At 32.8% G+C, this 57671-nt stretch carries 56 protein-coding genes, 1 tRNA gene and 1 other RNA gene (2 of these 58 only partly in view); 35 read left to right on the top strand and 23 right to left on the bottom strand.

The window, feature by feature from the left end:
• The 5 genes from KAOT1_RS10715 to KAOT1_RS22905 all read left to right on the top strand — a co-directional run.
• Positions 1-964: the 3' portion of a TauD/TfdA family dioxygenase gene (locus KAOT1_RS10715; RefSeq protein WP_007094823.1), read on the top strand. The gene continues 8 nt to the left of window position 1, outside the view; only the last 964 of its 972 coding nucleotides appear in the window; the start codon falls outside the window, past its left edge; its stop codon occupies positions 962-964.
• An 83-nt stretch (positions 965-1047) separates the two neighbouring features.
• A complete protein-coding gene (locus KAOT1_RS10710) occupies positions 1048-2304 on the top strand; it encodes a KamA family radical SAM protein (protein WP_007094822.1) in 1257 nt (418 codons plus the stop codon).
• Between the two features lie 27 nt (positions 2305-2331).
• A complete protein-coding gene (locus tag KAOT1_RS22910; protein ID WP_007094821.1) occupies positions 2332-2493 on the top strand; it encodes a hypothetical protein in 162 nt (53 codons plus the stop codon).
• A gap of 80 nt (positions 2494-2573) precedes the next feature.
• A complete protein-coding gene (locus KAOT1_RS10705) occupies positions 2574-2780 on the top strand; it encodes a hypothetical protein (RefSeq protein ID WP_007094820.1) in 207 nt (68 codons plus the stop codon).
• A gap of 156 nt (positions 2781-2936) precedes the next feature.
• Positions 2937-3098: a hypothetical protein gene (locus tag KAOT1_RS22905; protein ID WP_007094819.1), complete on the top strand. Its 162-nt coding sequence runs from the start codon at positions 2937-2939 to the stop codon at positions 3096-3098.
• A gap of 62 nt (positions 3099-3160) precedes the next feature.
• Here KAOT1_RS22905 and KAOT1_RS10700 read toward each other — a convergent pair whose 3' ends face one another.
• Together KAOT1_RS10700 and KAOT1_RS10695 are read right to left on the bottom strand one after the other, a co-directional pair.
• Positions 3161-4531 (bottom strand): sensor histidine kinase, encoded by a 1371-nt coding sequence (locus tag KAOT1_RS10700; protein WP_007094818.1) that lies wholly within the window; start codon positions 4529-4531, stop codon positions 3161-3163.
• On the bottom strand, positions 4521-5885 hold the full coding sequence (locus tag KAOT1_RS10695; protein WP_007094817.1) for a sigma-54-dependent transcriptional regulator: 1365 nt from the start codon (positions 5883-5885) through the stop codon (positions 4521-4523). Before KAOT1_RS10695 ends, KAOT1_RS10700 begins: the two co-directional genes overlap by 11 nt.
• A 293-nt stretch (positions 5886-6178) precedes the next feature.
• Between KAOT1_RS10695 and KAOT1_RS10690 the strand changes: the two genes are divergently transcribed.
• The 3 genes from KAOT1_RS10690 to KAOT1_RS10680 are packed head-to-tail and all read left to right on the top strand — an operon-like array spanning position 6179 to position 9477.
• Complete coding sequence (locus tag KAOT1_RS10690) at positions 6179-7423, top strand: efflux RND transporter periplasmic adaptor subunit (protein ID WP_007094816.1); 1245 nt, start codon at positions 6179-6181, stop codon at positions 7421-7423.
• Positions 7424-7451: 28 nt separating this feature from the next.
• Entirely contained in the window at positions 7452-8162 is a 711-nt protein-coding gene (locus KAOT1_RS10685; RefSeq protein WP_007094815.1) for an ABC transporter ATP-binding protein, read from the top strand.
• Positions 8155-9477: a TolC family protein gene (locus KAOT1_RS10680; protein ID WP_007094814.1), complete on the top strand. Its 1323-nt coding sequence runs from the start codon at positions 8155-8157 to the stop codon at positions 9475-9477. The genes KAOT1_RS10685 and KAOT1_RS10680 overlap by 8 nt, the downstream gene beginning before the upstream one ends.
• 386 nt (positions 9478-9863) lie before the next feature.
• Here KAOT1_RS10680 and ssrA read toward each other — a convergent pair.
• Positions 9864-10260, bottom strand: a transfer-messenger RNA (tmRNA) gene (gene ssrA / locus KAOT1_RS22360).
• A 359-nt stretch (positions 10261-10619) separates the two neighbouring features.
• Between ssrA and KAOT1_RS10675 the strand changes: the two genes are divergently transcribed.
• Both KAOT1_RS10675 and KAOT1_RS10670 read left to right on the top strand, forming a co-directional pair.
• Positions 10620-11828: an NAD(P)-dependent oxidoreductase gene (locus tag KAOT1_RS10675; protein ID WP_007094812.1), complete on the top strand. Its 1209-nt coding sequence runs from the start codon at positions 10620-10622 to the stop codon at positions 11826-11828.
• Between the two features lie 298 nt (positions 11829-12126).
• Positions 12127-15411: a Calx-beta domain-containing protein gene (locus tag KAOT1_RS10670; protein WP_007094811.1), complete on the top strand. Its 3285-nt coding sequence runs from the start codon at positions 12127-12129 to the stop codon at positions 15409-15411.
• Between the two features lie 33 nt (positions 15412-15444).
• Here the strand turns inward: KAOT1_RS10670 and KAOT1_RS10665 are convergent, their stop codons facing one another.
• From KAOT1_RS10665 to KAOT1_RS10635, 7 genes are all read right to left on the bottom strand, one after another.
• A complete protein-coding gene (locus KAOT1_RS10665; protein ID WP_007094810.1) occupies positions 15445-16107 on the bottom strand; it encodes a DUF1361 domain-containing protein in 663 nt (220 codons plus the stop codon).
• Positions 16104-18776, bottom strand: a complete 2673-nt coding sequence (locus KAOT1_RS10660; protein ID WP_007094809.1) for an MSEP-CTERM sorting domain-containing protein — start codon at positions 18774-18776, stop codon at positions 16104-16106. Before KAOT1_RS10660 ends, KAOT1_RS10665 begins: the two co-directional genes overlap by 4 nt.
• Complete coding sequence (gene xrtK / locus KAOT1_RS10655) at positions 18754-19263, bottom strand: exosortase K (protein ID WP_007094808.1); 510 nt, start codon at positions 19261-19263, stop codon at positions 18754-18756. The genes KAOT1_RS10660 and xrtK overlap by 23 nt, the downstream gene beginning before the upstream one ends.
• 12 nt (positions 19264-19275) lie before the next feature.
• Positions 19276-19587: a hypothetical protein gene (locus KAOT1_RS10650; protein ID WP_040559481.1), complete on the bottom strand. Its 312-nt coding sequence runs from the start codon at positions 19585-19587 to the stop codon at positions 19276-19278.
• A 159-nt stretch (positions 19588-19746) separates the two neighbouring features.
• Positions 19747-21147, bottom strand: coding sequence for a cell envelope integrity protein CreD (gene creD, locus KAOT1_RS10645; RefSeq protein ID WP_007094806.1), 1401 nt, complete (start codon positions 21145-21147; stop codon positions 19747-19749).
• A 181-nt stretch (positions 21148-21328) separates the two neighbouring features.
• The gene (locus tag KAOT1_RS10640; RefSeq protein ID WP_007094805.1) at positions 21329-21625 is read right to left on the bottom strand and encodes a winged helix-turn-helix domain-containing protein; all 297 of its coding nucleotides are present in this window, start codon (positions 21623-21625) and stop codon (positions 21329-21331) included.
• 2 nt (positions 21626-21627) lie between these two features.
• A complete protein-coding gene (locus KAOT1_RS10635) occupies positions 21628-22266 on the bottom strand; it encodes a hypothetical protein (protein WP_040559479.1) in 639 nt (212 codons plus the stop codon).
• A gap of 237 nt (positions 22267-22503) precedes the next feature.
• On the opposite strand from KAOT1_RS10635, the gene KAOT1_RS21990 reads away from it, so the two are divergent.
• A complete protein-coding gene (locus KAOT1_RS21990; protein ID WP_007094803.1) occupies positions 22504-23787 on the top strand; it encodes a sensor histidine kinase in 1284 nt (427 codons plus the stop codon).
• Positions 23788-23829: 42 nt separating this feature from the next.
• Entirely contained in the window at positions 23830-25110 is a 1281-nt protein-coding gene (locus KAOT1_RS21985; RefSeq protein WP_007094802.1) for a sensor histidine kinase, read from the top strand.
• On the opposite strand, the gene KAOT1_RS10620 is transcribed toward KAOT1_RS21985, so the two are convergent.
• A complete protein-coding gene (locus KAOT1_RS10620) occupies positions 25111-26037 on the bottom strand; it encodes a transglutaminase domain-containing protein (protein ID WP_007094801.1) in 927 nt (308 codons plus the stop codon).
• Positions 26038-26229: 192 nt separating this feature from the next.
• Here KAOT1_RS10620 and KAOT1_RS10615 point away from each other — a divergent pair, with 192 nt between their 5' ends.
• The 5 genes from KAOT1_RS10615 to KAOT1_RS10595 all read left to right on the top strand — a co-directional run bounded on the left by KAOT1_RS10615 (position 26230) and on the right by KAOT1_RS10595 (position 31243).
• Entirely contained in the window at positions 26230-28053 is a 1824-nt protein-coding gene (locus tag KAOT1_RS10615; RefSeq protein WP_007094800.1) for an AraC family transcriptional regulator, read from the top strand.
• Between the two features lie 87 nt (positions 28054-28140).
• On the top strand, positions 28141-28335 hold the full coding sequence (locus KAOT1_RS10610) for a hypothetical protein (protein ID WP_007094799.1): 195 nt from the start codon (positions 28141-28143) through the stop codon (positions 28333-28335).
• 217 nt (positions 28336-28552) lie between these two features.
• Positions 28553-30388, top strand: coding sequence for a helix-turn-helix domain-containing protein (locus KAOT1_RS10605; RefSeq protein ID WP_007094798.1), 1836 nt, complete (start codon positions 28553-28555; stop codon positions 30386-30388).
• 99 nt (positions 30389-30487) lie between these two features.
• Positions 30488-30796 (top strand): hypothetical protein, encoded by a 309-nt coding sequence (locus tag KAOT1_RS10600; protein WP_007094797.1) that lies wholly within the window; start codon positions 30488-30490, stop codon positions 30794-30796.
• Between the two features lie 99 nt (positions 30797-30895).
• Positions 30896-31243: a DUF1801 domain-containing protein gene (locus KAOT1_RS10595; protein ID WP_007094796.1), complete on the top strand. Its 348-nt coding sequence runs from the start codon at positions 30896-30898 to the stop codon at positions 31241-31243.
• A 119-nt stretch (positions 31244-31362) separates the two neighbouring features.
• Here the strand turns inward: KAOT1_RS10595 and kdsA are convergent, their stop codons facing one another.
• A complete protein-coding gene (gene kdsA, locus KAOT1_RS10590; protein WP_007094795.1) occupies positions 31363-32181 on the bottom strand; it encodes a 3-deoxy-8-phosphooctulonate synthase in 819 nt (272 codons plus the stop codon).
• 165 nt (positions 32182-32346) lie between these two features.
• Here kdsA and typA point away from each other — a divergent pair, with 165 nt between their 5' ends.
• The 6 genes from typA to KAOT1_RS10560 all read left to right on the top strand — a co-directional run bounded on the left by typA (position 32347) and on the right by KAOT1_RS10560 (position 39250).
• Complete coding sequence (typA, locus tag KAOT1_RS10585; RefSeq protein ID WP_007094794.1) at positions 32347-34146, top strand: translational GTPase TypA; 1800 nt, start codon at positions 32347-32349, stop codon at positions 34144-34146.
• A 116-nt stretch (positions 34147-34262) separates the two neighbouring features.
• Complete coding sequence (locus KAOT1_RS10580; RefSeq protein ID WP_007094793.1) at positions 34263-34502, top strand: hypothetical protein; 240 nt, start codon at positions 34263-34265, stop codon at positions 34500-34502.
• 79 nt (positions 34503-34581) lie between these two features.
• A complete protein-coding gene (locus tag KAOT1_RS10575; RefSeq protein WP_007094792.1) occupies positions 34582-36081 on the top strand; it encodes a hypothetical protein in 1500 nt (499 codons plus the stop codon).
• Positions 36082-36188: 107 nt separating this feature from the next.
• Positions 36189-36401: a hypothetical protein gene (locus KAOT1_RS10570; RefSeq protein WP_007094791.1), complete on the top strand. Its 213-nt coding sequence runs from the start codon at positions 36189-36191 to the stop codon at positions 36399-36401.
• The gene (locus KAOT1_RS10565) at positions 36391-37770 is read left to right on the top strand and encodes a hypothetical protein (protein ID WP_007094790.1); all 1380 of its coding nucleotides are present in this window, start codon (positions 36391-36393) and stop codon (positions 37768-37770) included. The genes KAOT1_RS10570 and KAOT1_RS10565 overlap by 11 nt, the downstream gene beginning before the upstream one ends.
• Positions 37751-39250, top strand: coding sequence for an alkaline phosphatase family protein (locus KAOT1_RS10560; RefSeq protein WP_007094789.1), 1500 nt, complete (start codon positions 37751-37753; stop codon positions 39248-39250). Before KAOT1_RS10565 ends, KAOT1_RS10560 begins: the two co-directional genes overlap by 20 nt.
• Positions 39251-39253: 3 nt before the next feature.
• Here the strand turns inward: KAOT1_RS10560 and KAOT1_RS10555 are convergent, their stop codons facing one another.
• Positions 39254-40474: a hypothetical protein gene (locus tag KAOT1_RS10555; RefSeq protein ID WP_007094788.1), complete on the bottom strand. Its 1221-nt coding sequence runs from the start codon at positions 40472-40474 to the stop codon at positions 39254-39256.
• Positions 40475-40766: 292 nt separating this feature from the next.
• Between KAOT1_RS10555 and KAOT1_RS10550 the strand changes: the two genes are divergently transcribed.
• Genes KAOT1_RS10550 through KAOT1_RS10535 form a run of 4 tightly spaced genes read left to right on the top strand, consistent with a single transcriptional unit; the run spans position 40767 to position 44990 of the window.
• The gene (locus KAOT1_RS10550) at positions 40767-41639 is read left to right on the top strand and encodes a GNAT family N-acetyltransferase (protein ID WP_162014342.1); all 873 of its coding nucleotides are present in this window, start codon (positions 40767-40769) and stop codon (positions 41637-41639) included.
• Positions 41636-42742 (top strand): DegT/DnrJ/EryC1/StrS family aminotransferase, encoded by a 1107-nt coding sequence (locus KAOT1_RS10545; protein WP_007094786.1) that lies wholly within the window; start codon positions 41636-41638, stop codon positions 42740-42742. The genes KAOT1_RS10550 and KAOT1_RS10545 overlap by 4 nt, the downstream gene beginning before the upstream one ends.
• Before the next feature lie 20 nt (positions 42743-42762).
• Entirely contained in the window at positions 42763-44250 is a 1488-nt protein-coding gene (locus tag KAOT1_RS10540; protein ID WP_007094785.1) for an O-antigen translocase, read from the top strand.
• 5 nt (positions 44251-44255) lie between these two features.
• Positions 44256-44990, top strand: coding sequence for an acyltransferase (locus tag KAOT1_RS10535; RefSeq protein WP_050765317.1), 735 nt, complete (start codon positions 44256-44258; stop codon positions 44988-44990).
• Between the two features lie 86 nt (positions 44991-45076).
• Here the strand turns inward: KAOT1_RS10535 and KAOT1_RS10530 are convergent, their stop codons facing one another.
• Entirely contained in the window at positions 45077-45598 is a 522-nt protein-coding gene (locus tag KAOT1_RS10530; protein ID WP_007094783.1) for a hypothetical protein, read from the bottom strand.
• Positions 45599-45720: 122 nt separating this feature from the next.
• The gene (locus tag KAOT1_RS10525; protein ID WP_040560008.1) at positions 45721-46224 is read right to left on the bottom strand and encodes a Dps family protein; all 504 of its coding nucleotides are present in this window, start codon (positions 46222-46224) and stop codon (positions 45721-45723) included.
• Between the two features lie 489 nt (positions 46225-46713).
• On the opposite strand from KAOT1_RS10525, the gene KAOT1_RS21980 reads away from it, so the two are divergent.
• Together KAOT1_RS21980 and KAOT1_RS10510 are read left to right on the top strand one after the other, a co-directional pair.
• The gene (locus KAOT1_RS21980) at positions 46714-47262 is read left to right on the top strand and encodes a CIA30 family protein (protein ID WP_050765246.1); all 549 of its coding nucleotides are present in this window, start codon (positions 46714-46716) and stop codon (positions 47260-47262) included.
• Positions 47262-47714: a tRNA (cytidine(34)-2'-O)-methyltransferase gene (locus tag KAOT1_RS10510; RefSeq protein WP_007094779.1), complete on the top strand. Its 453-nt coding sequence runs from the start codon at positions 47262-47264 to the stop codon at positions 47712-47714. The genes KAOT1_RS21980 and KAOT1_RS10510 overlap by 1 nt, the downstream gene beginning before the upstream one ends.
• Before the next feature lie 322 nt (positions 47715-48036).
• Here the strand turns inward: KAOT1_RS10510 and KAOT1_RS10505 are convergent, their stop codons facing one another.
• Positions 48037-48411 (bottom strand): hypothetical protein, encoded by a 375-nt coding sequence (locus KAOT1_RS10505; protein ID WP_007094778.1) that lies wholly within the window; start codon positions 48409-48411, stop codon positions 48037-48039.
• Positions 48412-48869: 458 nt separating this feature from the next.
• On the opposite strand from KAOT1_RS10505, the gene KAOT1_RS10500 reads away from it, so the two are divergent.
• The 4 genes from KAOT1_RS10500 (at position 48870) to KAOT1_RS10485 (ending at position 52069) form a co-directional block, all read left to right on the top strand.
• Positions 48870-49136, top strand: a complete 267-nt coding sequence (locus KAOT1_RS10500) for a hypothetical protein (RefSeq protein WP_007094777.1) — start codon at positions 48870-48872, stop codon at positions 49134-49136.
• Positions 49137-49193: 57 nt separating this feature from the next.
• Positions 49194-49267, top strand: a tRNA-Thr gene (locus tag KAOT1_RS10495).
• A gap of 400 nt (positions 49268-49667) precedes the next feature.
• Positions 49668-50903 (top strand): DEAD/DEAH box helicase, encoded by a 1236-nt coding sequence (locus tag KAOT1_RS10490; protein WP_007094776.1) that lies wholly within the window; start codon positions 49668-49670, stop codon positions 50901-50903.
• 419 nt (positions 50904-51322) lie between these two features.
• On the top strand, positions 51323-52069 hold the full coding sequence (locus tag KAOT1_RS10485; RefSeq protein WP_007094775.1) for a phosphodiester glycosidase family protein: 747 nt from the start codon (positions 51323-51325) through the stop codon (positions 52067-52069).
• Positions 52070-52131: 62 nt separating this feature from the next.
• Here the strand turns inward: KAOT1_RS10485 and KAOT1_RS10480 are convergent, their stop codons facing one another.
• The 4 genes from KAOT1_RS10480 to KAOT1_RS10465 form a co-directional block, all read right to left on the bottom strand.
• Positions 52132-53046, bottom strand: a complete 915-nt coding sequence (locus KAOT1_RS10480) for a transporter (RefSeq protein ID WP_238528696.1) — start codon at positions 53044-53046, stop codon at positions 52132-52134.
• On the bottom strand, positions 53039-54088 hold the full coding sequence (locus KAOT1_RS10475; protein ID WP_007094773.1) for a cytochrome-c peroxidase: 1050 nt from the start codon (positions 54086-54088) through the stop codon (positions 53039-53041). Before KAOT1_RS10475 ends, KAOT1_RS10480 begins: the two co-directional genes overlap by 8 nt.
• Before the next feature lie 72 nt (positions 54089-54160).
• Positions 54161-54964 carry an MbnP family protein gene (locus tag KAOT1_RS10470; protein ID WP_040559476.1) on the bottom strand — a complete coding sequence of 268 codons (804 nt, stop codon included), beginning with the start codon at positions 54962-54964 and terminating at the stop codon, positions 54161-54163.
• A gap of 67 nt (positions 54965-55031) precedes the next feature.
• Positions 55032-55424, bottom strand: coding sequence for a hypothetical protein (locus tag KAOT1_RS10465; protein ID WP_040559474.1), 393 nt, complete (start codon positions 55422-55424; stop codon positions 55032-55034).
• Between the two features lie 277 nt (positions 55425-55701).
• Between KAOT1_RS10465 and KAOT1_RS10460 the strand changes: the two genes are divergently transcribed.
• Positions 55702-56055 carry a hypothetical protein gene (locus tag KAOT1_RS10460; protein WP_040559473.1) on the top strand — a complete coding sequence of 118 codons (354 nt, stop codon included), beginning with the start codon at positions 55702-55704 and terminating at the stop codon, positions 56053-56055.
• Between the two features lie 109 nt (positions 56056-56164).
• On the opposite strand, the gene KAOT1_RS22900 is transcribed toward KAOT1_RS10460, so the two are convergent.
• Positions 56165-56317, bottom strand: a complete 153-nt coding sequence (locus tag KAOT1_RS22900) for a hypothetical protein (protein ID WP_007094769.1) — start codon at positions 56315-56317, stop codon at positions 56165-56167.
• A gap of 63 nt (positions 56318-56380) precedes the next feature.
• Here KAOT1_RS22900 and KAOT1_RS10455 point away from each other — a divergent pair, with 63 nt between their 5' ends.
• Positions 56381-56830, top strand: coding sequence for an Hsp20/alpha crystallin family protein (locus KAOT1_RS10455; RefSeq protein WP_007094768.1), 450 nt, complete (start codon positions 56381-56383; stop codon positions 56828-56830).
• A gap of 194 nt (positions 56831-57024) precedes the next feature.
• Here KAOT1_RS10455 and KAOT1_RS10450 read toward each other — a convergent pair whose 3' ends face one another.
• Both KAOT1_RS10450 and KAOT1_RS10445 read right to left on the bottom strand, forming a co-directional pair.
• Positions 57025-57594 carry a class I SAM-dependent methyltransferase gene (locus KAOT1_RS10450; protein WP_007094767.1) on the bottom strand — a complete coding sequence of 190 codons (570 nt, stop codon included), beginning with the start codon at positions 57592-57594 and terminating at the stop codon, positions 57025-57027.
• A gap of 1 nt (position 57595) precedes the next feature.
• Positions 57596-57671, bottom strand: the end of a protein-coding gene (locus KAOT1_RS10445; RefSeq protein WP_007094766.1) for a glycosyltransferase family 9 protein. The gene runs 989 nt beyond the window's last position; 76 of the gene's 1065 nt are visible here — the last part of the coding sequence; its start codon lies off the right edge, out of view; its stop codon occupies positions 57596-57598.

Here is a 57671-nt window from a genome sequence, read left to right as displayed (position 1 = left end):
ACTAATAGCACACGAAGACATCATTGTTGAAGAAGACAAATATCCTATGACTATTACTTTCAAAAATGGAAGTATGGATAAGTTTTTAGCATATTACGAAGAAAACAAAGAAGTTATCGAAGATCGTTTAATGCATGTTGGAGCCATTCATGTAGTAGGAATCAATATTGACGATGTAGATAAATTTGGAAGTTTAATGCAAAAGTTATGTCCAAAAGCACCAGCTTTTTTAGATGGAAACTCTTCACGAGGAAAATACTCATCAAATGTATATAATGCTTCTGAATATGATGAAGCTTCTATAGTTCGATTACACACAGAATTCTCATATTCAAACTTATATCCAAAAAAGATCTTTTTTTGCTGTCAAACTCCAGCAACAACGGGAGGCGAAACAACTGTAGGAGACTCTAAAAAGGCATTAGAATTAATAAAGCCTGAAGTAGTAGAAGCTTTCGAAGAAAAAGGAATCACATACATCAGAAACTTGCATTCAGGAAAAGGTTTAGGTCCATCATGGCAAGAAGCATTTGAAACAGAAGACAAAAGTTCCATGGAAGCATATTGTAAAGAAAATGGAATTGAAGTAGAGTGGAAAAAAGATGGTCTTGTGCGATTAACACAACACAGACCCGCAATTAGAAAACACCCAATTACAGGTGAAAAATTATGGTTCAATCAAGTAGATCAGTTTTTTCCAGCTGCGATGTATGAAGAAGAAATATTCGAAACTTTACTAATAATGAATGGTGGTGAAGAAGATGCTTTGCCTATGTTTTCACGTTTTGGTGATGGAACAGAAATTAAAAAAGAATACATCGAAAATATAATTCAAGTACTAGATGATATTACAATACCTGTACCTTGGCAAAAAGGGGATTTACTAATGGTAGATAATATGACTGCTTTGCATGGAAGATTACCATTTACTGGCGATCGAAGTATTTTAGCGTCAATGGGATAATCCTGTCATACTCAAATAAAGTATACAACATTATGCATGAAGCGTAATATTGTAAAAAAAATCTATAAATCAATAAATTGAACATGCAAAAATTCAAATCATATACATTAAATAAACTTGAAAAAATTCCTCAATTAAGTGGACTCAGTGAAGAACAAATGGAAGAAATAAAAATTGTTAGCTCAATTTATCCTTTCAAGACAAATAATTACGTGCTTGAAAATCTAATTGATTGGAATAATATACCAAACGATCCTATATTTCGCTTAAACTTTCCGCATAAGGAAATGTTAATTCCTGAACACTTTGAGCAACTAAAGCGCGTAAGAGCTACAGGAACAAAAGAGGAACTTAAAGAAGTGATTTACAACATCCGAATGAAATTAAATCCGCATCCGGCAGGACAAAAAGAGCTCAATGGTGCCTTTCTCGAAGAAAAAAAACTAGAAGGAATCCAACATAAATACAAAGATATCTTATTATTCTTTCCTAGTCAAAGCCAAACTTGTCATGCATACTGCACATTCTGCTTTCGATGGCCACAATTTATTAATGATTTAGATTTTAAAATTCAATCAAAAGAAATTGATCCGCTGTTGAAATACTTAAGTGAAAATCCTCAAATTACAGAAGTATTATTCACAGGTGGTGATCCAATGATTATGAACTCTCGTGTATTAGACTCATATATTGAGCCATTACTCAAAGTAGACAGCATCAAAACCATTCGTATTGGAACCAAAGCACTAAGTTATTGGCCCTATAAATTTACAACTGATGAAGATGCAGAAGGAATGTTGAATGTGTTACGAAAAATAACAAAAGCTGGAAAGCATTTAGGATTCATGGCACACTTTAATCATCCAAAAGAATTAGAGCCGCCAGTAGTAAAAGAAGCAATTGACAAACTAAGAAGCATTGGCGCAGTAATTCGCACACAATCTCCACTATTGCGATTCATCAATAACGATGCAAAAACTTGGACAACGATGTGGGAAAAACAAGTGCAGTTGGGGTGTATTCCTTACTATATGTTTTTACCAAGAGATACAGGAGCGCAACATTATTTTGCTGAAACCTTAGAAAATGCACATAAACTCTACACCGAAGCAATTCGCAACTGTTCAGGATTGGCGTCTACGGCAAAAGGTCCTGTAATGTCAATGACGCATGGAAAAGTAGAAATCTTGGGTGTTAAAAATAATTCATACACATTACGCTATGTAAAACACAGAGATCATTCAAAAACTTTCAAGACGTTCATAGCAGAACCGATAACACCAAATCCAATGTGGATTGATGATTTAGTTGAAGTAAAAGAAGAAGTACCTAATTATTAATTTTTAACCAATTTAAACCTTACTATTATGAAGAAAAGAAGTAAAAAATTACAATTAGAAAGACAGATAATCTCAAAAATAACTTTATCTGAGGTTGTGGGAGGTCAAGTGAATTTTACAGGAAATTACACTTGTAACTGTGAAACAGCACCTGTTAATTGTAATGGAACTGCCAATTCGGAACGATAGTATATAATTCTTCTAAATACCTTACTGTAATTGCATACGATATCGTCTCAATGAAGAGACAATTTAAAAACCTATACATTATGAAAAAAAGTTTCAAAAAACTTAGCTTAGAAAAGCAAACCGTTTCAAAGTTATTAACTAATAGAATAGTAGGAGCTGCTGCTGGTTCAGATTTTTGTGGAGGAGGTCCGCAATACTCTAGAGATTACGGAAATGCATGTTCAGGTTTTTGCGGAGGAGGTCCACAATACTCTAAAGATTACGGAAATGCCTGTGGTATAAAATAGCGTGAATTGTGGTCACACAAATTAGGGTGAATCTACAAAAGGTATCCACTATTTTGTCAGAAATAAGTACACCATAGTGTTTTCTCCCTAAAAACCTAAACTGTAATTGCATACAAAATAGTCTCAATGAAGATACTATTTTTAAACCTATACATTATGAAAAAAAGTTTCAAAAAACTAGCATTACAAAAGCAAGTAGTTTCAAAATTGATAGAAGCGCAAATCAATGGAGGAGTTGCAGGTTCTTACACAAGTGCATTATGTAATTACGAATATTCAAAAGATTACGGAAACGGATGTTTTGATGACAAAGCATGATTAACGAAATTCTATATATAAGTGCCCAAATATATTTTATGTTTGGGCTTTTTTATGTCTTCTTAAGTGGTTTGCAGAAATTTTAAAGTAAAAATAGTTTGTTCTCCTTCTTCAGATTTCACAGACAACGTTCCGTGATGCAATTGCATAATTTGTTTGGAAAGACTCAATCCAATACCAGTGCCAACCTTTTTTGTAGTAAAAAATGGCATAAAAATTTTATCGACAGCTTCTGGGACTATTCCTTTGCCATTATCTTTCACAGCAATAAAAGGATTTCTCTTTGTATCTTTTCCAACGGTAATTTCAATACGAGCATTTTCAACACCTTCATTTGCCTGAATGGCATTTTTGACAAGATTGATAAGTACCATTTCTAACAAATTGGCATCGCCTTTAATTTTTATAGCTTCCGCCGAAAATGATTGCGAAAAGGCAATTCCAGCTTTGCTAACTTCCGGATCTAACAGTTGACACGTTTTCTGAACCAATTCTTTTAAATTCAGTTGCTCAAAATTTGGTTTGGGAAGATTGGAATACGCACGATACGAATCAATAAACTTTATCAATCCGTCAGTTCTATTTTCAATAGTACTCAAACCTTCTTTCAAATCCTCTACACTTTCTTCGGGCAATATAAAATTATCTGCATCTAGCATTAAGTCTTTATCCAAAATATCACGCAATGTCGCATTAAGCGAGCTAATTGGCGTAATACTATTCATAATTTCGTGGCGTAAAATTTTAATAAGATTTTGCCATGATTCAATCTCTTTCTGTTGCAACTCAGAGTAAATATTTTGAAATGTAAAAATCCGAACAGTTTTACTTTTTATTTTCAATGAAGTAGAACGTATGATTAATTGTGTATTGTCTAAAAAATCTAGTAAATAATTAGTGTTAACACTAAAAGAACTTAAAATTTTATACAGACGTTCATCCACAGATTTCAGTTCGTCAATATGTTTTATTCTTCTCAAACTGATAATTTTCTTCGCTCTATCATTTACCAAAACGACACTTCCGTCACTGTGTACAACCATAAGTCCCGTATTTACTTGCTGTAAAATGGTTTTTAAATATTGTAAATTTTCTTCTTTGGAAGCACGCTCTTTTCTAAAAGCTTCCAAAATAGCATTGAAAGAGTTGTTCAATCCTTTAAAATTCTGATCAAGTTTATCATCTGATGAAAACTTTAATACAAAATCTGAATACTTAATAGAATCTATAAAACGCTGTAATTTTCGATTTGTTTTAGCAATAAAAAGGTATAAATATCGAAACAGAATAGCTCCAACAATAGAAGCTAAAATTCCTCCAAAAACGGCTGGGAAATTTCCAATCACAATAATCAAATACAGCGCAGTAGTGAAGCTTAGGCAAATGCCAATAAGATAAATTATTATTTGAAGTTGAAATCTATTAAAGACCATATTTTTTTAATCTTCTATAGAGTGACGCTCTTGTAATTCCAAGTTGTTCTGCGGCAGAGGAAATATTTCCATCATGCGTAGTCATAACTTTCTTAATGTGTTGTTTTTCAATATCGTGCAATGTCGATGTGTCATCCCAAGAATCATCTAAAATTGCTCTATTGGAAGTTTGTTTTTTTAGTTGAAAATCATCTGTAGATAACATTGGAGTGCCACTCATAATCACAGCACGCTCTATAGTATGCTGTAATTCACGAATATTACCTGGCCAAGAATAGCTTTTTAAAGCTGCATAAGCATCTTTGTGAAATCCTTCCATGTTTTTTTGATATTTCTTGGAGTACTGTTCCAAATAATAATCTGCTAATAACAAAATATCGCCTTTTCGTTCGCGCAACGGTGGCAGATCAATTTCAATAGTATTAATTCGATACAACAAATCTTGCCTAAATTCCTTTTTAGAAATCATATCAGAAAGCGCCATATTTGTTGCGCATACCAAACGAATATCAATAGGGATTTCTTTAGTACTACCAACGCGCACTATTTTTCTACTCTGTAATGCAGTTAATAATTTTGATTGAAGGTGTGGTGATAAGTTACCAATTTCATCCAAAAACAATGTTCCGCCTTGTGCGAGTTCAAAACGTCCAACTCGGTCTTCACGTGCATCAGTAAAAGCCCCTTTTTTATGTCCAAACAGTTCACTTTCAAATAAAGATGCACTTATAGAACCTAAATCGACACTAACAAAAGGTGCTTGAGCTCTGTCAGAATGTTTGTGAATTGCTCTTGCGATCAGTTCTTTTCCAGTACCATTCTCACCTAAAACTAGAACATTTGCATCCGTGGCAGCAATTTTATCAATTACATTAAAAACCGCAAGCATTGGTTCGCTTTCACCAATAATATTTGGAAACTTTCGTTGGTAATTTTCAGTAGGATTAGCACTTTCACTTTTCTGTTTTTGAATGGCATCTTTCAATGTTTTTAAAAAAGCCTCATTCTCCCAAGGTTTTAGCACAAAATCGGTAGCGCCCATTTTCATAGCTTTTATTGCTAATTGAATATCGCCATACGCTGTCATCATTACAATAGGAAGTGTTGCGTCCATATTTTGAATTCTTTGAAGCCAATCAAATCCTTCTTTTCCGCTACTAATATCCTTTGTGAAATTCATATCTAACAACACTACATCAAATTGTTGATTTGCCAAAATACTTGGAATTCTTTCAGGGTCAGTTGTAATTTCAATATGAGCAAAATAACGTTTCAAAAATAACTTTGCAGCAATAAGAATATCGTGATGATCGTCCACGATTAAAATGCTTCCAGATTTTTGAGGTGTAGCCATGTAAGTACTTTTTTAAAACATCTTTTTAATTAATATAAAAATTTAAAAACATGTGCATAACAAAAATACACTTTTATTCAAGAAACCAACCAATTTAGCTTCTTTTTGAAAGTGTAAAACGGTGTTTCTTTTGCGTTCGGAAACGAAAAAAACTGTTCGATTTCGGACAAAAGTGTTCGATATCGAACACTTGTAAAATTGGGCGTTTTGAGGTAACATGTTGTTTATGAGTTCATAGTAAAAAGTGGTACGCATGTTGCTAAGAGGATAGAAAATTTAATAGCATAAATAGCATGGATAAAAAGATCGCCAAAAAAAAGTGGACAAATAAAAAAATAGCCTCAATTGCATTGGGTGTTTTCTTTATAGGATTTCTCTTGTATTACTTCTTGTTACGTGAAAACAAATCTACCTTAAAAATTGACCCAGCCAAAGTAGCATTTTCAAATGTTGAACGTGGCGACTTTCAAGAATATATTATACAACTTGGAGAAGTAATTCCAGGAAGAACATATTATTTGGATGCAGTTGAAGGTGGAAATATTACCAAAATCTTCAAAGAAAGTGGTGCAGACGTTAAAAAAGGAGATAAAATTGTAGAATTAGAAAATATCAATTTACGATTAAGTGTTTTAAGTCAGGAAAATTCGCTGAACGAACAAATTAACAGAATTCGTACAACGCGACTTCAATTGGATCAAAACTTCTTAACGAAGAAACAAGAATTGGCACAAATTGAAAATCAGTTACAAATTCTAAAACCGCAATACAAAAGAGATAGTATACTTTACAAAAAACAACTGATCTCAAAGCAAGTATACGAGCGTACAGAAGCAGATTATAAATACAATGTAAAAAGAAAAATATTTACATTAAAAGCTTTTGAGAGCGATTCTACAGCACGTGTATTACAATTAAAACAATTACGTTCTTCAGAAGCAAGTATGTTAGAAAACTTAGAAGGTGTGCGTCAAATATTAGACAATCTAATTATAAAAGCACCAATTGACGGACAGTTATCTTCACCACAATTACAAGAAGGACAAAATATTAATAAGGGAGAACGTATTGGACAGGTTGATATTTCAGGTGTTTACAAAGTGAGAGTTCCTGTAGATGAATTATATTTATCTAAAATTAAAAAAGGACTTCGTGCAACTACCGAAATCGCAAATAAAACCTACGAACTTCAAATTACCTACGTGTATCCAAATATTACAAACGGACGATTTGATGTAGATATGCAATTTATGGAAGCCATTCCAGAAAGTATTCGTCGTGGACAATCATTACGATTAAAAATCGAATTAGGAAACCCTTCAATAGCAACACTAATTCCTGTAGGCGGATTTTACCAAAGTACTGGAGGAAACTGGATTTTTGTAGAAGATGGTACAAACAAAGCAATAAAAAGACCCATACGACTTGGACGACGTAACACAGCTCATTACGAGGTGATTGATGGATTGAATCCAGGAGAACGCGTCATTATTTCTTCATACAGTACCTTTGGAGAAAATGAAGAATTAGTGTGGTAAATAAATAATAAACATAAGGACAAAAGATATGATTAAAATTAATAAATTATTAAAAGTATATATCAGCGATGAAGTAGAAACTACTGCTGTAAATGAAATAAGTTTAACAATAAACAAAGGTGATTTTATTGCTATAATGGGACCTAGTGGATGTGGAAAATCTTCACTGCTAAATATCTTAGGTCTTTTAGATAGTGCTTCTGGAGGAGAATATTGGTTTTTAGATGAAGAAGTTGTGAAATACTCTGAAAAAGAAAGAGCAAACTTACGAAAAGGTAACATCGGATTTGTATTTCAAAGTTTTAACCTTATTGATGAATTGACAGTATTTGAAAATGTTGAGTTACCATTACTATATCTTAAAGTATCAAAAGCTGAACGTTTAATAAAAGTAAATGAAGCTTTAGAGCGTATGGGAATCATGCACAGAAAAAGCCACTACCCACAACAACTTTCAGGTGGACAACAACAGCGTGTAGCTATTGCTAGAGCCATTGTAACAAAACCGAAAATTATTCTTGCCGATGAACCAACAGGTAACTTGGACTCTGCTAATGGTACAGAAGTAATGAACTTACTAAAAGAACTGAACGAATCTGGAACTACCATTGTAATGGTAACACACTCGGCGGTAGATGCAAAATATGCAGATCGTGTCATCAATCTATTTGATGGAAAAATTGTAACTGAAAACATAAACAAGTCTCAAGAACTAGAACCTAACATTGAAAATGAATAAACAAATTTTTACATATTTATTAATTCTATTTTTAGGCAATAGTATTGTTGTAAATGCCCAAGATGTGCTGACATTAAACGAAGCACTACAATTGGCAATTGAAAACAATGTTGATGTTGCTAAAGATAAAAATAATGAAGCCAGCACTAGAAACGATAAAACAAGAGCATATCTTTCGTTATTACCTAGTGTAAATGCTTCTGGAAACCTATTTGAATCAACAGGAACCAATTTCGATCAATTAACAGGAACGTTAAGAACAGAAACAGGACAATATGTAAATGCTTCTATAACGGCAAGTTGGGACATTTTAAATGTATTAAATAAACTTTCTGATTTAAAACTTACCAAGTACAATAATGAAAGTCAAAAAGCACAATTGGCATATACTAAAGATTTTGTCTCGTTAAATGTAGTTGGGCGATATCTAGAAACTTTACAAGCTATCAAACAAGACGAAATTTTAAGTAAGTTTTGTGATGTACAAGAAATACAAGTCAAACGAACGCAAGAACTCATCAAAGTAGGTTCTTTACCAGGACAAGATTTTTATACACAAAATGCTGAATTGAGTCGTTTAAAATCTTCTAGAGAAGACAATTTGAATGTATTAAATTCAAAAAAGAATGAATTGATGTTGTTATTACGCATGAATCCTGCGGAGGAAATTGAACTAGAAAAAAATCTAGAAGCTGTTATCATAAGCGGTGATGTCAATATTGATAGTTTATATCAAATTGCATTGATGAATCGTAAAGACTACAAACAACTTGAAGCACAATCATTGGCGAACAAATATCAGGTAAGTTTGCAACGTGCAGCTTACATTCCTTCATTATCATTGTATTATGATTATGGATCACGATACTCGTCTTTTCAGGCAAGAACGTTTAATCAGCAATTTCTAAAAGATAACATTACCAATACAATTGGACTATCAGTAAACATTCCTGTTTTTAATGGAATGAGTACTAGAAATAGAGTTTACAAAGCGAAGCAGGATTATCAAAACTCAGAATTAGATGTCGTACAAATAAAAAACAACATCTACGTTGAATTGAAAAATTTACTTAATACTATTTCGGCAAACAAAAAGAAAGTAATCTACAGAGAAGATCAAACAGAATCTGCCAAAAGAGCTTACGAATTAGAAAAAGAAAGATACTATTTGGGACAAGGAAACCCTTTAGATTTAGGAATAGCACAGCGAAACTATATAGAAGCTTCTTTGCTATTAAATCAAATAAATTACCAGCTTATGTACAACAGATACGAACTTCTATTTTTAACAGGAAGCATTGATTCTTTACTATAAGCGAAGATTTTAAAATGTATATAGTTGATTCTAGGAAATAACTTAAAAAACATGAACTTAACCTTTTATGCATTCCAAAAATCAACATGATTTCTACACTTTCATAATTACACCTTAAGTTTTCAAGTAGAAATAACCAAGAGAATTATCATTGCCCAATGATAATTCTTTTTTTTTTTTACAATAATTAACTACTCGTCATTGCACTGTGAATTCTGTAAAATCTTAGACTAAAATTTGAAAAATAACTAGATAATATTTCAAGATTACAATATCGAGAATTATTCTTATTACTGTAAAAAATGGAGCTAAAAACGGTGTAACTGCCAACGATATTGACACCCAAAATAAAAAAACGCCCTAAAATCAATGTTTTAGAGCGTTATTTGTGGAGTCGGAGAGAATCGAACTCTCGTCCAAACAAGCAATTAAAATGCTTTCTACACGCTTAGTTCTTGTTTAATTTTCGACTATTAGCTGACCAAAAACCGCCCACCAATAGCTTAGCTTCTTAGTTGTAAAAATTATGACGAAGCTACATAATTTCGATGTTGTCTTTTATGGTGCCTCAAATGTGATCGCCGGCAACAAGGGCTATCACGAGACATTCAGCTTTTCCGTCTTACGGAAACTGGGCTTATCTTACTATAATTCAGATTAGGCAGCTAAAGCGTAGTTATTCTCGCCATTTAAAAAGTGTGAAATATGATATTAACGAGCTGTATCCCAGCGCTCGACGTGCTTACACTTCAATTCGACTCGCTGTCAAAACCAGTCGACCCCAATATGTTTAAAGAACTTTTTCTTACAATTGTAAAAAGGATTGCGAATTTACTAATTCTTAGCAATTTTACACTATTTAATGTTCAAAAAGTATGCAAAACTCGCTTTTTAAGTGATAAATATGTCATTCTGACACAAAAAACCTTAGTAAAGTGTAAATGAAAAAAGAAATTACCTAAAAATATTCAACGATTTAAGTAAATAAAAGTAGGTGTATTTTTTATCAAAGCTCAATTCAAACATAAAATTTCAATAAGAAACCGTTTAAATTCAAGAAAAGTATATGCTTCCTAAAAAATCAGTTGTATAAACTTCTAAAATCTAATATCTTCGAAAAAAAATAAAAAGGAAAAAAGCCCATGAAATTTGCCATCATCAAAGAACGTAAAAATCCGCCAGACAGACGCGTGGTATTCTCTCCAAAAAAATTAGCAGATGCTAAAATACAATTTCCGCAAGCAACTTTTAAAGTAGAAAGTTCTGATATTCGTGTGTTTGCAGATAAAGCTTACGCAGAAAAAGGATTTGAAGTCACAGATGATGTCTCAGATTGTGATGTAATGATTGGCGTAAAAGAAGTGCCGCTCGATCATTTAATTCCCAACAAAAAATACTTTTACTTTTCTCACACCATCAAAAAACAACCGTACAATCGCAAGCTATTACAAGCAATGTTGGCAAAAAAAATTGAAATGTACGATCACGAAGTCATCACAAAAGCCAATGGCGGACGCTTGATTGGTTTTGGGCGTTACGCAGGTTTAGTAGGAGCTTACAACGGTTTTCGAGCAATGGGATTGCGTGACGGATTGTTCAATCTGCCAAAAGTAGAAACACTTGCCGATTTGGATGCTGTAAAAAAAGAGCTAGACAAGATTACCATTCCCAATATAAAAATTGCACTATCAGGCACAGGAAAAGTTGCCTTTGGCGCCAAAGAAATCTTAGATCATTTAGGCATCAAAGAAGTTAGTGATGCTTTATACCTTACTTCCAACTTTACAGAACCTGTATATTGTATGATTGACGTCATGGAATACAGCAAACGTACCGATGGAAAAGTAGGAGATAAGTTTGAATTTTACAAAGATCCAAGTGGTTACGAAAGTAACTTTATGCCCTATGCCAAAGTAACCGACTTTTTTATTGCAGGACACTTTTATGGTGATGGAGCTCCGTATCTTTTTACCCGTGAAGACGCAAAACATCCTGATTTTAAAATCAATCTGATTGCCGATATTTCTTGTGACATTGATGGTCCTATAGCAAGTACCATTCGTCCTTCAACAATTGCTGATCCTTTTTACGGGTACGATGCAAAAACAGAAAAAGAAGTCGCTTTCAACGCCGAAAATGCCATCACTGTCATGGCTGTAGACAACTTGCCCTGTGAATTGCCAAAAGATGCCAGTGAAGGCTTTGGAGAAATGTTTTTACAACACGTTATTCCTGCGTTTTACAACGGAGACAAAGATGGTGTATTAGCCAGAGCTAAAATGACAACTTCCGATGGAAAACTCACGGAACGCTATGCATACTTGCAAGACTATGTAGATGGTCACTCATAACTAAAAAATGCTTCAATAATACATTATAGTTTGGTGTTGAGCTTTTCTCTTATGAGAAAAATGACAATGCTACAATCAAAAATAAAAATCAAACGAAAGCTGTCTAAAAATTTTTTAAGGCAGCTTTTTTCATAAATGTAGCATACTTTATTTTCGGGAATAATATGTTGCGTACTTCAAGTATAATACTAATTGAAAATAGCTTCATTTCAGCTAATTACTTAGAAATACAACGATAAAGGTAGGAATATCTACGGTTTAATTGTTATTTTAGTAAACAACTTAATCAAATAAACCGATGAAAAAACCAATACTATTCCTTTTCTGTATACTATTGCTATGCACATTTTCATGTGAAAATGACGATAATGTAGTGCCAGAAGAAACCGCAGAAGAAGAACAACCAATAACACCAATAAACTTCGAAGAAAATTTTGGAAGCTCAGTAACAGCTCGCTTTTTAGGTCGTGTGGTTGATGAGCAAAATGATCCAATTTCTGGAGTTACCATACGTATAGGAAATACAGTAACAACTACCGATCTTTTTGGTACATTCTCAATATCAAGCTCAGAAGTATTCGAAAAATTTGCTTACATACGTGCAGAAAAAAGTGGTTACATTACAGGTTCAAGAGCCTTAGCACCTTCTGCAACCGACGTAAATCGTGTTGAAATCATGCTATTGGAAGAAGAAGTCATCGCAACAATCACTTCTGGAGAAACAGCAATGGTAAATCTTAGCAACGGAACAGAAGTTTCGTTTAACGGAAACTATACTCGTGAAGATGGAACACCTTACAACGGACAAGTTGACGTAGTCTTAAAACATTTAAGTCCAGATGATGAAAACATGGAAGCGATGATGCCAGGAATGTTATTTGCACAAGATGCAAGTGGCGACGCGGTAGCTTTAGAAACTTATGGAATGATCGCTGTAGAACTCAAAAGTGCTTCTGGAGAAAAATTGCAATTACAAGAAGGAAACATGTCGCAAATATCGATGCCAATTCCTGCAAACTCAACAAATCCACCAGCAACCATTCCCTTATGGCATTTTGATGAAGAATTAGGATATTGGGTGGAAGAAGGAGAAGCAACACTACAAGGAAATATGTATGTTGGAGAAGTAGGACACTTTTCTTTTTGGAATTATGACTATCCTTATCCGTCAATCACACTATGCATTACGTTAGTAGATGAAGGCGGAAGACCATTAGGATACACACCATTAGATTTATACTCATCATTACTAAACAGTACAGGAACATACGGATATACCAATTCAGTAGGTACAGAATGTGGTTTGGTACCTGCAGGAGAAGAACTAACGGTAATTGTGCCAGGTTCTTCATGTCAAGGCGATCCATTTACTACAACAGTTGGTCCTTTTACAACAGATACTGACATTACAATAACAGTAACCGCTAATCAAAACGTATCAACATTTACAGGAACATTTGTAAACTGTGATGGAGATGATGTGACCGATGGATACATTCAATTATTTATTGATGGAACCTCCGAAATCATTCCTGTAACTGATGGAACCATTAATTACACATACTCATATTGTGGAACTTTAGATTATTCTCTAAAAGGTGTCGATATTACAAGTAATCAAATTACCGAAATTATGACAGGAACGCTTGATGGAACTGACATTGATCTCGGTGCGCTAAGTTCTTGTACAGGTTTTATTGATACAGATGAAGATGGTGTTTTTGATACCTTTGAAGACGTAAACGGAGACAACGACCTTTCCAATGATGATACTGATGATGATGGAATACCAAACTATCAAGATGCAGATGATGATGGCGATGGCATAAATACTGCTGATGAAGATTATGATGGTGACAACGATCCTACAAATGATGATAGTGATGGCGATCAAATTCCAGATTATCTTGATGCGCAAGACGTAGTTGTATTTACTACAGAAGCGCTAGGAACAGAATGCGATCCTGTATTGTTTGACTTAGATGCCATTATAGACTCCGAAGGAAATGATTTACACACATACGCTTTCTATCGTACAGAAGCTGACGCACAAGCGCAGTCAAGTCCGTTAAGTTCTCCATTTGGAGTTTCAATTGCAGATTTAACTAGTAACACACAAAGTATTTACGTAGTTGCTACCAACAATACTTCCAATCAAACAGCAATAGGACAAGTATTTCTCTACTGGAGTTATGAAGATAGCGATGGCGATGGACTTACCGATTGTGAGGAACTCACAGGAGTTGACAACCCAAGTACAGACTTAATTCCAAACGGAATAAGTAATCCAAACGATCCGAACGATCCAAATCCGCAACCAGTTGCTACCCTAAGCATTTCAGGTGTGACAGTAAGTGAAGATGCAGGTTCTGCAACCATTCCTGTTTCTTTAGATGTGCCAAGTGACATTGACACGGTAATAAGTATCTCAACATTTGATGCTAGCGCAACACAACCAATGGATTATACCGCAACAGTACAAACACTCACAATTCCTGCGGGACAGCTATCAGTAAGTTTTACAGTGCCAATTGTTGATGATGCTGATGTAGAACAAACAGAAGAATTTGTAGTATCTGCCGATATATCTTCTGGAAACGTATTAAATCCACCAGGTGTTACACTTTCTGCTGCAGTAATTATCACCGACAATGACACAGGAGTAAACTTTACGATACAAGGGGCAGATGTCTTTGAAAATGATGGAGTCGTCAGTATTCCAGTCATGTTGGACAATCCTTCTAATGTAGATACTGTAATAAGTATATCTACACAAGATATAACTGCTTCAAGTCCGATGGATTATACAGCTGAAGTACAAACAATGACAATACCTGCGGGACAAGTTTCAGCTTCATTCAACATACAAATTATCGATGATAATATATCTGAAAATGAAGAAACATTCCTTGTTTTCGGTGTTGCAGCTTCTACCAATACTTTCAATCAACAAGCAGAATCAGTAGTAACCATCATTGATGATGACGAAACACCAACAATTCCAAACTCAGGAAACTTAAGTGTTTGTGATGATAATGGAAGTAACGTTGGTTCTTTTGATCTCAATTCAATGGATGCATATTATCTCAATGGAGGAGACGGAATTGTTTCTTATCATACAACAGTTAGTGATGCTGACAATAATACCAACGCAATTCCATCACCATATTCAACCTCTGCAAATGGTGTAACATCATTATTTGTAAGAGTAGAATTCCCAACAGGAGGTTATGATATAAGTACATTAGAGCTAGAAGTATTCAACTCGCCTGCATTTATTCCCAACAGTGGACCATTTATCACCGCTTGTGATAGTAGTGCAGGAACAACAACTGATGGATTAGGAGTATTTGATTTAACACAAATAGAACCTTCAGTATTTATAGATAACACTTCCAATTTAGAAGTAACGTACTACGAAACGCAAGCAGATGCTGACGCAGGAACAAATCCTATCGTATCACCAACAACGTATACGAGTATCACACCAACAGTACAAACCATATATGCTAGAGCTACTAACATACAAAATGGTTGTGTTACAATATTTAATTTTGAAATAAACATTCAATCTGACTGTTAATCAATTAAAATTAATAAACAACAAAAAAGCATCTCACAAACGAGATGCTTTTTTTATAGGGAAAAATGTTTGTACTGTTAAAAATAAAATCCAAAGGAAACTACCAAAACCAAGCGTAATTCCCCAAGTTCTTGTTCTGTATTCTGGATGTGAAATGCTTCGAAAACAATCTTTAAACAAAATAATTGGATCACTGAACAATTCCCATGAATTCCAACGTTGAAATCTTCCTAAGTAAATTCCGAATCCGCATAAAAAAACAATCAAAAACAACAAACGTTTTGCTACAACGATATTCCATTTATCAGTCAGTATTTGAAAAACTTGATACAATGAAATAATTCCCAGAAAAAGTCCATTCCAAGCAAAAGCAAACAACATAAAAGGATCTAACCAAGACAAAGAAGATCGCGCATGACGCAAATGCATCAAATCGGTAATTAAATATGGTGCATTTGGCAAAAATAACAGCCAAACCCCTAAAATTAAAAGCAATGGAAACGTGTGTTTTCGCAACCAATTCGTCCGTAACAACCAAGAAGAAATCACGAAAGGAACGATGGCTAAAAATAAATTCCACACCAAAAAACTGTAAAAGAAACTTCCGGTAACATACACGCGCAACACTAATAACGCGATACAAAATGCACTATTTAAAGCCAAAAACTGATTTAATTTTAACGTTTGTAATCTCATACTTTTTTAGCTTGTTTTAATAAAAATTGTTTCCTGATGATAAAAGCAAATACTAACAACAATACCCAAAAATAAGGTTCACTCATACGACGTGTTTCAGAACCTGCTTTTTCGGTATAATCAGCATTCATAATCTCTTTCTGTTTTTGCAACAAGCGTTCTTCTTGCGCTGTTGTTTCAAGTGAAATAAAAGTCGTACTATGTGTTAAAATATTCTGTTTAAAACTTTCGCGCAAAGCGTTGAGCCAATGCTCTTTTTTACGTTTCGGATTCAAATCATTCAAATCGTGAAATAAGCGTAATTGCAATGCATTCAAATACGGATTTCCTGAAATATTACGATCTAAAGTGGCAGTATCGTCAAAACTTACCAACGAAGGTTGTGCATTGTTATGAAGAAAACTAGAAGCTCCATTTTGTGAAAATTCTACCAATTCCATAAAAGAAGGAATCTTTTTGTCCCAATGCGAATGCTCTATCAAATTATAGTACGGAAATGCTTGTTCCATTTCCCAAGTACTAAACTTTCCTTGAAAACGATTTTCATACGGCGCATATACCACCACAAACGGAATACTTTCCTGATTGCGATGTTTGTATAAAATTTGACTGATGACTTTTTTATAATTAAATCCACATGCTTTTGGTGCAGTTGGCGTTCCCCAGTTTACATCAGCATCTACATACAAAACTTGTGCTTTCTCTTGAATTTCAGGAGATAAACTTGAAAAATCTTCTTCGAATTGTTCTCTAAATTTTTCACCTTTTGTCGTATTATCAACTACTAAATAATAATTTACGGGTATTTGTTTTTTAGGCAATGTTTTCTTCACAGCACTTGGAACATAAAAAGTATTCGCACTCAATTCAGTTACATGTTGTGCCAACGGTTGTACATCAATATCAATTGGTGTTTCGTTGATCGTAAAATGTACAGGCGTTCTGTGATACAAAGTGAATCCTGAAGTACGCGTTTCATTTTTTTTGAACGGAAAAATCTTCAAGGAAAGGACATCGCCATACAAATATTGCAAAATTCCAGGATCACGACGTTGTGTTGTAATTTGCTCGTAAATCCAATTGGCAGCTTTCTTTTCGGCTAAAATTCCAAACGTTCTACGGTCTTCAATATCTAAATAATAATCAGTAATAAATACATCTTTTGGTAAAGTAAATTCACTTCGAAACTCGCGCATGCCAACACTATCAAGATTTGTGATAGCCAGATGAACTTCAGTTTTATAAAAATCATTTTTAGCATCATATTCTGTATAGTGTTTGTATTTCACTTCGGCATTTAGCCTTTGTGGCGGAACGTATCGATTCCAGCTAGAACGTATTTTTCCTAAAAATAACCGTTGAATATCTGCTATTTTTCGTTGTGAAACTTGCAAATTATCAAACACATACCAGTCATAAAAAATAGATAAAATAGGCAACCTGTTTTCTGCATTTCCTAAGGAAAGTCTACGATTTCCTTTGTTCATTTCTTTTAAAATATACACGATTTTTTCAGTATCATAATCTACGTAATTCGTGTTAGAAGCATCGTAAAAATCAGTTTCGGCAATCACATCGTTGAAGTAATTTTTATGATCCATACAAAATCCAAAAAAGCTGATAGGAAGCAATAGTAAACATGCAAAACTGCACAACAACAGTTTCTTTTTTCCATAGGTTTTAGTAATTGTTACAAACTCTCGGGACATGATTTTATATTGAAGTATCAATAACACAATTGGTGTCAACATTAAAATTCCTGCGCCAAGTACAATCAGTGCGATAAACGAAAGCGGAATATATGGCAAGAAGATGATGAAAAAATATAACACTACGGGAAATCCTGCGGAAGCGCCCAGAAATCCAATAAATTTTGACAATACAGCATCTTGCAATAGTAAAATCAATCCGATGGCATTTAGAATCAAAGCGATATAAATTGCTATAAAATTAAAGTTTCCGAAAATTTTAAATTCTGCATTCAACGCCAATCCTATAAAAGGAAAGATAGCTCCAAAAAGCACCACCATAATTGGGTTTTTTGCATTCAAATTTCTTCCAACAATATTCCCTAAAATAAAACGCAAAAAGAAAAACAAAAACGAAGCAATTGCAATGCAAATAGCTATTTTCATAATGAACATGTTTAAATGCAGAAATGAACCATTACCGCGACTGAATAGCGGAATTATAATGATTGCAATTGTGTAAATGCCTATCGGAATTGTCGCTGCAAAAGCAAAATTTTGTCCATTTTCCCTGAGTTTTCCGCTTGGTCTGAATTGCTTAAAAATCAAATCGAGCATTGCATGAAAAATCCCAGGAATGGTCAAGTATAGTGGAATAATTTCAAAATTTATACTACTAGCTTTAATGCGTGGAATTTGATGAAAAATATCAGATTCATACAATTGCATTAAAAAGATACTATAACAAATAATAATAGCCAGAGGCAACAACCAAGGCTTAATTTTTTTTGCAACTTCAAAGAAGATCAATACTGTAAAAAGTAGCAGTAGAAATCCCCAAAAAAGTGTGAAACCTGTAGCGGGAAATGTATTTCCTTTAGGTGTGTCAAAAGCAGTATAAAACAGCCAACCTAGAATGAGTTGCAGAAGAATTAAGGAAACAAAATATGCGTATGTTTTATGTAGTTTGAATGGTAACATGTTTTTGTGAAATAAAGTGATTGATAACGAGTAAAATAAAAATGTATAAAATACTTCCGAGTACTAAATGTGCTGTTTTAGGATCTACAAATTGATGTGTCCATTCTTGTGATGCTAATTTGATTGCGCTGATAATTCGTGCAGTATTGGCAATAATCATAATGAAGTAACTACCAATAGTTAGAAACAAAAACCGTAAAATGGTCTTTTTAATATTTTCAAATTGGCACAGTTTAAAACATAAAAAAGCAAGACAAATGATGAAGAAATTGCCGCCTGCGCAAGATTTTTCAATGATAATTCCCGCAGGCGAACTAAAACCAACTTCAGGAATCCAAGTAAAAGTGTTTTTTGTAAACAATTCAACCAACGGAATCATTGGATACATAAACCATTTTAACATCGCCAAACTTGCAACACTGTAAATGGCTTTTAAGGAAAGTATCAATCCGAGAACAAAACCTGTTTTGAAAGCTAATTTTTTCATCGAATGTAAAATTTACGGTAAGTTATAACTTATAATAACGCCAATGTAACACAAGCCAATTGGCACATTTACAATCATTAATACTAATGATTTTAAAATCTTTTTTCGCTTTACACGACTGTGAATAAATGTGATGTATAGCGTGAAAAATAGCACACTATTAATTAATAACGCCAGTAACGCATAATAAATACCTAAGTCTAAAATTAAGTGTGCGCCTGCGTAATAAAAATAGGCAATAAGTAAAAATGTGCCGCCTAAAAAACTCAGTATTGCTGTGATTTTTGCAGCTTTTAAAAGTTTGTATACAAAAGGAATATTCATGTGTTTGAAATTGAGTTTGAAATTGAACTTGAATGCGATAATGAAAACGAAACCCGACTTTTCAGCACTCGTATTCCAAAAAATCAGGAATCGTTTTCTCACCAAACTAACTAATCGATCTTTGTTAAATGTTAAATGTTGAATTTTTTTACCAGCAACCTAGTCCACTACAACAGGTTTTGAAGTTTCCGTATCAAATCCCCAATCGATTTTTCGTGAAGCATACATCACAATTCCAAGAATTAAGAACAAGCCAACACTTCCTGCGAGCAACGCGTATTTTTCTAGTTGAATGACAACAAATATAAACGTATACAAGGCTGTTAATGACGTTCCTATAAAGACAGGAAATTTCCAATTTTTCAAAATAGACTTCGAATACAATGTAATCATCACGACAACGGCGCTTCCTGCAATGAGATATGCTTTTAGGAAACTACTGTGTTCTGAAATTGAAATCAATAATGTATAAAACATTACGAGCGCAATTCCGATCATTAAATATTGAAATGGATGAATTGGGATTTTGCTTAATGTTTGAATGAGGAAGAAGATTAAAAACGTCAAACCAATCACTAAAAAACCATACTTTGCAGCGCGTTCACTTTGTTGATATTCGTCAAGCGGAACAATAAAATCAGTTCCAAATGCATATTGATTCAAATTTGGTAACGCTTGAAAAAACTGTTGTGAAAACGGACGATTGGTATTTAAAAGTCTCCAATCGGCTTCAAATCCGCCATCTGCAGTGGTACGTTTGTTTTGTGTGATAAAATTTCCGGTGTGTTTCGGATCTTTCCAATCGGATTTCATCGCAACGTTTGTAATTTTTCCAATTGGAATAAATCGGATGCTTTCACTACCATTATACATCAGTTGAAACTTGAACGAGCGCAAACCATCTTTTGGTATGTCATTTAAAGCAATTGCGGTACTTTCGAGTTCATCTAACTGCGGATATTCGTTATTTTTTGTTTTAAAATTAGTCTCAAAACCATAAGTATTTCCGTTTAAATTTAGTTTCACTTCGCTTTTCAAGCCTTTTAAATTAGTAGTTTTGATGAGTAAAGTCGCTTTGTCCCAAACAATCGTTGAATCGGGAATTGATTTCGATGAAAAATCAGGAGTTTCAAAGCTTCCAGAAGCAGCAATATCTGCGGTAAAAACAGCAGTTTCAAAATTATTCCGCTTCTTCGAAGATGTTTTGACGTCTGCATCAATATCTAATGTTTTCGGAAAAAAGTATGCATATTTTGTCGTGGCACGCTTTTCCTTTGTGGCTTCTTTCGTAACTTCATCATATACAATCGTTTCTTGAAACGTTTCATACGGAACTTTTAAAATTGGACCATATAGTAAAATTTCATTTCCCCATTGTCCGTTTACTTTTCGAACGACACTTTTTTGTCGAATTTCGCGTTCTTCAATCAAATCCTGAATCAGCGTAAGTGGAATCATTAATAATAAAGTGAGTGCACCCATAACTAGCATTCGTGCAGTAATTGAAGTCTTAAACCAAGTTGTAAACTTTTTGTTGTTGTTTGTTTGATGTGTTTCCATTTCTTGTTAGTTTTAAAGTACTTTGAAATTCAAAGTGAGTAGATAAAAAAATAGTGTTATTTGATTGCTAGGAGTGAAGCCTAGTGATTTGTTTTGTACAAAGTACCGTAAATTGTATGTGGCGTATTATGTTCATTTAGTATGTGTTTCTATTCAATTAGTAAGTGTATTTATTTGACAATTATTCGCTTTTTTTAATGAGTTGTTCTAATGCTTCTATGTGTTTTTTAAACTCAACTTTTCCAAGTTTTGTGGCGCTGTATCGTGTGTTTGGCTTTCGCCCGATAAACTGTTTTTCTACTTTAATATATTCCACTTTTTCAAGTGCTTTTGCATGACTTGCCAAGTTTCCATCGGTGACTGACAAGAGTTCTTTTAGCATTTTAAAATCGGCAAACTCGTTAACCATCAGAATGGACATAATGCCCAAACGAATTCGGTGATCAAATGCTTTATTAATGTTATTTATAATGCTCACGGTTACTTCGCTGTTCGTTCTAAAAGGATATACATTAATCCGCCATAAATGATGTGAAATACACCAAATCCAATTGCCCAAAAATACAATCCATATCCTACATATTGTGTGGAAATTAATCCGAGGATGATGTTAGCAAACCCCAAATATTTTACATGTCCAAATGTGTGCTGACTTGCATTGACACAAGCCAATCCGTAAAAAATCAAGGTAACAGGCGCTACAAAACCAACAAATCCTTTTTGTAATAAAATCAAAGCGAAAATTCCTCCTGTTGCAAGTGGAATTAGAAAGTTGATAACTAATTTGATAGCAGTTTTATCGAACATATGTTCGCCATTTTTTTGGGCTTTGCGTCGTGTTAAAATAATTCCTGTAGAAATTGCTAAAAATAGTACGACAGCGGCAATCATCAATAGTTTTACAGTTACATCGCTCGAACCTGAGTATTGTCCGTTTTCATACAAACGACTTTTAACTTCATATACTTTTTGTAATTCTTGGCGAGCAAACCACGCACCAATTAAAGCGTAAACTCCAGCCATAATGCCCGAAAGTCCGCTTAGAGAAATAAACCGAGACGATTTATTCATGAGATTTTTAATCTCTTTAATGTCATTTAGATAGTCTGATGATGTCATAGTAAAGTACTTTGAAATACAAAGTAAAATAAAAAAGACTGTTTGTACAAGTAAAAAATGAATTTTTATAAAAATCACTTTTAAAAGTGAGTTCTAGAAATGATTATGAATTCTTTTCTGCGTCAGAAGAAAGAAATTACCTCTGTATTTGGTTGCTTCCTCATTTAATTGTTGATGATTTTCAGTTATTTAAAATCATTTCCATAACTTTAAAAACTTAACCTATAAAATTGCTCATTGGATAAAGTTTTAAAATATCTAAAAGATATTGGCCGTTTAGAACCTATTGAAATCAAAAATAGTAGTTTTACATTTCTACTTTCTGGTCCAAGTACTTACATTTATGTGTGGATTATGTTGTATTATAATCCCGATCTTCACATTCCTTTTTATGGTGAAATTGTATTTTCGTTACTTTTTATTCTTGTAGGTTCATTACCTTATTTGAAGCGTGACAAGATTAATGAAAGCTACGGCTGGATTACCTTTATAACACTTATTGTTTTTCAATATTACCTTACGTATGCAACAGCGCTGAATAATTTTTCGTTAGATTATTTGTTGGTAACCTATGTTTTTATTTTTGGTTCGGTATTGTTGCTGAGCAACCGATTGTTAGTTATTATTTTTAGTTTTTCTCAATTGATTCATTTGGCTTACAGAGTGTATTATTCAGACTTAGATCGAATGTCAGAAAGTGCCATTTTAGTCTCAATGAGTACCATTTTTATCTTTTCTTTTTTGGTAATGAATGGATTGATTCGCTATAGAAGAAAGCTTGAAGCGATCAATGTAAAACTAGAAAAACGAATTCGACAGCGTACGATTGATTTGGAAAATAGGGCGAAAGAATTACTCCGAAAAAATAAAGATTTAGAAGAATTTGCATATGTAGTTTCGCATGATTTGAAACGTCCGTTACGAAACATTTATACCTTAACAGATTGGTTGACAGATGGTGAAGAATATCAATTTAACGATGAAGCCAATCAAAGTTTACGACTCATTCAAGAGCAAGTGACACAAATGGATTTGTTGGTAGAAGGAATTTTAAATTATTCCTTGCAAATGGATAAAGAACGCTCAAAAAGTAGCGTAGATGCGCAATTGTTGATCGATCGAATTATTAAGGTAAATTCTAGTGAAAACGTTCACATTCAATCAAAACAAAAACTACCAAAAGTTATTTTTAATGAATCGCAATTGTTACAAGTATTTCAAAATTTGATTCAAAACGCCATCAAACACAATGATAAAGAACTTGTAAAAATTACTATTGATTACCAGAAAAATGAAAAATCACATCAGTTCTCTATACAAGATAATGGACCTGGAATTGATGAAAAATATCATAATAAAATCTTTGAGCTTTTTCAAAAATTGGAACTAAAATCTGAAATCGATTCTATTGGAATTGGTTTGGCTTTGGTAAAGAAAATTATTGAGCGAAACGGCGGAGAAATTACTGTAAATAGTGAACTTGGTAAGGGAACAACGTTCGTGTTTACCATTCCGTTATAACTCAAATTCAAAGAGATCATTTGTATTGCGCCTTAACAAAACATGATAAAAAACGTACTTAGAACGCTTGGAAGTTTGGAACCTTTCGAAATCCGAAATAGCAGTATTACGCTCTGTCTCGGAGCGCCAAGTACGTTTATATATCTGGAAATTATGAAGTATTACAATTCAGATATTGTGATGCCTTTTTACGGAAATATCTTGTTTGCAGTATTGTTTTTGATTGTTGGAATTTTGCCGAATATAAAGAACAAATTCATCTTACAGCATTATGGCTTGTTTGTATTTCTGTCTACAATGGTGTTTCAGCATTACTTAACATATGCCACCTATGTAAACAACTTTTCTCTTGATTTTTTGTTAGTTACTTATGTCTTTATTTTTGGTTCAGTATTGTTGTTGAGCAATCGGATTTTGGTCATTATTTACAGCACAACAGAAGCATTACACATGGCGTATTATGTGTTTCAATCAGATTTGACAGTTGTTTATGAAAGCGCCATTTTATTAACGATAAGCATTATTTTTGTACTTTCTTTTTTTGTGACAAATGGTTTTATTCGCTACAGAAAACGGTTGGAAATTTTGAATATAGATTTAGAAGAAACGGTTAAAAAACGTACGCTTACTTTGGAACAAAGAGCGAAGGAATTGCTCGAAAAAAATAAAGATTTAGAAGAATTTGCTTATGTGGTTTCGCATGATTTAAAACGTCCGTTGCGGAATATTTACACGTTAACGGATTGGCTTTCGGAAGATGAAGAAGAACAGTTCAATAAAGAAGCAGCCGAAAGTTTAGAACATATCAAAAAGCAAGTTACGCAAATGGATTTGTTGGTAGAAGGAATTTTAAATTATTCCTTGCAAATGGAGTCAGATCAAACAAAAAAAGAGGTAAATGTACATACGTTGGTAAAGCGAATTGCGAAAACGTTTGTTTCGGAAAATGTTTCCATTTCATTTGAAAAAAAACTGCCTCGAATCTGCTTTAGCGAATCACAATTGATACAGATTTTCAAGAATTTGCTGCAAAACGCCATCAAACATAATGATAAAGATCAAATAGAAATTTCTATTGATTACGATGCGACTTCAAAGACTCATAAATTTTCAATAACTGACAACGGTCCTGGAATTGCAGAGAAATATCACAAGAAAATATTTGAACTTTTCCAAAAATTACAAACAGATGGAGATGGCGAAACCATTGGTATCGGATTGGCATTGGTAAAAAAAATCATTGAACACAATGATGGAAAAATTCGCATCAAAAGTAAAGAAGGAAAAGGAACTACTTTTATATTTACGATTCCAAAAAAGTAATTAGCGCGTAGGGATAATTCTAAATTCAACCATAGCATCATTCCCTGCATAAAACTCCAAGCGATCTTTTTTGATACCTTTAAACGGAATTTTTGCTACGTACATTTTACCATCTTTTTCAATCGCTACAGGCTTGCTATATTGATCTCTAACAAATGCATAATAATACTTTTTCGTAGTATCAATTCGTTTGAAGCGAAGTGTAATATAACTGTTTGTTTTTGCACGAATAACTCCTTTTATCTTCGAATCTAATGTTGCATCGACCTCTAAAAATTTCGTAAAAGTATTTGGTTGATTGTAAAAATCTTTCTTACTTTTTTTAACTTTCAACAATTGCCATTTAGGATCTTTTGGAAAGTGTGATAAAATCAATTTTTCAGGTGAAATATCAAAATAAACATCTGTAAAGTCAACATAATTTGGTTTATCTTCTTCATTTCCTGTAGACCAAGTAGCATCAATCAAATTCCATTTGTCATTAAAATAAACAGCATTCCATGCATGATCGGTATTTCTCGGGATTTTTCCAACATCATCAATAGAAGTATATGCATTTCCTGAAATAACTTTTGCTTCAATATTGAGATATTCACAAGTATAAAATAACAATTGCGAATAGCCTTCGCAAACTGCTTTTTTCTGGTTTAATACATGCGAAGCATATTGTTTAAAATATTTATACTCGTAATCTTCTTGATTTTTAAAATCCTTAATTTTAATTCTGGGATAGCTATTTCTGCCAGTTCGAAGGCTTTTGTAGTCGTATTGAACGTGATTTGCAATCCAATAATACGCTGCCCGAACTTTATCGCCATCAGTCGTAAAATCTTTTTCTATGCGTTTGGCAAAATCTTCAATAGATTGAAATGAAGTAGGATACTTGTCGACTACAGTATCGACATGTGTATAGTTTTGCGCAATCATTATAAAATTGCTCAGGAACAATAGCAGTAAAAAGAATCGAGTTTTCAAAAGATACATTCTAAATTTAAAGTTATGTATATGAGTTCTATTTTCACAATATACGTTACACATTTATAACAATGAATATGCCATTATGAAATTAATTTTTCTATTTTTGAGTATTCCCACTAAATTCTAGCAACACAAAAACATATGACAATATTTCGTTTTAGACAATGGAGCATGTTTATAACGTGTATCTTCTTATATTGTTTTACAATAACTACATATGCTCAAAATAGTGAGGTAACTGCATCTCAAAAAGATTTGAAAGCTTTTGAAGCGTCATTACAAAGCATGTCTTTTAAAGATATTGTTGAAGAATATTACGTACACAGAATACCCGATTCTGCAAAAGCCGCAACTGTCATCAACTATTTGCGAACGAATTTTACAACTTCCAAAGACAATAATGAAGTAGCAGAAGCTTACATAACGATGTCAAGCTGGCAAAATAAGAATAACAATTTACAATCGGCATTGGCAAGTTTAGCCATTGGAATTGAAAAATCAAAACAGGCAGGAAATACGCCATTATTATACGAAGCTTACAAGAAAAAAGGAACCTATGAATTATTTGGCGGAATAACCGAAGATGCATTAGAAAGTTTTTTAGAAGCACTTGCTTTGGCTAAAAAAATGAACACATTAAAAGAGCAGATTGAAACTAAAAACAATATCTCGCTTATTAAAATTCAAGTAAATGATAATCTTGGAGCGATTGATTTTTATCTTGAAAACTTACAGCAGATTAAAGCATCTGAAGATAAAAGTTTAGAAAGCAAAATTGTAACAATTTATCTTGGTTTGACAAAAGCGTATATCAACCTCGATAAGCATGACGAAGCAAGTTGGTATATAAATCAAGGTCTTTCCATAAGCAAACAAACGAATAATGTAGCATATCAAGCATATTTTAAAACTTTTTTAGGTGAAATTGAATCCAATAGGGGAAATTATGAAAAAGCCCATCAATTATTTAAAGAAGTTAAAGAACTGATAAACAAAGCTGGCGGAAGTAGATCATTAGATATGTTTCTGAAGTTATACATAGGAAGAAATTACGCGGCACAAAACAAACATGAACTTGCGATACAAGAATTTTTAGAAGGCGAACGATTATTGCAAAAAAATGATATCGATTATTTAAGTATTCAAGGATTATATACAGGTTTAGCAAAATCTTATATGGCTACAGAAAACATAAAAGAAAGTTCAAAATACTTTAACAAAGCCACTGAAATTGATGCAAAAAATGATAAAATCCGTGCAATTCTAAAATCACGCATTACCAAAACAGAATTGGATGGTTTGAAAGAGCAAATTGATGCTATAGAAGTAAAATCGCAACAAACAACATATTATTATGCTCTTGGAATAGGAATACTATTAATAGTCATTATTGGATTGATTGTATATTACAAAAAACAACAACGAAAAAACAAAGCACGCTTTCAAAATGTCATACGTCAACTAGAAGAAAAACGACAACAAGAAAAGTTGCGACAAGAAAATGTAATCACGAAAGAAGAAGTAAAACCAGAAAAATCAGTTGTTTCTGAAAAATCTAAACGAATACGCAAAGCACAACCAGAAATTGATGAAAAAACACAGGAAATTTTAAACAAGCTAGCAATTTTTGAAGCCGACGAATTGTTCTTAAGTAAAGAAAGTACATTGGTAGAAGTTGCTAAAAAAATACAGACAAACACAACCTATCTTTCAAAAGTAATTAATACGTATAAAGAAAAATCATTCACAGCATACATCACAGATTTACGTGTCGATTATGCGATTGAAAGATTGTCAGTAGATAAAAAATTCAGGTCATTTACTATCGGAGCAATCGCGCAAGAAATCGGGTTTAAAAGATCAGAATCCTTATCAAAAGCCTTTAAAGTGAAAACAGGTTTATATCCTTCGTACTTTATAAAAGAGCTTGAAAAACAGGAGGTTACAGGGTTAAATCAGTCGTAATTTATAAATAACGACTAGCATTTTTAAGGCTCAGCTTCATTTTACTATATATTTGAGACAACATTAAACGAAACAAAATTTAGTATTATGAAGAAAGAAAGAAAACTCAAATTAGAAGTAAACAAAGTAAGCGTTTCTAACTTAAACAATACTTTAGGCGGTGGAAGTGACTTAGTATCTTCAGTTAATTTTCCTTGTGTAATCACTACAGTTCGACACACCATACCTGGACTAAATTGCAAAACTTTTTTAACAGCTTCCGATAGCGCAGAAAGATGTTAACATCATAAACAATAAGTAAAAATTATACAAAGCTCTCTAGAAATTTTTAGGGAGTTTTTTTATGCTCAAACTTTTTACTTCTATTTGAAAACGGTACAAAATTACTATTTTTAATTTCTACAAATAACCTTAAAAACACTACTCAAATTACAGAAAAACCGTTATTTTTGATACATTACCGAATCAGACTTAACACTAATAACTAATACAACCATTTATGCTCCTCCAAAAATATATAGCAGTATTGCTTCTTATTTTTTCTATTTCTATTACCGAGCAATCACTTGCGCAAGAAAATACCCAAGACACTATTCAACAATTTGACAAAGATGAATTTAGAGCTTCTTTGGAGATGATGAAAGCTAAGAAATTCGCAGGGTTATTTTCTCAACAGTATAAAAAAGATTCTTTAAAATCAACTTTTGGATTAAAACATATAGAAGAAAATATGATTGTTTCTAAAGATTTAGAAACTCAATTTTGGGGATATTACTGTTTGGCAAAATGGGAGAATTACAAAACCAACTTTCAAAAATCGATTAGTTATATCAAGAGAGCAACTGAAGTAGCAAAAAAAGAAGGTAATCCTGATCTATTATTAAACACATATATTTTTGAAGGAAACTTTTACTATGATTACAGTAAGTATAAAGAGTCGATGGAAAGTTATTTAAAAGCACTAGAATATGCTAAAAAAACGAAAAGTAGAAAACGTCAACTCGCTATATCACAAAGTATAGCTCTTTTAAAAATAGAAGTAGGTGATAACAAAGGAGCAATTGAACTGCTAGAAGGGACATTAAGAATATTAGAAGAAGAATATCAAAATAAGTTTACATCACTACATGTGAGTTTACACATAGCACTTACGAAATCATGTATGCGTGCAGAAGAATATGAAAAGGCTATATCCTACGGTAAAAAAGGTGTAGAACTCAGTAATGAGTATGGAGATGAAGATGCAAAAGCATATTTATATAATTTTTTAGGGGAAATAAACATAGCAAAAGGAGATTATGCAAAAGCAGATGAACTATTACAAAATGCATGGGAACAAGCACATAAGATAAAAAGTGCAAAATCACAATTACCTTTCATAAATCTAAACAGAGCAAAATTATATTATTATAAAAAAGAGTACTTTGTTACAATTGATATCCTACAAAAAATAGAATCGAATCAAAAGAAAAAAAAGACAAATTTCTTTAGTTTAGAAGATATGTACAAGTTTTTAGGAAAATCCTATAAGGCAATCGGTAATACAAAAAAGAGTTTATTTTATTTTGAAAAAACTAATGAAGTGTATACCGAAAATGATAAAAAACAGAATGCTATCGGTATTGAAATTATAAAAAAGTATGATCTAAAATCACTAAAAGAAGAATTAAGTCAGGCAGAGGAAAAAACTCAAAAAACCCAAGAAATACTAGCTGTAAGCATTTTTTTGGCTTTGTTAATTATTGGTGGATTAATTTATTTCTACAAAAAACGAGAAAAAGAAAATCAACGAAAATTTACAGCAATTCTAAAAAGTTTAGAAGAAGAAAAAGAAATTTTAGAAGCAGCGAAAGTACAAGAAGCACTTTTTGCAAAACAAGAAAAAGAAAAGTTAAAAGAAAATACTACCACTAGAATTACTTCTAAAAAAGAACCAACTACAACAACTGAAGTTAAAGAATTAGAAATTATTGATGAAACCAAAGAACGCTTATTGAAAAAGTTAAAAAACTTTGAAGCCAAAGAATTATTTCTCAGTAAGAATAGTAGCTTAAATGAAGTTGCCAAAAAATTAAAAACTAATACATCCTACTTATCAAAACTCGTCAATTCACATAAAGGAAAATCTTTTACGGCATACATTACAGATTTACGTGTCAATTACGCCATTAGAAGATTAAAGGAAGATAAAAAATTCCGTTCTTATACGATTGATTCTATCGCGAGAGAAATCGGATTTAACCGTTCAGAATCGTTTTCAAGAGCCTTTAAAAACAAAACGGGATTATATCCGTCATATTATATAAAAAACCTTGACAGTCAGAATGTTGAATAATTAATTTCATACTCGGAATTTATGAATTTCTAGATGCTTTTTATTCCAAATGTCAAATCAGGATTTATATTTGAGCATAACTTATGAAACCCTATGATTATGAAGAAAAAACTGTTTGCCTCTAAATTAAAATTCCAAAAAACAACTGTTGTATCCTTTAATACTGCTTTGAATATTAAAGGAGGAATGTTACAAAACAGTGATACCCGCGTTGTAAGCGTTGATGGCTATATGTGTTTATTAACAGATACATGTATTCCTGCACCAACTATTGGAGGTTGTGTTCCAACCACTGCTATTGATAATACTTGTCCGCCTCCAACCACAAGAAATGATGAAACTGTTTTTTGTGGTGCAACAAATGATGCTACAAGGCGTGATTGTACAATTAGTTTGAAAGGATGCTAAAACATTAAAACCAACCATATCAAAAGGCTTGCAGTACGCAAGTCTTTTTTTATGCAAAAAATCAAAATATAAACTATCTTAGGGTTTTATTACAAACACATGAAACCTGCGGAAAACTATATTTTACAGCAACCAGAACCGTACAAAACGATCTTACTACAACTTCAAGTACTGATAGAAAACACGTTTCAAGAAATAGAATTAAAATACAAATACAGAATTCCGTTTTACTACTACAAAGGAAAACCATTTTGTTATCTAAATGCAAGTCACAAAAGGCAATTTGTAGATGTTGGCATCGTAAAAGGAGGAGAAATTCAAATTCATAAAGAATGCTTGGTGACAGAAAAGCGCAAAAAAATGGCTTCACTGCGCTATAAAACAATAGAAGATATCAAAGCTGAAATACTAATAGAAGTACTCAAAAATGCAGCAAGTTTCTACTAATCTTTCAACTACGCTCCATATAACTAAATCAAAAAAGTACAATATCGACTGTTCTAAAAAGTCTAAAGAATCTAAGCAAGTCTAACCAAGTCTAAAAATCTAAGAAGTCTAAAAAAAGTCTACAAAGAACTAATCGTCTTACGAATCTTCACCAAATTGCTCAACAAACGTTCCAAATGATCCAAATGCAACATATTTGCACCATCACTTTTTGCATTTGCTGGATCAAAATGAGTTTCAATAAACAAGCCATCTACATTATTCACCACACCCGCGCGCGCAATGGTTTCAATCATATCAGGTCTTCCGCCAGTCACACCACTTGATTGATTTGGTTGTTGTAACGAATGTGTTACATCCAAAACAGTTGGAGCAAATTGCTTCATGGTAGGAATTCCACGAAAATCAACAATCATATCTTGGTAGCCAAACATCGTTCCACGATCAGTAATCCAAGCATTTTCATTACCAGAATCATGCACTTTCTTTACGGCGTGTTTCATGCTTTCGGGACTCATAAACTGCCCTTTCTTCAAATTTACAACCTTTCCTGTTTTCGCAGCAGCGACCACCAAATCTGTCTGACGCACTAAAAACGCAGGAATTTGTAACACATCAACATACTGAGCCGCCTTTGCTGCATCGGAAACTTCATGAATGTCAGTAATTGTTGGCACATCAAACGTATCAGAAACCTTTTTAAGGATTTCTAACGCCTTTTCGTCGCCAATACCTGTAAAACTATCTATTCTACTACGATTCGCCTTCTTAAAGCTTCCCTTAAACACATACGGAATTGCTAAATCATCCGTAATCTTAACGACACGTTCAGCAATACGTAATGCCATATCTTCGCTTTCTATCGCGCACGGACCAGCCAACAAAAAGAAATTATTAGAATCTGTATGTTTAATTTTTGGAATAGAACTCAGTTGCATAAATGATAAATTTTGCACAAAGATACGCTAAATTTTAGTAGTTCATACTACAAATTAATGCTAGTAAAAATAGTTGATTAACAGAAAGATAACTTAAAAAATCATATAAAATTACATTCTCTAACAAATAAACAGTACATTTGCACGCTTAAAAATCAGCGATAAATGGCTTCAATTAAAAATATTGCAATAATTGCGCACGTAGATCACGGAAAAACAACCTTGGTTGACAAAATTATGTATCACTGTCAATTATTTCGTGAAAACGAAAATACAGGAGATTTAATTCTTGACAACAATGACTTAGAACGTGAACGTGGAATTACAATTACTTCCAAAAACGTTTCTGTGAACTATAAAGGAACTAAAATCAACATCATTGATACACCTGGTCACGCCGATTTTGGTGGAGAAGTAGAACGTGTATTAAACATGGCTGATGGAGTTTTATTATTAGTTGATGCCTTTGAAGGACCAATGCCACAAACGCGTTTTGTACTTCAAAAAGCAATCGATTTAGGGCTGAAACCTTGTGTCGTTGTAAACAAAGTAGACAAAGAAAACTGTACACCAGACGAAGTATATGAAAAAGTATTTGACTTAATGTTTGAACTTGGTGCGGAAGAATGGCAGTTAGATTTCCCTGTAGTATATGGTTCTGCTAAAAATAACTGGATGTCAGACGATTGGCAAAAACCAACTGATTCTATCGAACCTTTACTAGATATGGTTATGGAACACATTCCAACGCCAGAATTTGAAGAAGGAACAACACAAATGCTTATCACTTCGTTAGATTATTCTTCTTTTACAGGACGAATCGCTATCGGACGTTTGCAACGTGGAACGCTCAAAGAAGGAATGCAAGTTGCTTTGGTAAAGCGTGACAAATCCATCATCAAATCAAAAATAAAAGAACTACACACTTTTGAAGGTTTAGGTAGAAAAAAAGTTTCTGAAGTTCAAGTAGGAGATATTTGTGCCATTGTTGGTTTGGAAGGATTTGAAATTGGTGATACTATTGCCGATTTAGAAAATCCAGAAGGATTAAAAACAATTGCTATTGATGAGCCAACAATGAGTATGTTGTTTACGATTAACGATTCGCCTTTCTTTGGAAAAGATGGAAAATTTGTAACATCACGTCACATCAAAGATCGTTTAATGAAAGAGCTAGAAAAAAACTTAGCTTTACGTGTAAACGAAACAGATAGCGCAGACAAATTCATCGTATTTGGTAGAGGAGTTCTTCACTTATCAGTACTCATTGAAACCATGCGTAGAGAAGGATACGAACTTCAAATTGGTCAGCCGCAAGTAATTATCAAAGAAATTGATGGTGTAAAATGCGAGCCAATTGAAGAATTAACGATCGATTTACCAGAACACGTATCTGGAAAAGCCATTGAAATGGTAACACTTCGTAAAGGAGAAATGCTAAGTATGGAAGCAAAAGGAGAACGCATGGTATGCGAATTCTTAATTCCATCAAGAGGAATCATCGGATTGCGTAATCAATTATTAACAGCTACTGCTGGTGAAGCAATCATGGCGCACAGATTTAAAGAATATCAACCCTTACGTGGTGGAATTCCAGAACGTCAAAACGGTTCGTTAGTATCTATGGAAAAAGGAACAGCAATTCCATATTCTATCGATAAACTACAAGACAGAGGAAAATTCTTTGTAGATCCAGGAGAAGAAATTTACGAAGGGCAAGTTATTGGAGAAAACTCACGTAGAGACGACATGACAGTCAACGTGACGAAAACGAAAAAACTGTCAAACGTACGTTCAGCAGGAGCAGACGACAAAGCGAAAATTGTTCCAGCAATCAAATTCTCTCTGGAAGAAGCGTTGGAATACATTCAAAAAGATGAATACGTAGAAGTAACGCCAAACCATCTGCGTTTGCGAAAAGTATTTCTAACTGAAGTAGAAAGAAAGCGTAACAAAACCATCTAAAATACAAGATTCTCATCATACAAAAGGTTTCATTGTTACGCAGTGAGACCTTTTTTTATGTGCAATCATTCAATCTTTTAATTTTTAAATCATTTAATCTTTCAATAAAAAAAAACATGGAAATACTAGGAATCACATTACTAGAATGGGTTGGATATGTAGCATCACTTGCAGTACTCATCTCTTTCACAATGAAAGACTTGCGAAAACTACGAATGATAAACGGTATTGGTTGTTTATTATTTGTTCTTTATGGTTTTATGATGCCAGAATTAAGAGTTGGTTTGCCAATCATCATTACAAACATGGCGATTTTAGGAATCAACATATATCATTTAACGAGAAGTAAAAAGTAAAACTCCAAATGTCATTTTGGTAAGAATGCTAGCAATTACGCATAAAAATAGTATTTTGTGAAGCAAACTAACATTCGTATTGGAAATCAAAAAAACGTTGCGAAAAATTAAGAATAATCAATGGACGTTTCCAGTTGTAGCTGCAATTGCAACAGGTTTGTATGCAATTATTCATAGTTACGGAACCAACTTTACACATCTTGGTTCGTGGTCGCAATTTAGAATGATGTTACTTCTGTACATCGGAGTTCCATTAGTAGTTTTTCTTCTTGTAAAAATTATTGTAGCTAAAGTTTCCTTCCTCAAAAAGTTTGAAAAATACAGCATTCCCATACTAAACGCAGCATTTTTTACTTTCTTCCTCATTGGAAAAACCTACGGATTCAACGCACGAAGAATAATCGTTTTAGGTTGTTTTATTGCTATCTTTCTTGCGATCATTCTGTGGAAACACTATAAAAAAATAGTCATCTTTCAATACTTATTGGCGCTTGTTGCATTCATTAAAATTCCGCCAATGTTGTATGAATACACCACACGATCGGAAGTTTGGTTGCAACAACCCGATGCGATAGAAACGGCAACGTTCAAAAAAACGCCAAACATTTATGTCATTCAACCAGATGGTTACGTGAATTTTTCAGAATTAAAAAAAGGCGCGTACACGTATGATAATTCAGAATTTGAAAATCATCTGAAAGCGAAAAACTTCAAATTTTACGACAATTTCCGAAGCAATTACATGTCAACCTTATTGTCAAACGCGGCGTTATTTACCATGAAACATCATCACATTATAGGACATGAAAACAAAGGTGCATTAGTTGGTTTGTCGGAAAAAATTGTGGGTAATAATGCAGTACTTTCAACCTTAAAAAACAATCAATACAAAACATTTCTACTTTTAGAATATCCGTATTTGCTGATGAGCAGACCAACTATCGGTTATGACGAATGCAACATTGATTACAGTGATGTTCCGTGGTTTGGAAATGGTGCTTTCAAAAAACAATATGAAATCATTCCGCCATTAAAAAAAACAATTAAAAGCAATACGGAAACGAACAACTTTTACTTCATTGAAAAAATAACGCCGAGTCACATTACAAGAACAAAAAGCGATCCAAAAGATGTTGAAGCTGATCGTGAAACCTATCTTAAAAAGTTAGTAGAAACTAACGATTGGCTTAAAAAAATCACAGATATTATCATTGAAAATGATCCAAACAGTTTAATCGTTATTTGCGCAGATCACGGTGGGTTTGTCGGATTGGATTTTTATGGAGAAATCACAGAAAAGCAAACCGATCGTGATAAAATCTACTCCGTATTTTCTTCCGTATTAGCAATAAAGTGGCCAAATGGAAACGCACCAAATTATGATACAGAATTGACTTCTTCGGTAAATTTATTTCGAATATTATTCACATATTTAAGCGAAAACGAAAGCTATTTAAATCATTTAGAAAAAGATCAAAGCTTCTCATTAGTCGTAAAAGACGCACCTTACGGAGTCTATCAATACATTGATGATGCAGGAAATGTGGTGTTTAACAAGCTTGAAGAAGCTGAAAAATAGCAGAATTCCAACTGTTTTTACTTCTTTTATCAGTTGAAAATCAATTTATAATACTTTAGAGCTACGAAAAACGATTTTTTTCTATCTTTACCGCAAATATCAAAACTATGGAATTTCTTTATTTTGATGCCGGATTGGGCGCGATGTTGATTCAAGCAATTGTTGCAGCTGTTGCTGGAATTGCCTTGTTTTACAAAAGCATTAAATACAAAATAAGATCCATCTTCGGTTTGGATAAAAATACCTCTGAAAATGAAGTATTTGACGATATTGATATTGACGATGCTACCATAGAAAATTCATCGAAAGATGACAAATAATACACAACACGCTTCCTCATATCGTGATCCTAGCGGATATGTATATGTTGAAAACAACGTCATCAAAAGAATTATATTTCCAAGTTATTTTCCGCAATACAAAGCCTTAGAAAAAAAAGATTTCTTCCAAAAAGCATTTCAACACAAACTGTTGATTCCGCATAAAGAAATAGAAAATTCAGACACGCATATTTGTATTCAACCTGAGCAAATTCCGTTTATCACATATCCATACGAATGGAGTTTTCAGCAATACAAAGAAGCTGCATTACACACATTAAAGTTACAGAAATACGCATTACAACACGATTTTTCGTTAAAAGATGCCACTGCATACAACATTGCTTTTCACAAAGGAAACGCAATTTTTATCGATACGCTTTCACTAGATTTTTATCAAGAAAACACACCTTGGCGCGCGTACAAACAATTTGTAACACACTTTTTAGGTCCGTTGGTTGTGGCAAAATATCACGGTGCCGAATTCCTAAAAACAATGTCAAATTTCATTGATGGAATTCCGCTAAAACTGATCGCTTCCTTATTGCCAGGAAAAACAAAACTCAATCCGTTTTTATATACCAACATTCACTTATTGGCAAAATATGAAAACAAGCATCAAGAAGAAGATGTAAAAGCTACAAAAGAAGCTACGTTATCAAAAAAAGGTTTGTTCAACATCATTGATAACCTGTACAATTATATCAAAAAGTTGCAACTCAAAGAGCAATCGGAATGGGGAAATTATTACCAAAAAACAAACTATTCTAATACGGCTTTTCAGGAAAAATCAAGTATCATCAACGAATGGATGCAGCAACTAAACGCTAAAACTGTGATTGATGTTGGTGGAAACGACGGAACTTTTGTCCGTGAAATTTCAAGCGAATTAGAATTGGCGTTGGTGGGCGATATTGACAACAATGCAGTCGATCAAAACTATTATTCCGTAAAGAAAAACAAAGAACAAAACATGTTGCCATTTACGATTGATTTGCTCAATCCGTCGGCGGCAATCGGTTTTCAAAATACGGAGCGTTTTTCATTTGTACAACGTGTGCAAGAATTCAAACCAGATGCAACATTGGCGTTGGCGTTAATTCATCATTTATCGCTTACAGGAAATGTGCCTTTTGAAAACTCAGCCGCGTTTTTTGCATCATTTTCAGAACACTTAATCATTGAATTTCCAAAACGAGCTGATTCATACGCAACTAGATTGCTCAACGCAAAAGCAGAATTCAAAGATCAATTTGGACATTACAATCTAGAAAATTTCGAAAAAACATATTCAGCATATTTCGAATTAATCGCCAAAAAAGAAATCACCGATTCCGAACGCGTTTTATATGTATTCAAGAAAAAATAGTGTGTCAAAACTGCGAAAATACATAGAAAACTTCGTCGCAAGTCAAAAGGAATATCCGATTGTCTTTGCCATCGCCGCAGGTTTATATTCCTTTATTTATACGTATCATTCCAACTTTATGTTGGTCAATTCGACGTTTCAATTTTTCGTTATTTTAGTGACGTATATTCTATTGCCAATCACAGTAATTTTGGCAGTTTGGCAGTTGGTAAAACGTTTAAAAATTCTATCAAACTATCAGCAATATGTGTTGCCGATTTTAAACGCAACGATCTTCGGATTTTTCTTTATTGGAAGAATCTACGGATTTCACCAACGAAAAATCATCTTGGCATATTTGATTGGTTTTACGCTTCTCGCGATTGTACTCAGAAAACAATACAAAAAAATAATTGTCATTCAGTTTATTATGGCGTTTGTGGCGTTTGTAACGCTTTTGCCAACATTGTACCGAGCAACTTTTGATTCGGATGAATGGCGAAATTTTCCTGAAGAAGTTGTGCAAACGAAATTCAATAAGTTCCCAAATGTCTACGTCATTCAGCCAGATGGTTATGTGAACTTTTCAGAATTGGCAAAAGAGCCGTATAATTTTGATAATCAGGAATTTGAATCGTATTTAAAAAACAGTGGTTTCAAACTGTACAACAATTTCCGAAGCAATTACACGTCTACTATTTTATCAAACAGTTCCATGTTTGCGATGCAACATCATTACAAAGGTGAACAATTATTTGGTGCTCGGGAAGTCATTGTAGGCGATAATCCTGTGATAGAAACCTTCAAAAATAACGGTTACAAAACCTTTCTATTTATGGAAAATCCATATTTACTATTGAATCGACCGACGATACAATACGATTCGTGTAATTTTGCCATGAAAGAAGTTCCGTGGTTTGGAATTGGCGCGTTTTCCATCCAAAAAAAGTTGATTCAACCGTTAGAAGAAACCATAAAAAAGCAACAAGGAAAACGGAACTTTTACTTCATTGAAAAAATTGCGCCAGGACATATTACGACATTTAAAAACATGGCGCAAAGTTTGGAAATTGAACGTAAAAACTATCTCAGTCAAGTAGAAACTGCTAATAAATGGTTAAAAGAAATTTTGGCTGTAATTACTAAAAATGATCCGAATGGTTTGATTGTAATTGCTGCCGATCACGGTGGTTACGTAGGTTTTAATTACACTAAAGAAATTCATCAAAAACAGACTGATAAAAAGTTGGTGTATTCTGCATTTTCATCTGCATTAGCGATCAAATGGGGAAACAATACTGCGCCAAATTACGATTCAAAACTCAAAACATCTGTCAATCTTTTCAGAACAATATTTGCACACTTGAGCGATAACGAAGCGTTATTAGAAAACCTTCAGGAAGATACCAGTCACGCTATCATCAAAAAAGATGCACCAAGCGGTGTGTATGAATACATTGATGGTAAAGGAAATGTGGTGTTTGAGAAGGTGGAAAAGTAAGTTTTATGACAAAATGAAATTCAATTCTTTTTTCCATTTTACGAATCCTTGCTTAACCTCAGAATAATCATGATATACACGTTCAAATTTATCTTCTGTTGAATTTATATAGTTCTTTTTTCCATCTATTTTAATGGTTTTTATTTTACTCTCAATTTCATTAAGGTATTCTTTTACTTTTGAAATTTCTTTCTCGATATGCCACACGTAAGTAGCTTCCTTTGTATCTAACGTTTCCCAGATATAATGATAATTTTCTTTTCCTTCTATTAAAAATAAAAACGAAAAAGGTTTATGAAGAAATCTAAGTTTCATTATTCTACTTTCATGTTTTTTTGAAAGAAAATTTAAATGTTTATAATGTTTTGTATTTGTAATTTTTAGTAAGTCCTCAAAAAAATCACTATCATCATTGTAAAAAGCATTTATATTTACTTCTTCTTTGGAAAAGCTATCAAAATATTCTTCCATTGTGAATAAAGTCTTGTCTATTTCAATATTGGAATTTTTAGTAGATTTTATAAAATTTATTTTTACTTCTTCGATTAATTGTTCGTTGATTTTACTTATTTCAGGAGAATTAACTTCAATTGAAGTTATTTGATTTCCCGTGATTTCAATCTTGGAATTTATTTGTATTTTTTTTGTTTTTAGAATTTTAGAAAAATAGTTTTTTACAGCATCAAATTCTTCTCTTATTGAAGGATTAACTATGGATAATTCTATGATTTCTTTATATTCATCAAACTTCTTTTCAAATGTCACTTCCCCATTCTTAAAATTTACATCTTTAAATTTTACATAAAAAGTTTTGGAGATGTTGCCTTTGTATGTAGTTTCATGATTTTTGGGGAGATAAGAGTTGTCGCTAATAACGGTATCTTTTGATGTATAAAATGGTTTTGAAATTCCTCCTTTAATCGTTTTGTTTAGAGCAATAGTGTCAATGCTTCGGAATGTTACAGTTTCTAGAGCATTTAATTTGTCTGAAAATCTCTTTTGGTTTTCTTCAAATCTGGTTTTTCCATTGTGATAAGAAATTATTTCGCAGTAAATTCTTTTTTCAGTCTCTATGTGTTTAATGACTTTTATTAGCCAATATGTTGGGTATTTAAATTCAGTGACATAATTTGGAATATCCACTTTATTTAACGGAATAGGTTTATCATCTGTTAAATAGGCTTTATTGCCTTTAAATATTATTTTAAAATCTTCTCCAAACACATTTTTTTAATTAGAGTGAATATTAGCGATATTTTTTTTAGTAATTATACCTTCCATGAAGAAGAATATAAATATTAAATCTATAAGAATTTATTTTAAAACCAAAATAATAGACAAAATTTCAATTTTCCATAATACTTCTGCCAAACTCACGTTAAAATTAGTAAATTCACTTTTTCTAAACCAAACCTAAATTTACACACTAACCAAATATACAAGTGAATCAAAATTGCTTTGGGATAACTTTGTCTCGGAAGCAAAGAATGCTACGTTTTTGTTTTATCGCGATTTTATGGAGTATCATCATGACCGATTTGACGATTACTCTTTGATACTTTTTAAAAAAGATAAACCAATTGCGCTATTTCCTGCCAACATTCACGAGAATAAAGTGTATTCACATCAAGGATTAACCTATGGCGGAATTTTGGTTACAGAAAATTTAAAACTTCGTGACGTGGCAACTTGTTTTCAAATGATTTTAGATGATTTAAAAGAAAACAACATTCAGCAATTACACATAAAGCAGTTGCCAACAATTTACAGTCCGTTGCCAACAGATGAATTACAATATCTATTGTTTACGCTTGAAGCGAAATTGACACGCAGAGACGCACTTTCCATAATAAATATGCAACAAAGACCAAAAGTATCGAAAGACAGAATTGCAGGCAACAAACGCGCTATAAAACACAATTTGGTAGTGAAAGAAGTGCATGAATTTGATGATTTTTGGAATCAGATTTTAATTTCGAATCTGCAGAAAAAACACGACGCAAAACCTGTTCATTCTTTGGAAGAAATTACAAAGTTAAAAATGTCTTTTCCAGATAAAATTCGACAATTTAATGTATATAAAGATGAAAAAATTGTTGCCGGAACAACCATTTTTGACACGAAATATGTAGCACATTCACAATACATTTCAGGAAACGAAGACAAAAATACTTTGGGAAGTCTAGATTTTTTACACTTGTATTTGCTAAACGAAGTATTTCAAGATAAAATGTACTTTGATTTTGGTATTTCCAACGAAAACCAAGGTAAAAATATCAACGAAGGTTTGCATTACTGGAAAGAAGGTTTTGGCGCACGAACAATCACGCAAGATTTTTACGAAATTGACGTACAAAACAGTCCTAAACTCGATACGATTTTTATATGATTAAATTTCTAGATTTACACAAACTCAACGCACGATTTGAAGTGGAATTTCAGGAAAGATTCAAGAATTTTCTAGATTCAGGATATTACGTGTTGGGAACTAATGTAACATCGTTTGAAAAGTCATTTGCAGCTTATTGCGGAACGAAACATTGTATTGGTGTCAGTAATGGTTTAGATGCACTCATCTTGATTTTAGAAGCGTATAAAATTCTCGGGAAACTTCAAGAAGATGACGAAATTATCGTACCTGCAAATACATATATTGCGAGTATTTTAGGAATCACTAAAGCAGGATTAAAACCTGTTCTCGTAGAACCAGATTTAGAAACATTTAATATTGATCCTACCAAAATAGAAGCTGTAATCACGCCGAAAACGAAAGGAATTTTGGTCGTTCATTTATACGGGCAATTGGTGGATATGAGTTCCATCCAAGGCATTGCAAAAAAGCACAATTTGCTCGTTATGGAAGATGCCGCACAAGCACATGGAGCTGTAAGTTCCAAAGGAAAAAAAGCAGGAAACCTCAGTGATGCAGCAGGATTTAGTTTTTATCCTACAAAAAATTTAGGCGCTTTAGGAGAAGCTGGCGCAGTGACCACAAATGATACAGAACTAGCGGAAGTGATTACCAAATTACGCAATTATGGAAGTTCGTCAAAATATGTAAATCAGTACAAAGGTGTCAACAATCGTTTGGACGAAATCCAAGCAGCATTTTTAAATGTAAAATTGCCACATTTAGACACGGACAACGAAAATAGGAGGAAAATGGCAACGCGTTATTTAAGTGAGATTAAAAATCCCCTAATTATTTTGCCAAATTATCAAAAAGATGCTTCACATGTGTTTCATCAATTTGTGATTAGAACGAATGATAGAGCAAAATTGCAAGCCTATTTGACAGAAAACGAAATTGGAACATTAATTCATTACGAAATTCCGCCACACAAACAAGAAGCATACAAAGAATGGAATCATTTGCACTTTCCGATCACAGAGAAAATTCACCAAGAATGTTTGAGTTTGCCCATAAGTCCTGTGATGGAAATGGAAACGATTTCAACAATTATTTCAGTACTTAATTCCTATAAAAATTAGGAACAATTCTCGATGAATTTATGGCTGATAAGCAACAATTTTCATACACACATATCTTAAAAGCTACGTCGCTATTTGGTGGCGTTCAGGTGTTTAAGATTCTGATTTCGATCGTACGTGTAAAAGTCGTTGCTATTTTACTGGGAAGTGTCGGCATGGGAATTATTGGTTTGCTAAATACGACAATTCAAGTAGTTAGCGAAATCGTAAAACTCGGTTTAGATACAAGTGCAGTGAAAGAAATTGCGCATGTAAATTCGTCCAAAGATGAAAAAAGGATTGCGGAAACTGTCAGTATTCTTGAAAAATTCATTTGGATTACAGCAATTATTGGAGCAGTATTTACCATCGTATTTTCGGCAGTTTTAAGCAAACTGACATTTGGAAATACAGAATATACATTTGAATTTATTTGGTTGGCAATTGCGATTTTCTTTATGCAGTTGACCAACGGAAAAATCGCAATTCTACAAGGAAAACAAACACTGAGAAAGCTTGCAGTTGCAAATTTATTAGGAAGTACCATTGGTTTAATTGTATCAGTACCGTTGTATTATAGTTACGGAATAGCAGCGATTGTACCAACGATTATTATTACTGCAATTACGATATTTTTGTTTTTTTGGTACTTTGTAAATTCACTCAAAATCCCAAAAATTCCGCTTACCATAAAAGAAGCGTACGCAAAAGGAAAAGAAATGCTGCATTTGGGTTTGGTGTTGAGTGTTACCGGAATTATTACGTTGACAACAACCTATATTTTGCAAATTTACATCAGATACATTGGCGGATTGGATGAAGTTGGGTATTACACCGCAGGATTTTTAATCATTAATTCGTATGTCGGAATGGTTTTTAACGCCATGGGAACTGATTATTTTCCGCGATTGTCAGCCATTCATACAGATAATAGCAAAGTGCAAGTTGCTGTACGAAATCAGGCTACGATTGCAATTTTGTTGATAACACCAATTATTACAACATTTTTTATTGCGGCGCCATTGGTCATCAAAATTCTATATACAAAAGAGTTTTTGGTGATTTTAGGATTAATTTCTTGGGGCGTTTTAGGAATGGCTTTTAAAGCCGTTTCTTGGTCGGTTGGATATGTAATTCTTGCCAAAGGCGATTCGCGAATATTTGTAAAAACCTCTATTGGATTTAATCTGTTAATGTTGGCAATGAATTGTACAGGATATTATTTTTACGGATTAACAGGTTTGGGAATCAGTGTTTTATGTTATTACATCATTCACTTTGTGAGTTTACTTATTATTACCAAAATATTCTATAATTTAAAATTTCAAAGTCCGTTTTATAAATTATTCATACAATGTATTTTGTTAAGCGGATTGGCATTTGCCTGTACTTTTATAGAAGGAATCTATTTGAAATATGGCGGAATGATTGTGATAATGCTACTTTCTTATATCTTTACGTATTCGCAATTGCAGCAAAAAATGAACATTAAACAATTGATAAAAGATAAGCTTTCTAAACGATCATGAGACAAATGCTTAGAAATATACGAGCAAAGTGGAAGTTGTATCTGACAGTGAATTGGATAAAAACACTCTATTTTAATTATAAAATGTTTCCGTTTGCAGTGGCAAAAAAGCTTCCAGTGTTTTTTTATGGTTCTGTGAAATTTAATAGTTTACGAGGAAATATTACAATTAATGCACCAAAAATCACGAAAGGAATGATTGGTTTTGGTCAGAATTACGAAATGAATAAACGATCTGCAAAAATTGCTGAAATTACACTTGATGGACAGTTGACTTTTAAAGGATTTAGTCAATTTGGAAAAGATTATTTTTTAAATATTATGGAAGATGCGTATTGCGAAATGGGCAATATGGCTTCTATCGGAACGCGAGGAAAAATCATTTGCTCTCAGAAAATTATCTTTGGTAAATATGCTCGAATCGGGTCAGAATCGCAAGTAATTGATACTAATTTTCATGCGATGTTCAACACGGAAACGCAGGAACAATATGAAATGAAAGGAACAATTATTTTAGGAAATTACAATTATTTTGGCAATAGAGTTTCCGTATATAAAGACACGATAACTCCTGATTATATTACGGTTGCTTCGCATGCAGTTCTTAAAAAAGATTATTCAGATATATCAGAAAATACGATGATTGGAGGTATTCCTGCTAAAGTTATTAAAACAAACGTTTCTAGAGATTGGGAAGGCGAACGCGAAATGATTGAAAATGCGTTGATTGTATTCAAATAAGTTGAAACACAAAAAAACCATCTCAAAAAATTGAGACGGTTTCTCTTTCATAGCGTTTAGGCTATTCAGGGTTCCTAGGTGGAATATTATTTCATGTCAGTAACTTCAATCTCGTATACTTCTCCATTTTTCATAATGATGTTATACATTCCTTCTGAAGTTAACATATTCACTTTTTTCTTCATGTTTTTATCATCAATCATGTGAATTTCTTTTACGGACATTCCTTTATTAGACCATACTTTTAATCCATTTTCAGTTAACATAAATTCGTATGAAAAGTTTTCAGGTCTTACATAATTAATGGTAATTTCTCTTTCGTAATTAGAGTCTCTATCGGTATCTAATTTGAAGGTAGTTTCCAAACTTGGATTTACTACAATTCTATCCTGATTTAATTTGTACTTGTCATTTTCGTCAAATACTACTGGATAAGTTGCTTTTGTTTCTTGTAACATTTTCATGTTATCTTCTAACTCTACTTCTACGATTTGAAATTCAGCTACATTTTCTCTTACAACATCTGAATCTTCGATGTTATCCTGTGCAAATGCAATAGAAGTTGATAATAAAATTGATGGTACTAAAAATTTAATATAATTTTTCATTGTTATTGGTATTATTAATTATGATATTATACTTTTTGTAAGCTGCGATAATATCTTAGACAGCATTAAAACTACGCTAGAAGACAAGTGCTTCTATCGAAATGGTAAATAATTTGTTACAATTATGATTTTACCATCGAATTATTTAATTGTGCTGTAGTTTTAGTTGACCAAGCGTTTAACATCCAACTAGATTTCTCTAATTCTCTAATGTAAGCACCTATCAAGTCAATTGTTCCTTCATCTCCTGCTTTATTAGCATGATCGATTACTAATTTCATCTGTGCTAACAATAACTTGTGGTCGTTGATTAGAATTTCTACCATTTCTGAATCGGTCAATAATGGACTAGATTCTTCAATTGAAGACATTTCTAAATAATCACTCATTTTACTAATTGGGTGATATTTTAAAGTTAAAATACGTTCTGCGATTTCATCAATCTTTGTTTGTGCAGTAGTATATAACTCTTCAAATTTATTATGAAGATCAAAAAAGTTTTTTCCTAAAATATTCCAATGAAAACTTCTTAGTTTTTGGTAATATACGTGGTAATCGGCTAATAATGTATTTAATTCGATTACAACTGGAGTTAATTCTTTATCACTCATATTTAAATAATTCATATTCTTTTTCTTATTAATGGTTAATATTTTTTTGTTTGACACTAATTCTTGAAACTGGATACATCCAAAATAAATTTTCAAGAAATAATTTTTAGTGTTATTGTTGCGATTTGTAATAATCACACTTTCAATATAGCGGCAGAAGAAATTTTGTCAAGTGATTTAACAACACTTAACGGTTCATTAAAAAAATTAACATAAAAAGTGTTAAAATGAAATAGTTAAATGTTAAAAAATTAACACAAAAAATTCTTCGAAAAAATAATTTTCGTGAGAAATGTGCAAAAAAATGGTTTTTTTGTCGATTTTTGATGTGGAAATTGTGTAAAATATCTCCGAAATCATATAAATCGCTAAAAAATCGTGAATTTGGGTAAAAATCAATTTTTCTTCCAAATCTTTAAAAATTAACACTTTTTAACAATTGCATTCCTCTAGTAAAATTTCAAGCTTCACTAAAATCTTTTGTATCTTTAAACTAAAAAAAGAATGAATCAGAAATACCTAATGATCTTCCTTTTACTATCTCAATTCTTAATTGCACAAAACGAAGAAATTGATTTTGGTAAATATAAAGATGGAAAACAATGGCAAATTACTAATGATGGCGTGATGGGTGGACTTTCCGAAGGCGATTATCGTTTCTCAGACAATGGTGTGGTATTTTCTGGAAACATTTCATTAGAAAATAACGGTGGATTTTCTTCTTACCGAAGCCAATTTAGTAAAAGAGACCTTTCTGCTTTCAAAAAAGTCATCATTCGATATCGATCAAAAAAATATATAATGGGATTTACCTTAGAAATGGATAGACGTTGGTTTGTACCCTATTATAAAGTAGATTTACCAGTGACAGACTGGAAATGGGAAACAATAGAAATTCCGTTTTCAGGATTTGCACGATACAATATTGGGCGCAAACGTCCTGGGAAAATCTCCAAAAATGAACTGAAAAAAATATTGCGTGTTGGTTTTATCTCAAATGAAAAGAAAGCGGGCGAGTTTAAAATTGAAATTGATTACATAAAGTTTGAATAATGGCATACAACATCGTATTGATGGAACCTGAAATTCCAACAAACACAGGAAATATAGGTCGTTTAAGTCTCGCTTCTGGTTCCAAACTTCATTTAGTAAAGCCTTTTGGTTTTGAAATTACAGATGCGCGACTCAAACGTGCGGGTTTGGATTATTGGCAACATTTGGAAGTACATATCTACGAAAATACTGCAGAATTCTATGCAAAAAATGCTGGTAAAAAAATGGTATATCTGTCAAGTCATGGACAAAAAACCTATGATGAAATTCCGTATGAAGACGAATTGTTTTTAGTATTTGGGAAAGAATCAGTGGGTTTATCAGAAGAAATCGTGGAAAATAATAAAGAACATTTGTATACCATTCCTATGTTTAGCGAACACATTAGAAGTCTCAATTTGGCAAATGCAGTTAGTATTGTGGTGTATGAAGGCATACGTAGGTTGAAGTGATTTTTTTTAGTTGTGAGTTGTGAGTTGTGAGTTGTGAGAATTGAGAAGTTTTTCAAATAAATTTTAGCTTCTAACAATCTAACAATCTAACAATCTAACAATCTAACAATTTGAAAATTTGAAAATTTGAAAATGTAACAATTAGTTTCAAACAACATTCAATTTCTTCCTAGAAACGTATTTAATACTTAGTATTTTATGTAAAAATCAAATAATGATCTCAGGAAAAACCTTGAATCATTGAATTTTTAAATCTTTGAATTGATGAGCGAAGCGAATAAAAAAAAATCCCAAGCATCAAACAACTTGGGAATTTTATAACTCATGAAACTTTGCGTATTGGTTTCTCTTTTAAAGGAAAGCCAAAAACAGCTGAACAAATCACTTCTTCGGTTCCTGCTTTCTTCTTCGGTTTGGTAACCAAGATACGAACGATTAATTTTTTATCATGTTGTTGAATCAATTGTGCCTGAATTGTTAGCTTATCATGTAAACGTGCGCTTTTGGTCATTTTAAATGTATAATCGACAATGGCAGGAACTTCATGAGTATAAAATTCTCTAATTGGATATGTTGCTACAAGTTGAATCTTGTCAAAAAGTACATGCGGATGTAAAAATCCATTACTATTCGCCACTTTCTTAGTGACTAAAAACTGAATATTTGTCTGTATTTTATTTTGTGTTAATGTGTTCATAATGTTTAAATTTTAATGATGTATCAAAAGTGGTATTGGTTCGGTTAATGCAAACGAATTGTTGACTCCAAAATAGGGTGTAAAGCGGCGAATGGTCATCAGTGTCTTTTGAATAAATTTGAACATGTTTTTCATAATAATAGGTTTTAAAAAATTAATGATATAAAAATAAAAAAGGTGCTTTGTAAAAAGCACCTTATAAGTTTATGATATGAATATAGAATTGTTAACTAATACTTATGTCGATGCTTGTAATTTGTACGTTTATTTGTTGATACAGGAATGGTAATCATAACACGTTTTGCGTTTGTATTACGATTTATAAATTGGCGATATAATTGTACTAAAGCATTCATTGATATAAAACTATAAAATTTAAATTAGACCTTCTAATATTTGTGTTATTTATAACAAATTATATACCATTTTAGTGTAAATTTGCAAAAAAATAATAAATCATGTCAAATAAAAGAGATTTAAAGAAGGACTTAAACTACGTTTTTGGTGATATCATTGATGCAGCTTTAATATGGCAAATTGCAAATCCAGAGGAAGATGCAACGAAAAGTGAGGAAATCATTGATGAGTCTATTAAAAGTTTTGATGAATTGATTGTAGAAACAAACAAAAGAGGTGTTGAAAATCCGAAAGCTCACTATAAAGGAATCAGACAATCATTAGAGACAAAAGCAACTGAATTAGTAGCAAAAATTAATAGTCTTTAAAAAAATAAAAAAAAGGTTTGCAAAAAATAAAAAGCTTTTTATATTTGCAACCGCTTTGCCGATGTAGCTCAGCTGGCTAGAGCAGCTGATTTGTAATCAGCAGGTCGTGGGTTCGAGTCCCTCCATCGGCTCAAAGTAAAAAGCTCCTTTCAATAAGGAGCTTTTTTTTATGCCCGAAAATCAATGTATCTTTAGGTGTTGGGTAAAAGGTGTTAGGTGTTAGGTTTTAGGTGTTGGGTATTAGATAATTTTTGAATAGAAATCTTTACAACCTCAACATAAGTTTAACAGTTCGAGTTTTAAAATCATCGTAAACATCTTACAAACAACAAACAACAAACAACAAACAACAAACAACGAACAACGAATAACGAATAACGAATAACGAATTACGAATTACGAATAACGAATAACGAATAACGAATAACGAAGTTAAAACGTTAAATTTTTAATTGAAAAATATAGTTTCAAGCAAACAACTGTCACATCGAGCGAAGTCGCGATGAAACAACAAATAAATAACAAACAAATATGCAATTCAAAGAACTAAAATTAAACAAACCAATCATTCGTGCTTTATTCGAAAAAAACTACGAGGAACCAACTTTAGTTCAAGAACGTGCCATTCCTGTTATTTTAACTAAAAAAGATATCATTGTTTCTGCACAAACAGGAACTGGAAAAACGGCTGCGTATGCGTTGCCAATTTTACAACTATTGTTTGATAAGCAAGACGCTCCAAAGAAAGGAAAGAAAATAAAAGCATTGGTTGTTTGTCCTACGCGTGAATTGGCAATTCAGATAGAAGAAAACTTTCAAACCTATAGCAAATACACAAACTTACGCACAGGTGTTATTTTTGGTGGCGCTTCAATTGAACCACAAAAAGACATGTTGAAAAAAGGAATTGATATTTTGGTTGCTACGCCAGGTCGTTTGCTTGATTTGCACAAACAAGATGTTGTCAATTTAGATTATGTAGAAATCTTAGTATTGGATGAAGCCGATTTGATGTTGGATATGGGATTCATCGACGATGTCAAAAAAATTGAACGTTTGTGTCCCGATGGAAAACAAATTCTGCTATTTTCTGCTACCATGCCATATAAAGTGGAGCATTTGGCAAATTCAATTCTTAAATCGCCAGCATATGTAGAAGTTTCTCCAACGTCATCGGCGGCAAAAGGAGTAGATCAAGTGTTATATTATGTGCCGAAACCTAAAAAGATTGAATTGTGTTTGCATTTGCTCAGGAATACCATTAAAGGAAATGTAATTATTTTCAGAAGAACCAAATATGGTGTTGATAAACTTGAAAAAACGCTGCTGCGGAATAATTATAAAGTGGCGAGTATTCACGGAGACAAATCACAAAACCTTCGACAAGAAGCTTTAAACGCATTTAAAAAAGGAGAAGCGAAAATCTTTATTGCAACCGATGTCGCTGCACGCGGAATTGATATTAAAAATGTAGATGCTGTGATTAATTTTGACATTCCTAATGTTTCTGAAACGTATGTCCATCGAATTGGAAGAACAGCACGTGCTGGCGCATCTGGAATGGCATTGTCGTTCTGTTCGGCAGATGAGAAAAATTACATTAAGGATATTCAGCAACTTATTAATACGACAATTCACGTAGAAGAAGATCATCCGTATCCGCTAGATCCAAAAGCAAAACCACCTGTACACAAAAAGAAAGGTAGTAAGTATAAAAAAGGACGTAAATCGGAAGCTTCTAAAAAGAAAAAGAAACGTTGGTACTAGACGATTTTAGATGTGCGATTTTGGTTGATTTTAGATTTTTAATTAAAACTATTTGAAACGTCATTACGAGCGATAGCGAATTAATCTGTCTTTTTTATGTTGAATGTTGAATTGGCTTCACATAGCATTTAGTTTTTAAAAGTACAGATCGTCATATTGAGTGAATTTCTTTGAAAAAATTTGTATCGAGATATGCTTTGAAATTAAAAATATAAAATGCTAAATTTTAAATGTAAAAGTAGTTTTGAAACGTCATTACGAGCGATAGCGAAGTAATCTGTTTCTCTTTGTATGTTGAATTGATTTCAAACAACAAGCAGTTTTCTCAACTGTAAATTTTATCTAAATTTTGGCTAAGTCGTATCTAATTCAGTTCATTCAAATTTTTCCTATCTTTCAAAAAGCTTTCAAAATTTTACATGACTTTCAAAAAACTATTTCTCAGCTTTCGCCTGATTGTGCTTGCAATAATACTTAGTTTCTGCTCAAAAGAAACTTCAAAGAAGCAATATGATACGTCGCGAATTCTCGCGTATGAAGTCAATCCGAGAAAGGATCAATTACATTTCTATTGGAAAAATGAGCAGCGTCAAATCTATGGAAATGCCAAAAATCTAAAAGTGCAACTTGAAGCAAAAGGTGAAAAATTGATATTTGCAATGAATGGCGGCATGTACAAAAAAGATCAATCGCCACAAGGTTTATACATTGAAAACGGGGAAGTTTTAGCACCTTTGGACACAAATAAAGAAGGTTACGGAAATTTCTATTTACAACCGAATGGTGTTTTTTATGTTACTGAAGAAAACAATTCCATTATTTGTACTACCGAATCATTTAGAGAAGCAAAAAATATAAAATACGCAACACAATCTGGTCCGATGTTAGTGATTGATGGGAATCTTCATAAAAAACTCACCAAAGGTTCTAAAAACCTGCATATTCGGAATGGAGTAGGCGTATTACCAAACGGAAATTTACTGTTTGCGATGAGTAAAGAAAAAATTAATTTCTATGATTTTGCAAGTTTCTTTCAAAAAAATGGTTGTAAAAATGCTTTGTATCTTGACGGATTTGTCTCAAAAACTTATCTACCAGAAAAGAATTATAAACAAGATGATGGAAACTTCGGAGTAATTATTGGAATTATAAAATCTAAAAAATAAGAGCAATGTATGTTTGAAGTTTTAATCGCAAACATACATTACTCAAATCATATTATAATTAACTACAATACATAGTTTAAATACACAGAAAAACTGTTTTTAGAAGTCACATTTCCTCCAAAGAGATCTTGAGATACCGGAAAGGTAAATTTACCGCCAATTTGGACTTTACGAAGGTTAAATTCTGTTCCTAAAGACGCATTGTATATGGAGCCATCAGTTTCAGGTAGTTTTTCACCATATTGCTGAATTGACTCATAAAAATCTCCTGAAAAAGCAACAAAAGGAGAAATATCCATTTTTGATGTGTTCAACTTGTAGTACATATTTGTGCTAAAGCTGAATTGATTCCCAAATTTATACTCATTTTTATTTTTTGATTTTATATAGTACGAAACATTTGTGCTGATTCCTATATTGTTTTTTTCAAAAGAATGCATAGCTGAACTTACAAAATCCCAACTTCCTGTGCCTACTTGAAATCCAGGGTTAACTCGATCGGTCAGACGTTGTTCAAATTCTCCTGTAGGAGATTTTACGCCAAGTCCAAAGTTTATGGCATGACCACTATCAATTTTATCAGTCATAGTCTCGTCTTCTGATTTTTTTTGAACCTTCCATTTGTACCAGCCCATTACAGTAATATCTCCCAATCCGTTACTGTTTTCATCTAAATTTTGAAATGTTCTGTTTAAATCTTGATACGGAATAATGGCACTTATGTAAAAAGAGGTATTTAGTGGTACAAAACCCCATAATTGATAGGTGTTAAACTGCTCTTGACTTTTTGGGGAATTGACAAAAATTCCATTTTGAGATTCATAAGATTGATGAATGTATCTAATTCCAATAAAATTAGACATTCCCAAGTTTCCAAATGTTGCGCTTCCGCCACTTGTGGTGCAACTGCAAAGATCACAAGCATTTCCTGCGAAACTCACCAAAATTAGTATAAGTAATACGTGATATTTATTCATATTCTGCAAAACGTTCATCATTTAAAAATTCATAATCAGTAAGTGTTTTTAAAAACGCGATGATACTCGTTTTTTCATATGCTGTTAAGGAAATTCCGTAACTACCATCAGTTCTTAATAAGCTAGGATCTACGTTGCCGTTATCAACCATTCCTTGGTTGTAAAAGTTCAATACAGCTTCTAGTGTAGAAAATCGTCCATCGTGCATATATGGATAGGTGACTTCAATATTTCGCAAACTAGGAACTTTAAATTTGTACAGATCGTCTGGATTTTCTAAAATGTCAAATCTGCCTAAATCATTGAGTTGCGGATTTACAGGTAAGCCATTATTTCGATAGCTTTCATCTGTAAACAAATCAGTTGCGTGACATGAAGTGCATTTTGCTGTAAACGTATTTAAACCATCTTGTTCTATAGCGGTGAGCGTTACGTTATCTTCTTGTCTCACATATTTATCATATTTAGAATTGGAAGAAATCATTACAATCATAAATTGCGAAAGTGCTTTTAGCATATTTTCACTGTTTATGTTTCCATCTTCAAAAGCACGACGAAACAATTTTTTGTATTCGTTATCAGTTTGTAGTTTTTGAATTACGTTAGATAGCGTTTCGCCCATTTCTAAATCACTCGTAATTGGAATGATTGGTTGTAAGTCTAAATGAGAAGATGCGCCATCCCACATAAATTCACGTTGGAATGCCATATTTTGAATTGGTTGCGCATTTCTTTTTCCCACATTTCCATCAACACCATGACTTACGGTATGTCCGTGATGTGTAAACGCAAAGGCTTGCTCGTGACAAAAAGCACATGGAATGGAGTTATTAGCAGACAATCGTCCGTCGAAAAACAGTTTTTTTCCTAAAGCAATTCCATCTTCCGTCACAGGATTATTATCCAGATTATAGGTCATCTCTGGAAAATTTGCAGGGACTTCTACAGTTACAGGAATTGGCTGATAAATTTCGTCAAAATCCGTGTTTTTTGAGCATGACCAAATTGTTATGGCGATGCATAATATTATAAGTTTGTTCATATATAAACATTTTTAAATATTTCAAAAACCTCCCAAAATCAACATTGTCAATTATGAGAGGTTTATTAAAAATTATTCATTATGAACGTGGTGTACAGTGAAAATTGTACTCATGTTATTTGCAATTACAGTCGTCGTTTCGGTATTTGTGTGTACTTGACTGTAGCCGTCTGCGAAGTTGATAGATGTAGTATCACTATCAAACACTTTTGCAATATCTGCTTTGATGTGAACTTCTGGAGTTGTTGTTTGTCTTACGCGCGCATTATTTGGTAATGAAAGCGTTACTTCTCTATAATTGTCAAGAGAAGTTCCTACACTTCCCATGTGAATATTTAAAGCTTCATCTGTGATTGTTGCAGAAGAATATGTACCATCAAAACGTGTAAATCTAAAACCAGTTGCCCAAGACCACATCATGCCAGCATCAGCGGCTTCTGTGAGGAAATCTCCTTGTCCTTCTGCGCCCAATGCATAGCGCTCTTGGTCAATCCCAATTCCGAAAGTAACTGAGGTGTAATTTGCTGCATCAACATTATTTAAAGTAAGCCAAATTTCACCTGCATTATTTGCTGTTGCTTCATCAATAATGAATACATTGTCATCATGTGGAAACATAAATTCGTTTCCATTTTCATCAGTAAAGCGTACATTACTAATCAAATATTTAAGTGTCGTTAAGGAATAAGATTCTCCGTTTGACTTGTTGTAAGTTGTTCCAAAAATAAAATCTTGGTCGCCAACTCCGTTGTCAAATTTTAAAACTAAGTTTCCTGTTTGACCTGTTAAGTCTTCCGTGTTTGAATCGTCGTCACTAGTGCATGACAATATGGTAAGCGATAGCATGATCGCAAATGTTAATTTTATAAATTTCATTTGTAATTTAATTTAATAGAAAATACTATTCAAGGCTAGTATTTAATTGCCTAAGATGTAAACTGAATTAAACTAAATATTCTTGTGGAGGCTTGAAGCAAGATGAAATTCCTAAAAAAGAATAGTTTTTTTGATATGAGTTGATTAACTTTTTCGGTGAAAAATTTTGTGATTTTTCAGGTAAATTAACCGTATTCTTTACAAGAAATACTAATGTGAAAATTTCTTTGGTATTAATGCTATTTGAAGTGTTTGAATCTTTTGCGCCTGGATCAATTTCTGCCAGTTGCGTTGCTAAGTGACATTTTCCATTACATTCTAACTGAGGTTTATCTTTATTGATGCAATAGGTTTCGATAATGTAATCGATATTCAATTGAAAATACGCCACATGACTCACATAGAGTATCGGTTTTAAGGAAATTAGAATAAGTAATGTTATGGAAAGTATTCTTTTCAAAGCAATAATTGTGCTACAAAGATATTGATTAAATAAGTATTAGTATTTAATTTAATGAGAAAAAATGGTGTTAAATTTTCATTTTTTTTAGGAAAAAATATGTCTAGAATATGAAAATATGACTTTTTATTTGTGTCTTATGAATCAGAAGAACAATTAAACGAGAAATTTGAGGAAATCATCGGAGTTGTACAAACTCTAAACTGACTTTTTTTTAAAATTTCAAATATGTTGTATCTTAGACACATAAATGCAATAATAATTTAATCATCTACAAATGAAAAAATATATTTTACTGTTCGTCATGCTTTTTGCACTTCAATCATATGCGCAGAAAGACAAAAAAGTTTTTGAATTAAAACCTAATCAAAGTATGTGTATGACAGGAAAAGGAGCTGGGCAAGATGCAGCAATTAATCCATATAAAGACGGAAATAGTATTGCATTTGTTAAAAACCTTGGCGAAAACGTATTTTCGATTCGTGTACAATATCAAGGAAAAATTTTTCAAACACGTGAATTGGAGCCTGGAGTTGCGACGATGATTCCACTGCGTCAAGGAAGTGAAATGTACTTTGATAGCAAATTGGCTGCAAAAGTAAAGTTGGAATTTAAAGATGGCACGAATTAACCTTTAATAATTCAAACGACTTATAATATAGAAGCATCAAACGATTTCAAGGATTTCGTTTGATGCTTTTTTTAGTTCTATAAGTGCCCTTTCTTATTACCTCATCATATTATACAATACGAATGAAGTTTACGACAGCAAGTTTTGTTCGTTTTGCGCCACTGTGTCGTACAAATCTATACAAAAACGTCATTTTGTCATCATTCCGCCATAATAATATGTCAAAACGACATGTTTTTTCGCTTGGAATCCTTTTTGCCATATAGTAATCGTATTTGAATAACAAAAAACACAAAATTTAAAAATCATTAAAAAAACAAATAAGATGAACATAGTAAAAAGAAAAAACGTAGACTTACCTTCAATTTTTGACGAATTATTTCCAACTGATTGGTTTGGCGGCATTGCAAATCAAGTAGCAAATACTACCAATATTCCTGCAGTAAATATTAAAGAAACAGCAGACGAATTTATGCTTGAAGTTGCTGCACCAGGAAAAGCAAAAGAAGATTTTACAATTGCATTAGACCATGATGTGATTACTATCAGTACTGAAGAAAAGAAAGTTGAAACAGAAGCAACTACAGAAGATACAAAAGACAATTATACACGTAGAGAATTTAGTTTTTCGTCGTTTAAAAGATCGTTCAAGTTACCACAAACCATAAACAAAGAAGCGATCAACGCAACTTATACAAATGGAATCTTATACGTAGGATTGCCAAAAAGGGAAGAAGATAAGGTGAAGCCAAAGCGCACCATCGAAATTTCATAATAATTATTTAGGATTGGTTAGTTAATGGGAAAAGGGTTCGTCAAGCAATTGGCGAGCCTTTTTTATTTTTGATTCACTTCGCTCAATTTAAGGATTTTCTGAGATTATTTGATTTTATATAAAACGTTAAATCGTTTCTAAAGTGACATTCAGTATTGTTTGAAACTAACTTGATACATTTTCAAATTTTGCAGTTATAATTTATACGCTCCAATCTTCCAATATGTTTTCTCGTGATCCGTTTTTACAGTTGTAAAATTGAGTTGTTTCAGCTTGTCAAAATATTCCCAACAACCAATTCCTTCACGGTAAATGGAGACAATCAAAATTCCATTGTCTTCCAAATGCGCTAACATTCTGTCGAGTACATTTTGCTTTTCAGATTCATGTACATAATAAAACGCTTCGTTAAAAATGATAACGTCAAATTTTCGTTTTGGTTTGTATTTGTGAATATCTGCAGTAACAAATTCGGCTTTCGGAAAGTTTTTTGCTTTAGCTTTTTGAATGGAAACTTCAGAAAAGTCCATTCCTAAGAAATATTCAAATAATTCAGGTGAAATATATTCGTTCAATACACCTTCTCCAGCTCCTAAATCTAAAATACTTGGTCGATCATTTGCGTGTAATTTGATAAAATTGATAATCGTATTGTAACGATCTGCTTCAATAGGATTACGTAAATTATCCCAACGACCTTTTTTGTATTGCTTATTCCAACGAAGCTTTCTGCGCCAATTATGAAATTTATCTATCAGATTCATATTAGTTTTTTAAATGTAAAGCTAAAAATTTTTCCAATTTCGGAATTATCATTTTTGGCGTTAGTTGTTTGTATAAA

The organism is Kordia algicida OT-1 (genome assembly GCF_000154725.1).
GTDB lineage: Bacteria > Bacteroidota > Bacteroidia > Flavobacteriales > Flavobacteriaceae > Kordia > Kordia algicida.
Note: the sequence above shows the minus strand (reverse complement) of the source record. Positions and strands in the feature narration are given on the sequence as shown.

Excerpts from the sequence above, each read along its gene's own strand:
- KAOT1_RS10710 (WP_007094822.1), top strand. The coding sequence starts at position 1,048 with ATGCAAAAATTCAAATCATATACATTAAATAAACTTGAAAAAATTCCT.
- KAOT1_RS22910 (WP_007094821.1), top strand. The coding sequence starts at position 2,332 with ATGAAGAAAAGAAGTAAAAAATTACAATTAGAAAGACAGATAATCTCA.
- KAOT1_RS10705 (WP_007094820.1), top strand. The coding sequence starts at position 2,574 with ATGAAAAAAAGTTTCAAAAAACTTAGCTTAGAAAAGCAAACCGTTTCA.
- KAOT1_RS22905 (WP_007094819.1), top strand. The coding sequence starts at position 2,937 with ATGAAAAAAAGTTTCAAAAAACTAGCATTACAAAAGCAAGTAGTTTCA.
- KAOT1_RS10700 (WP_007094818.1), bottom strand. The coding sequence starts at position 4,531 with ATGGTCTTTAATAGATTTCAACTTCAAATAATAATTTATCTTATTGGC.
- KAOT1_RS10695 (WP_007094817.1), bottom strand. The coding sequence starts at position 5,885 with ATGGCTACACCTCAAAAATCTGGAAGCATTTTAATCGTGGACGATCAT.
- KAOT1_RS10690 (WP_007094816.1), top strand. The coding sequence starts at position 6,179 with ATGGATAAAAAGATCGCCAAAAAAAAGTGGACAAATAAAAAAATAGCC.
- KAOT1_RS10685 (WP_007094815.1), top strand. The coding sequence starts at position 7,452 with ATGATTAAAATTAATAAATTATTAAAAGTATATATCAGCGATGAAGTA.
- KAOT1_RS10680 (WP_007094814.1), top strand. The coding sequence starts at position 8,155 with ATGAATAAACAAATTTTTACATATTTATTAATTCTATTTTTAGGCAAT.
- KAOT1_RS10675 (WP_007094812.1), top strand. The coding sequence starts at position 10,620 with ATGAAATTTGCCATCATCAAAGAACGTAAAAATCCGCCAGACAGACGC.
- KAOT1_RS10670 (WP_007094811.1), top strand. The coding sequence starts at position 12,127 with ATGAAAAAACCAATACTATTCCTTTTCTGTATACTATTGCTATGCACA.
- KAOT1_RS10665 (WP_007094810.1), bottom strand. The coding sequence starts at position 16,107 with ATGAGATTACAAACGTTAAAATTAAATCAGTTTTTGGCTTTAAATAGT.
- KAOT1_RS10660 (WP_007094809.1), bottom strand. The coding sequence starts at position 18,776 with ATGTTACCATTCAAACTACATAAAACATACGCATATTTTGTTTCCTTA.
- xrtK (WP_007094808.1), bottom strand. The coding sequence starts at position 19,263 with ATGAAAAAATTAGCTTTCAAAACAGGTTTTGTTCTCGGATTGATACTT.
- KAOT1_RS10650 (WP_040559481.1), bottom strand. The coding sequence starts at position 19,587 with ATGAATATTCCTTTTGTATACAAACTTTTAAAAGCTGCAAAAATCACA.
- creD (WP_007094806.1), bottom strand. The coding sequence starts at position 21,147 with ATGGAAACACATCAAACAAACAACAACAAAAAGTTTACAACTTGGTTT.
- KAOT1_RS10635 (WP_040559479.1), bottom strand. The coding sequence starts at position 22,266 with ATGACATCATCAGACTATCTAAATGACATTAAAGAGATTAAAAATCTC.
- KAOT1_RS21985 (WP_007094802.1), top strand. The coding sequence starts at position 23,830 with ATGATAAAAAACGTACTTAGAACGCTTGGAAGTTTGGAACCTTTCGAA.
- KAOT1_RS10620 (WP_007094801.1), bottom strand. The coding sequence starts at position 26,037 with ATGATTGCGCAAAACTATACACATGTCGATACTGTAGTCGACAAGTAT.
- KAOT1_RS10615 (WP_007094800.1), top strand. The coding sequence starts at position 26,230 with ATGACAATATTTCGTTTTAGACAATGGAGCATGTTTATAACGTGTATC.
- KAOT1_RS10610 (WP_007094799.1), top strand. The coding sequence starts at position 28,141 with ATGAAGAAAGAAAGAAAACTCAAATTAGAAGTAAACAAAGTAAGCGTT.
- KAOT1_RS10605 (WP_007094798.1), top strand. The coding sequence starts at position 28,553 with ATGCTCCTCCAAAAATATATAGCAGTATTGCTTCTTATTTTTTCTATT.
- KAOT1_RS10600 (WP_007094797.1), top strand. The coding sequence starts at position 30,488 with ATGAAGAAAAAACTGTTTGCCTCTAAATTAAAATTCCAAAAAACAACT.
- KAOT1_RS10595 (WP_007094796.1), top strand. The coding sequence starts at position 30,896 with ATGAAACCTGCGGAAAACTATATTTTACAGCAACCAGAACCGTACAAA.
- kdsA (WP_007094795.1), bottom strand. The coding sequence starts at position 32,181 with ATGCAACTGAGTTCTATTCCAAAAATTAAACATACAGATTCTAATAAT.
- typA (WP_007094794.1), top strand. The coding sequence starts at position 32,347 with ATGGCTTCAATTAAAAATATTGCAATAATTGCGCACGTAGATCACGGA.
- KAOT1_RS10580 (WP_007094793.1), top strand. The coding sequence starts at position 34,263 with ATGGAAATACTAGGAATCACATTACTAGAATGGGTTGGATATGTAGCA.
- KAOT1_RS10570 (WP_007094791.1), top strand. The coding sequence starts at position 36,189 with ATGGAATTTCTTTATTTTGATGCCGGATTGGGCGCGATGTTGATTCAA.
- KAOT1_RS10565 (WP_007094790.1), top strand. The coding sequence starts at position 36,391 with ATGACAAATAATACACAACACGCTTCCTCATATCGTGATCCTAGCGGA.
- KAOT1_RS10560 (WP_007094789.1), top strand. The coding sequence starts at position 37,751 with ATGTATTCAAGAAAAAATAGTGTGTCAAAACTGCGAAAATACATAGAA.
- KAOT1_RS10550 (WP_162014342.1), top strand. The coding sequence starts at position 40,767 with ATGGAGTATCATCATGACCGATTTGACGATTACTCTTTGATACTTTTT.
- KAOT1_RS10545 (WP_007094786.1), top strand. The coding sequence starts at position 41,636 with ATGATTAAATTTCTAGATTTACACAAACTCAACGCACGATTTGAAGTG.
- KAOT1_RS10540 (WP_007094785.1), top strand. The coding sequence starts at position 42,763 with ATGGCTGATAAGCAACAATTTTCATACACACATATCTTAAAAGCTACG.
- KAOT1_RS10535 (WP_050765317.1), top strand. The coding sequence starts at position 44,256 with ATGCTTAGAAATATACGAGCAAAGTGGAAGTTGTATCTGACAGTGAAT.
- KAOT1_RS10530 (WP_007094783.1), bottom strand. The coding sequence starts at position 45,598 with ATGAAAAATTATATTAAATTTTTAGTACCATCAATTTTATTATCAACT.
- KAOT1_RS10525 (WP_040560008.1), bottom strand. The coding sequence starts at position 46,224 with ATGAATTATTTAAATATGAGTGATAAAGAATTAACTCCAGTTGTAATC.
- KAOT1_RS21980 (WP_050765246.1), top strand. The coding sequence starts at position 46,714 with ATGAATCAGAAATACCTAATGATCTTCCTTTTACTATCTCAATTCTTA.
- KAOT1_RS10510 (WP_007094779.1), top strand. The coding sequence starts at position 47,262 with ATGGCATACAACATCGTATTGATGGAACCTGAAATTCCAACAAACACA.
- KAOT1_RS10505 (WP_007094778.1), bottom strand. The coding sequence starts at position 48,411 with ATGAACACATTAACACAAAATAAAATACAGACAAATATTCAGTTTTTA.
- KAOT1_RS10500 (WP_007094777.1), top strand. The coding sequence starts at position 48,870 with ATGTCAAATAAAAGAGATTTAAAGAAGGACTTAAACTACGTTTTTGGT.
- KAOT1_RS10490 (WP_007094776.1), top strand. The coding sequence starts at position 49,668 with ATGCAATTCAAAGAACTAAAATTAAACAAACCAATCATTCGTGCTTTA.
- KAOT1_RS10485 (WP_007094775.1), top strand. The coding sequence starts at position 51,323 with ATGACTTTCAAAAAACTATTTCTCAGCTTTCGCCTGATTGTGCTTGCA.
- KAOT1_RS10480 (WP_238528696.1), bottom strand. The coding sequence starts at position 53,046 with ATGAATAAATATCACGTATTACTTATACTAATTTTGGTGAGTTTCGCA.
- KAOT1_RS10475 (WP_007094773.1), bottom strand. The coding sequence starts at position 54,088 with ATGAACAAACTTATAATATTATGCATCGCCATAACAATTTGGTCATGC.
- KAOT1_RS10470 (WP_040559476.1), bottom strand. The coding sequence starts at position 54,964 with ATGAAATTTATAAAATTAACATTTGCGATCATGCTATCGCTTACCATA.
- KAOT1_RS10460 (WP_040559473.1), top strand. The coding sequence starts at position 55,702 with ATGAAAAAATATATTTTACTGTTCGTCATGCTTTTTGCACTTCAATCA.
- KAOT1_RS22900 (WP_007094769.1), bottom strand. The coding sequence starts at position 56,317 with ATGGCAAAAAGGATTCCAAGCGAAAAAACATGTCGTTTTGACATATTA.
- KAOT1_RS10455 (WP_007094768.1), top strand. The coding sequence starts at position 56,381 with ATGAACATAGTAAAAAGAAAAAACGTAGACTTACCTTCAATTTTTGAC.
- KAOT1_RS10450 (WP_007094767.1), bottom strand. The coding sequence starts at position 57,594 with ATGAATCTGATAGATAAATTTCATAATTGGCGCAGAAAGCTTCGTTGG.